At 73.0% G+C, this 56,137-nt stretch carries 52 protein-coding genes and 3 pseudogenes (2 of these 55 only partly in view); 26 read left to right on the plus strand and 29 right to left on the minus strand.

Features of this window, described 5'->3' with window-relative positions; translation table 11 throughout:
- The 3 genes from IEY56_RS01770 to yczE form a co-directional block, all read right to left on the minus strand.
- Positions 1-119, minus strand: partial view of an MFS transporter gene (locus IEY56_RS01770; protein ID WP_189035231.1) — the start only. The gene continues 1,237 nt to the left of window position 1, outside the view; 119 of the gene's 1,356 nt are visible here — the first part of the coding sequence; it begins with the start codon at positions 117-119; its stop codon lies off the left edge, out of view.
- 94 nt (positions 120-213) lie between these two features.
- Positions 214-1,056, minus strand: coding sequence for a glycerophosphodiester phosphodiesterase family protein (locus IEY56_RS01775; protein WP_189035232.1), 843 nt, complete (start codon positions 1,054-1,056; stop codon positions 214-216).
- Positions 1,057-1,134: 78 nt separating this feature from the next.
- Entirely contained in the window at positions 1,135-1,866 is a 732-nt protein-coding gene (gene yczE / locus IEY56_RS01780) for a membrane protein YczE (protein WP_229711461.1), read from the minus strand.
- Positions 1,867-2,073: 207 nt separating this feature from the next.
- Here yczE and yczR point away from each other — a divergent pair, with 207 nt between their 5' ends.
- Positions 2,074-3,573, plus strand: coding sequence for a MocR-like transcription factor YczR (gene yczR, locus IEY56_RS01785; RefSeq protein ID WP_189035233.1), 1,500 nt, complete (start codon positions 2,074-2,076; stop codon positions 3,571-3,573).
- Here the strand turns inward: yczR and IEY56_RS01790 are convergent.
- From IEY56_RS01790 to IEY56_RS28785, 4 genes are all read right to left on the minus strand, one after another.
- Positions 3,561-5,279, minus strand: coding sequence for a hypothetical protein (locus IEY56_RS01790; RefSeq protein ID WP_373292014.1), 1,719 nt, complete (start codon positions 5,277-5,279; stop codon positions 3,561-3,563). The genes yczR and IEY56_RS01790 overlap by 13 nt on opposite strands.
- Before the next feature lie 64 nt (positions 5,280-5,343).
- Positions 5,344-5,538, minus strand: a complete 195-nt coding sequence (locus IEY56_RS01795) for a hypothetical protein (protein WP_045862158.1) — start codon at positions 5,536-5,538, stop codon at positions 5,344-5,346.
- A gap of 235 nt (positions 5,539-5,773) precedes the next feature.
- Positions 5,774-6,454, minus strand: coding sequence for a hypothetical protein (locus IEY56_RS01800; protein ID WP_229711462.1), 681 nt, complete (start codon positions 6,452-6,454; stop codon positions 5,774-5,776).
- A 110-nt stretch (positions 6,455-6,564) separates the two neighbouring features.
- Positions 6,565-6,687, minus strand: coding sequence for a hypothetical protein (locus tag IEY56_RS28785; RefSeq protein WP_268241308.1), 123 nt, complete (start codon positions 6,685-6,687; stop codon positions 6,565-6,567).
- 17 nt (positions 6,688-6,704) lie between these two features.
- Between IEY56_RS28785 and IEY56_RS01805 the strand changes: the two genes are divergently transcribed.
- From IEY56_RS01805 to IEY56_RS01835, 7 genes are all read left to right on the plus strand, one after another.
- Positions 6,705-9,794 (plus strand): Na+/H+ antiporter subunit A, encoded by a 3,090-nt coding sequence (locus IEY56_RS01805; RefSeq protein ID WP_189035235.1) that lies wholly within the window; start codon positions 6,705-6,707, stop codon positions 9,792-9,794.
- Positions 9,791-10,405, plus strand: a complete 615-nt coding sequence (locus tag IEY56_RS01810) for a Na(+)/H(+) antiporter subunit C (RefSeq protein WP_189035236.1) — start codon at positions 9,791-9,793, stop codon at positions 10,403-10,405. The genes IEY56_RS01805 and IEY56_RS01810 overlap by 4 nt, the downstream gene beginning before the upstream one ends.
- On the plus strand, positions 10,405-12,135 hold the full coding sequence (locus IEY56_RS01815) for a Na+/H+ antiporter subunit D (protein ID WP_189035363.1): 1,731 nt from the start codon (positions 10,405-10,407) through the stop codon (positions 12,133-12,135). Before IEY56_RS01810 ends, IEY56_RS01815 begins: the two co-directional genes overlap by 1 nt.
- Entirely contained in the window at positions 12,132-12,773 is a 642-nt protein-coding gene (locus IEY56_RS01820; protein ID WP_189035237.1) for a Na+/H+ antiporter subunit E, read from the plus strand. The genes IEY56_RS01815 and IEY56_RS01820 overlap by 4 nt, the downstream gene beginning before the upstream one ends.
- Positions 12,761-13,126: an MrpF/PhaF family protein gene (locus IEY56_RS01825; protein WP_373292015.1), complete on the plus strand. Its 366-nt coding sequence runs from the start codon at positions 12,761-12,763 to the stop codon at positions 13,124-13,126. Before IEY56_RS01820 ends, IEY56_RS01825 begins: the two co-directional genes overlap by 13 nt.
- Complete coding sequence (gene mnhG, locus IEY56_RS01830; RefSeq protein WP_189035238.1) at positions 13,123-13,470, plus strand: monovalent cation/H(+) antiporter subunit G; 348 nt, start codon at positions 13,123-13,125, stop codon at positions 13,468-13,470. Before IEY56_RS01825 ends, mnhG begins: the two co-directional genes overlap by 4 nt.
- A gap of 264 nt (positions 13,471-13,734) precedes the next feature.
- A complete protein-coding gene (locus IEY56_RS01835; RefSeq protein ID WP_189035239.1) occupies positions 13,735-14,151 on the plus strand; it encodes an ATP-binding protein in 417 nt (138 codons plus the stop codon).
- Between the two features lie 75 nt (positions 14,152-14,226).
- On the opposite strand, the gene IEY56_RS01840 is transcribed toward IEY56_RS01835, so the two are convergent.
- On the minus strand, positions 14,227-14,712 hold the full coding sequence (locus tag IEY56_RS01840) for a peroxiredoxin (protein WP_189035240.1): 486 nt from the start codon (positions 14,710-14,712) through the stop codon (positions 14,227-14,229).
- Between the two features lie 145 nt (positions 14,713-14,857).
- Entirely contained in the window at positions 14,858-15,205 is a 348-nt protein-coding gene (locus IEY56_RS01845; protein WP_189035241.1) for a hypothetical protein, read from the minus strand.
- Between the two features lie 313 nt (positions 15,206-15,518).
- Here IEY56_RS01845 and IEY56_RS01850 point away from each other — a divergent pair, with 313 nt between their 5' ends.
- Complete coding sequence (locus IEY56_RS01850; RefSeq protein WP_189035242.1) at positions 15,519-15,860, plus strand: helix-turn-helix domain-containing protein; 342 nt, start codon at positions 15,519-15,521, stop codon at positions 15,858-15,860.
- Positions 15,861-15,911: 51 nt separating this feature from the next.
- On the opposite strand, the gene IEY56_RS01855 is transcribed toward IEY56_RS01850, so the two are convergent.
- The 4 genes from IEY56_RS01855 to IEY56_RS01870 form a co-directional block, all read right to left on the minus strand.
- Positions 15,912-16,577, minus strand: a complete 666-nt coding sequence (locus IEY56_RS01855; RefSeq protein WP_189035243.1) for a 3'-5' exonuclease — start codon at positions 16,575-16,577, stop codon at positions 15,912-15,914.
- 227 nt (positions 16,578-16,804) lie between these two features.
- The gene (locus IEY56_RS01860; protein WP_189035244.1) at positions 16,805-17,089 is read right to left on the minus strand and encodes a hypothetical protein; all 285 of its coding nucleotides are present in this window, start codon (positions 17,087-17,089) and stop codon (positions 16,805-16,807) included.
- 47 nt (positions 17,090-17,136) lie between these two features.
- Positions 17,137-18,504, minus strand: a complete 1,368-nt coding sequence (locus IEY56_RS01865; RefSeq protein WP_189035245.1) for a hypothetical protein — start codon at positions 18,502-18,504, stop codon at positions 17,137-17,139.
- A 5-nt stretch (positions 18,505-18,509) separates the two neighbouring features.
- A complete protein-coding gene (locus tag IEY56_RS01870; protein WP_189035246.1) occupies positions 18,510-18,842 on the minus strand; it encodes a hypothetical protein in 333 nt (110 codons plus the stop codon).
- Positions 18,843-19,542: 700 nt separating this feature from the next.
- Between IEY56_RS01870 and katG the strand changes: the two genes are divergently transcribed.
- Both katG and IEY56_RS01880 read left to right on the plus strand, forming a co-directional pair.
- Positions 19,543-21,774, plus strand: a complete 2,232-nt coding sequence (gene katG / locus IEY56_RS01875; RefSeq protein ID WP_189035247.1) for a catalase/peroxidase HPI — start codon at positions 19,543-19,545, stop codon at positions 21,772-21,774.
- Positions 21,775-22,192: 418 nt separating this feature from the next.
- A pseudogene (locus IEY56_RS01880) lies at positions 22,193-23,451 on the plus strand (MFS transporter).
- Between the two features lie 56 nt (positions 23,452-23,507).
- Here the strand turns inward: IEY56_RS01880 and IEY56_RS01885 are convergent.
- Positions 23,508-24,401, minus strand: coding sequence for an oxygenase MpaB family protein (locus tag IEY56_RS01885; protein ID WP_189035248.1), 894 nt, complete (start codon positions 24,399-24,401; stop codon positions 23,508-23,510).
- Positions 24,402-24,800: 399 nt separating this feature from the next.
- Here IEY56_RS01885 and IEY56_RS28790 point away from each other — a divergent pair, with 399 nt between their 5' ends.
- The 3 genes from IEY56_RS28790 (at position 24,801) to IEY56_RS01900 (ending at position 29,868) form a co-directional block, all read left to right on the plus strand.
- Positions 24,801-27,431: an SAM-dependent methyltransferase gene (locus IEY56_RS28790; protein ID WP_189035249.1), complete on the plus strand. Its 2,631-nt coding sequence runs from the start codon at positions 24,801-24,803 to the stop codon at positions 27,429-27,431.
- Between the two features lie 163 nt (positions 27,432-27,594).
- The gene (locus IEY56_RS01895; protein ID WP_189035250.1) at positions 27,595-28,164 is read left to right on the plus strand and encodes a hypothetical protein; all 570 of its coding nucleotides are present in this window, start codon (positions 27,595-27,597) and stop codon (positions 28,162-28,164) included.
- 198 nt (positions 28,165-28,362) lie between these two features.
- Positions 28,363-29,868, plus strand: a complete 1,506-nt coding sequence (locus IEY56_RS01900; protein ID WP_268241311.1) for a purine-cytosine permease family protein — start codon at positions 28,363-28,365, stop codon at positions 29,866-29,868.
- A gap of 150 nt (positions 29,869-30,018) precedes the next feature.
- Here the strand turns inward: IEY56_RS01900 and IEY56_RS01905 are convergent.
- Both IEY56_RS01905 and IEY56_RS01910 read right to left on the minus strand, forming a co-directional pair.
- Positions 30,019-30,857 (minus strand): annotated as a pseudogene (locus IEY56_RS01905) (putative protein N(5)-glutamine methyltransferase).
- Positions 30,858-31,060: 203 nt separating this feature from the next.
- Positions 31,061-32,044 (minus strand): ScbA/BarX family gamma-butyrolactone biosynthesis protein, encoded by a 984-nt coding sequence (locus IEY56_RS01910; RefSeq protein WP_189035251.1) that lies wholly within the window; start codon positions 32,042-32,044, stop codon positions 31,061-31,063.
- 102 nt (positions 32,045-32,146) lie between these two features.
- Here IEY56_RS01910 and IEY56_RS01915 point away from each other — a divergent pair, with 102 nt between their 5' ends.
- The 7 genes from IEY56_RS01915 (at position 32,147) to IEY56_RS01945 (ending at position 37,979) form a co-directional block, all read left to right on the plus strand.
- Entirely contained in the window at positions 32,147-32,764 is a 618-nt protein-coding gene (locus tag IEY56_RS01915; RefSeq protein ID WP_189035252.1) for a ScbR family autoregulator-binding transcription factor, read from the plus strand.
- An 11-nt stretch (positions 32,765-32,775) separates the two neighbouring features.
- On the plus strand, positions 32,776-33,729 hold the full coding sequence (locus IEY56_RS01920) for an NAD-dependent epimerase/dehydratase family protein (RefSeq protein ID WP_229711466.1): 954 nt from the start codon (positions 32,776-32,778) through the stop codon (positions 33,727-33,729).
- 189 nt (positions 33,730-33,918) lie between these two features.
- A complete protein-coding gene (locus IEY56_RS01925; RefSeq protein WP_189035253.1) occupies positions 33,919-34,578 on the plus strand; it encodes a TetR family transcriptional regulator in 660 nt (219 codons plus the stop codon).
- A gap of 341 nt (positions 34,579-34,919) precedes the next feature.
- Entirely contained in the window at positions 34,920-35,738 is an 819-nt protein-coding gene (locus tag IEY56_RS01930) for an MmyB family transcriptional regulator (RefSeq protein ID WP_189035254.1), read from the plus strand.
- Positions 35,739-35,891: 153 nt separating this feature from the next.
- Positions 35,892-36,551 (plus strand): hypothetical protein, encoded by a 660-nt coding sequence (locus tag IEY56_RS01935; protein WP_189035255.1) that lies wholly within the window; start codon positions 35,892-35,894, stop codon positions 36,549-36,551.
- 389 nt (positions 36,552-36,940) lie between these two features.
- A complete protein-coding gene (locus tag IEY56_RS01940; RefSeq protein WP_189035256.1) occupies positions 36,941-37,405 on the plus strand; it encodes a DoxX family protein in 465 nt (154 codons plus the stop codon).
- 130 nt (positions 37,406-37,535) lie between these two features.
- Entirely contained in the window at positions 37,536-37,979 is a 444-nt protein-coding gene (locus tag IEY56_RS01945) for a DoxX family protein (RefSeq protein WP_189035257.1), read from the plus strand.
- A gap of 4 nt (positions 37,980-37,983) precedes the next feature.
- Here IEY56_RS01945 and IEY56_RS29185 read toward each other — a convergent pair whose 3' ends face one another.
- Together IEY56_RS29185 and IEY56_RS01950 are read right to left on the minus strand one after the other, a co-directional pair.
- Positions 37,984-38,343, minus strand: a complete 360-nt coding sequence (locus tag IEY56_RS29185) for an ArsC/Spx/MgsR family protein (RefSeq protein ID WP_444544886.1) — start codon at positions 38,341-38,343, stop codon at positions 37,984-37,986.
- 42 nt (positions 38,344-38,385) lie between these two features.
- Positions 38,386-39,345: pseudogene (locus IEY56_RS01950) on the minus strand (helix-turn-helix domain-containing protein); the annotation flags it as partial.
- An 81-nt stretch (positions 39,346-39,426) separates the two neighbouring features.
- Here IEY56_RS01950 and IEY56_RS01955 point away from each other — a divergent pair.
- Both IEY56_RS01955 and IEY56_RS01960 read left to right on the plus strand, forming a co-directional pair.
- Positions 39,427-40,488, plus strand: a complete 1,062-nt coding sequence (locus tag IEY56_RS01955; protein ID WP_189035259.1) for a hypothetical protein — start codon at positions 39,427-39,429, stop codon at positions 40,486-40,488.
- Positions 40,485-40,916 (plus strand): protein-tyrosine phosphatase family protein, encoded by a 432-nt coding sequence (locus tag IEY56_RS01960; protein WP_189035260.1) that lies wholly within the window; start codon positions 40,485-40,487, stop codon positions 40,914-40,916. Before IEY56_RS01955 ends, IEY56_RS01960 begins: the two co-directional genes overlap by 4 nt.
- A 51-nt stretch (positions 40,917-40,967) precedes the next feature.
- Here the strand turns inward: IEY56_RS01960 and IEY56_RS01965 are convergent, their stop codons facing one another.
- The 3 genes from IEY56_RS01965 to IEY56_RS01975 all read right to left on the minus strand — a co-directional run bounded on the left by IEY56_RS01965 (position 40,968) and on the right by IEY56_RS01975 (position 43,480).
- Entirely contained in the window at positions 40,968-41,738 is a 771-nt protein-coding gene (locus tag IEY56_RS01965) for an SDR family NAD(P)-dependent oxidoreductase (protein ID WP_189035261.1), read from the minus strand.
- A 171-nt stretch (positions 41,739-41,909) separates the two neighbouring features.
- Positions 41,910-42,914, minus strand: a complete 1,005-nt coding sequence (locus IEY56_RS01970; protein ID WP_189035262.1) for a LacI family DNA-binding transcriptional regulator — start codon at positions 42,912-42,914, stop codon at positions 41,910-41,912.
- Between the two features lie 116 nt (positions 42,915-43,030).
- Positions 43,031-43,480, minus strand: coding sequence for a VOC family protein (locus IEY56_RS01975; protein ID WP_189035263.1), 450 nt, complete (start codon positions 43,478-43,480; stop codon positions 43,031-43,033).
- Positions 43,481-43,602: 122 nt separating this feature from the next.
- Here IEY56_RS01975 and IEY56_RS01980 point away from each other — a divergent pair, with 122 nt between their 5' ends.
- Positions 43,603-44,244 (plus strand): CGNR zinc finger domain-containing protein, encoded by a 642-nt coding sequence (locus IEY56_RS01980; protein WP_189035264.1) that lies wholly within the window; start codon positions 43,603-43,605, stop codon positions 44,242-44,244.
- On the plus strand, positions 44,241-44,654 hold the full coding sequence (locus tag IEY56_RS01985) for an SRPBCC family protein (protein ID WP_189035265.1): 414 nt from the start codon (positions 44,241-44,243) through the stop codon (positions 44,652-44,654). The genes IEY56_RS01980 and IEY56_RS01985 overlap by 4 nt, the downstream gene beginning before the upstream one ends.
- Positions 44,655-44,711: 57 nt before the next feature.
- Here the strand turns inward: IEY56_RS01985 and IEY56_RS01990 are convergent, their stop codons facing one another.
- The 5 genes from IEY56_RS01990 to IEY56_RS02005 all read right to left on the minus strand — a co-directional run bounded on the left by IEY56_RS01990 (position 44,712) and on the right by IEY56_RS02005 (position 51,277).
- Entirely contained in the window at positions 44,712-45,374 is a 663-nt protein-coding gene (locus IEY56_RS01990) for a dienelactone hydrolase family protein (protein WP_229711468.1), read from the minus strand.
- Positions 45,375-45,536: 162 nt separating this feature from the next.
- Positions 45,537-47,357: a glycoside hydrolase family 43 protein gene (locus IEY56_RS01995; RefSeq protein ID WP_229711469.1), complete on the minus strand. Its 1,821-nt coding sequence runs from the start codon at positions 47,355-47,357 to the stop codon at positions 45,537-45,539.
- Positions 47,358-47,619: 262 nt separating this feature from the next.
- Entirely contained in the window at positions 47,620-47,697 is a 78-nt protein-coding gene (locus tag IEY56_RS29020; protein ID WP_373292019.1) for a 50S ribosomal protein bL37, read from the minus strand.
- Positions 47,698-47,842: 145 nt separating this feature from the next.
- Positions 47,843-49,453: an FAD-dependent oxidoreductase gene (locus IEY56_RS02000; protein WP_189035267.1), complete on the minus strand. Its 1,611-nt coding sequence runs from the start codon at positions 49,451-49,453 to the stop codon at positions 47,843-47,845.
- A 207-nt stretch (positions 49,454-49,660) separates the two neighbouring features.
- Positions 49,661-51,277, minus strand: coding sequence for a phosphodiester glycosidase family protein (locus IEY56_RS02005; RefSeq protein ID WP_189035268.1), 1,617 nt, complete (start codon positions 51,275-51,277; stop codon positions 49,661-49,663).
- A gap of 179 nt (positions 51,278-51,456) precedes the next feature.
- Between IEY56_RS02005 and IEY56_RS02010 the strand changes: the two genes are divergently transcribed.
- Positions 51,457-52,989: an alpha-amylase family glycosyl hydrolase gene (locus IEY56_RS02010; protein WP_229711470.1), complete on the plus strand. Its 1,533-nt coding sequence runs from the start codon at positions 51,457-51,459 to the stop codon at positions 52,987-52,989.
- A 190-nt stretch (positions 52,990-53,179) separates the two neighbouring features.
- Here the strand turns inward: IEY56_RS02010 and IEY56_RS02015 are convergent, their stop codons facing one another.
- The 3 genes in view from IEY56_RS02015 to IEY56_RS02025 are tightly spaced (at most 1 nt apart) and all read right to left on the minus strand, a layout consistent with a single transcriptional unit that may run on beyond the window.
- On the minus strand, positions 53,180-55,147 hold the full coding sequence (locus IEY56_RS02015; protein ID WP_189035269.1) for an ABC transporter ATP-binding protein: 1,968 nt from the start codon (positions 55,145-55,147) through the stop codon (positions 53,180-53,182).
- 1 nt (position 55,148) lies between these two features.
- Positions 55,149-56,090, minus strand: a complete 942-nt coding sequence (locus IEY56_RS02020) for an ABC transporter permease (protein ID WP_189035270.1) — start codon at positions 56,088-56,090, stop codon at positions 55,149-55,151.
- Positions 56,087-56,137: the final stretch of an ABC transporter permease gene (locus IEY56_RS02025; protein ID WP_189035271.1), read on the minus strand. It continues 945 nt past the right edge of the window; the window shows 51 of its 996 coding nt (coding positions 946-996); its start codon lies off the right edge, out of view; the stop codon is at positions 56,087-56,089. The genes IEY56_RS02020 and IEY56_RS02025 overlap by 4 nt, the downstream gene beginning before the upstream one ends.

Here is a 56,137-nt window from a genome sequence, read left to right on the forward strand (position 1 = left end):
GTCAGCACCGAGGTGGAGAAGACCGAGTTGGCCCAGTCGTAGAAGTACCAGCCGCGCTGCTCACGGCGGCGCTCGGCCGTGCCGTCCCCGGCTCCGGCGTCGGTCACGACTGCACTCACAGCTGTCCCCCTGCCTCCGCGGCACCCCGTGGTGCCTGCATGCGCTGCCCGTCCCGTCCGCGTCCGCGGCCGGTGTGTGCGTGCTGCGGCCCGGCTAGTGGGAAGAGCCGGGCAGCCACGCGTTCCGCTCGATGAGGACTTCGCGCAGTGTCTCGATGTGATCGGTCACAATGCCGTCAACTCCCAGGTCGAGCAACTCCTCCATCGAATCCCGTTCGTTGACGGTCCAGACGTGCACCTGCATCCGGCGGGCGTGGGTGGCCCGTACGAAGGCCCGGTCGACCACCGGGACCCCCGAACGATGGCGCTCGGGAACCTGCACGCACACGGCGCTGCGCCGCACCGCCCACGCCGGGAGCAGGCCGTACGAGCGCAGCCGGAGGCGTATCACCCCGCGGGTTCCGAGAGACGTGGCCAGCCGGGGACCGGCGAGGTCCTGGGCCCGTGCCACTCTGGCCTCCTCGAAGGAGCCCACGCACACCCGCGCCCACGCCTCCTGTTCGGCGAGCAGTTCGAGCAGGGGCAGGAGCGCGGCCTCGGCCTTGACGTCGATGTTCCAGCGCGCCGAGGGGAAGGCCCGCAGCAGGTCGCGCATGAGGGGCAGCGGCTCGCTGCCGCCGATGCGGGCCTGCCGCACTTCTGACCAGGTCAGCTCGCCGATCACGCCTCGGGCGTCCGTCACGCGCTCCAGCGTGGCGTCGTGGAAGGCGACGAGCTGCCCGTCGGCCGTGGCGTGGACGTCGGTCTCCAGGTAGCGGTAGCCGAGCCGTACGGCGTGCTCGAAGGCGCTGAAGGTGTTCTCCAGGCCCTCGGCGGCACCGCCCCGGTGGGCGAAGGCCAGGGGTGCCGGATGGTCGAGGAAGGGGTGCCGCGGCGCCCGGCGTGCGGGGCGGGCGCGGTGCGGGGGCCCGGGGGCGGCGGGGTGCTCGGCGCTCATCACCGCCGCAGTATCGCGCGGGGCCGTCCCGTCGCGGGAGCGGGGTGCGCCGGGCACGGCCTCTGCCCGTGCGGTGGGCTATGCGCGGGGTTCGGGCGGCGGTGCGGGCGAGGACGGCCGTACGTCCTCGCCGTCCGCCGGGTCGGCCTTGCGTCGGACGGGCGACGCGGGAGGACCCGGGACCGCGAACACCCGCAGGAAGAGCTGCGAGAGCGGGCCGATGGCCAGCGCGTACAGGACGGTGCCGACCCCGGCCGTGCCGCCCAGCAGCAAGCCGGAGACCAGGACCGTCACCTCGATCCCTGTGCGTACGAGCCGGATCGAACGGCCCGTCACGCGGTGCAGCCCCGTCATCAGCCCGTCGCGGGGGCCGGGGCCGAAGCGCGCCGAGATGTAGAGGCCGGTGGCGGCACCGTTGAGGACGACGGCCGCCACCATCAGCGGGATCTGCGCCGCGAGTGCGTCAGGGGCGGGTACGAGCAAGATCGTGCCGTCCATGGCGAGCCCGACCAGCAGGGCGTTGGAGACCGTGCCGAGGCCGGGACGCTGGCGCAGCGGCACCCACAGCAGCAGCACCACGCCGCTCGCGATGATCGCGACGACGCCGATCGACAGGTCCGTGCGCTCGGCGACGCCCTGGTGGAGGACGTCCCACGGGTCGAGCCCGAGGCCGGCCTGGACCATCAGGCCGGCGCTCGCCCCGTAGAGCAGCAGCCCCGCGTACAGCTGTGCCAGACGGCGGCCGAGGTACTTGCGGGGCCCGCCGGACGCCGCCCGGCCGGTACTGCGCGCTGCCTTGAAGACGGACAAGACCGGCCCCTTCCCTTGACTTTCCACGACCTCGTGGTTTCCGCCGGATCCCCGGGTCTCTTCGGCGCTCCGCCGCGCGCCGGCGGGGCGCCGCGTTGCGTCGCGTGCCGCGTCAGGAGTCCTGGCGCGGGTGAGTGCATGCGTGGCAGTCTGGAACCGTCGATCAGGCCACATCCATGGCCAATCCGGGGAAGGTGGACCGCAAACATGGCGCAGTGGACCTCTGCTGTCGGAGCGCCGCAGCTGGCGCGGCTGCTGGCATCCCAGCGTGCCGCAACCGCGGCGGAGGCCGGACACCGCGTGCCGGCGTACCGGTCGCTGGCCGACGGCGTACGCCTGCTCGTACTGGAGGGCCGCCTGCCGGTGGCCACCCGCCTACCGGCCGAACGTGAACTCGCCTCGGCCCTGCGCGTCAGCCGGACGACGGTGGCCGCCGCCTTCGAAGCGCTCCGCAACGACGGGTTCCTCGCGTCGCGTCGCGGCTCCGGCAGCTGGACCGCGGTCCCCGCCGGGAAGCCGCTGCCCACCCGCGGGCTGGAGCCGCTGCCGCCCGAGTCCGCCGGTTCGGTCATCGACCTCGCCTGCGCCTCGTTCCTGGCCCCCGAACCGCATCTCACCGACGCCTTCCAGGGCGCGGTGGGCGACCTCGCGCCCTACACCCACACGCACGGCAACTACCCCGCCGGACTCCCCGCGCTGCGGGAGGCACTCGCCCAGCGCTACACGGCGCGCGGTGTGCCCACCATGCCCGAGCAGATCATGGTCACGACCGGTGCCATGGGGGCCGTCGCGGCGCTCGCGCGTCTCCTCACCCCGCGCGGTGAGCGGGTCGCCGTCGAGCACCCCTCGTACGCCAACGTGCTGCACCTGCTGCGGGACGCCGGCGCCCGGCTGGTGCCCGTGCCGATGGCGGCGGAACTGGCGGGCTGGGACCTGCCCGCATGGCAGCAGGCGTTCCGGGACGCGGCTCCCCGCATGGCCTACGTCATCGCCGACTACCACAACCCCACGGGAGCGCTCGCGACGGACGACCAGCGGCGTGACCTGGTGGCGGCCGCGCGGGCGGCCGGGACGGTCCTCGTCGCGGACGAGTCGATGACCGACCTGACTCTCGACGAGGATGCCGGACTCCCGCGTCCCGTCGCCGCGTTCGACCCGGGCGGCTCGGCCGTCATCACCGTCGGCTCCGTCAGCAAGGCCATCTGGGCGGGCCTGCGCATCGGCTGGGTGCGTGCCGCGCCGGAGGTGATCCGCAGCCTCGTCGCGGCCCGGGTCTACGCGGACCTCGGCAGCCCCGTACTCGAACAGCTCGCCGTCGCCCGGCTGATGACGGGCGACGGCTGGGACGCGGCGGTGGCGGTGCGGCGCGCCCGGGCCCGCGAGAACCGCGACGCGCTCGTCACCGCTCTGCGGGACCGGCTGCCCGACTGGGAGTTCACCGTTCCGAAGGGCGGCCTGACCCTCTGGACCCGCACGGGCGGGCTGTCCGGCTCGCGCATCGCGGACGCCGGTGAGCGCATCGGGGTACGGGTGCCCGCCGGGACGCGCTTCGGGGTGGACGGCGCCTTCGAGGGCTACGTGCGGCTGCTCTTCACCGTCGCCGATCCGCTCGTCGACGAGGCCGTCGCCCGCCTCGCGAAGGCCGCCGACATGGTGCGGACGGGCGCGGTCCCCGAGGGAGACGTCCCTCGCACCTACGTGGCCTGAGCGCCTGCCTGCTGCTCCGAGACCGCCACCGGCGCCGCTGCGGCCGAGGCGGCTGCCGTACCGGTGACGCTCTTCTCCGGTACGGAGGCCGTCGGCACGGTGGGGTGCGATCCCTGCTGAGGGGACGGCTCCGGAGGCACCGGCATGTCCGGCTCCCGCGTCCGGACACTCGTGCCGCCCGTCGTCCGCCCGCTCGCCAGAGGCGGCAACAGCCGCAGCACGGCCCGCCGTTCGCCCTCGTTCGCGGCGTCGTCGAGCGGGTCGGGGGTCGCCGGAACCTGGAGCCGGAGCACGGGGCCCGCGCCCAGCCGGGCGAAACCGCGGCCCGGAGGCGTGAGCGGCCCGGGCGGGGAGACGGCGTCCACGCCGAGCACCGACCAGGCCTCCTCCGGAGACGCCGTGCCGAGCACGACGCGGGCCCTGCAGTAGGAGCGCACGGCGCGGTTCAGCTCGTCCGCGCACTCGAAGTGCTCGGCCACGACGACCGTCACGTTCGCGGCCCGCCCGTGCCGCAGCGGGACCTGGAGCAGCTCCTGGGGGTCGCGTCTGCCCTCCGTACGGGCCAGATGACTGAGTGCGGCGGGCCTGTCGAGGACGATCCACAGCGGCCGCCGGGCGTCGTCGGGGACGAGGTTTCCCGCCTGCCGGGCGCGGCTCGCCACGGACAGGCGCCGTTCCGTCTCGTGCACCGCCCACTCCGCGCACGCCACCGCCCCCGTCAGCGACGTCTCCACGGCGAGGACGCCGGCCCGCCCCGCGAGGCACGCGTACTCCCCGGAGCCGCTGCCGTCGACGACCAGGACGTCGCCGTGTTCGAGAGCCTGCAGGACCACCGAGCGGAGCAGCGTGGTCGAGCCCGCACCGGGCGCACCGACGACGAGGAGGTGCGACTCCGTCGCCCGCGCGCCCGTACGCCACACGACCGGGGGGACGTCGCGCGCCTGGCCCGCATCGGTGACGGGCACCCGGCGGTGCACCGAGTCCGCGTCGGTGAAGCCGAGTACGACCTCGCCGGGGCCCGTCACGAACCGCTGGGCGCGGATGCCCTCGGGCAGTGGCTCGGGGACGGTCATCTCCAGCTCGTTGCGCTCCTCGTCCCACACGAAGCGGTACTCGCGGTCGCGCCCCGACTTGGCGCCGAGCAGCCGCTCCACGAGGAAGCGGAGCTTCGCGTCGCTGTCGCGGAAGTGGGCGGGGTAGCGCAGCAGCAGACGGCCGATGCGTCCGTCGTCGGTGAACTCGATCTCCTCGAAGGCCCGTTCCCAGCTGCCGTCGTGGGCGAACAGGGGTTGCGGGTTCGGGTCGTCCTGCAGCGCGAAGAGGGGGACCAGCGCCTCGTAGACCGCCTGCAGCCGCTTGCTCTCCTCCTCGCTGGGGTCGGCGCCCACACCCGAGCCCTCCCGGCCCTGCCAGGCGGCCGCGCCCACCACCAGGACCACGGCGAACGCCGGACCCCACGGCATCAGCGCCACGACCAGCACGCCCACTCCCAGCAGGAAGAGGACCGGGCCGCGGCGCTCCTTCGGCGTCCGGGACCACCAGCGCACGGCGAGCACGACCAGCCGGCCGAGCCCTCGCACGAGCGTGATCACGGGATGGAGCACGTCGAGGGCACCGTCGGTGCCGGAGCGCACGAGGCTGTGCGCCCGCCCGGTCATCGCCGGGCCCGGACCCCGTCGCGGCCGGGGGAGCGGCCAACGCGCCACGGAACCTCCTGAGTGAAGCGGATCTCTGCGGCCGAATGGCGGCGCGGCGTCCGCCGTCGCCGTTTCAGAACTTGATGCCGCCGAGCAGTCCGGCAAGGCTCGCGCCGCCCGCCTTGATGCTCGGCGCGATGGCGGTGCCGGCCAGGTAGAAGCCGAACAGCGCGCAGACCAGCGCGTGCGAGAACTTCAGACCGTCCTTGCGGGTGAAGAGAAAAATGATGAAGCCGAGCAGGAGGACGCCGGAGATGCTGAGAATCATGGGGACTCCTGATGTAGGGGACATCACCCTGAGTTCCTTCAGGTTCACAGAAAGTGCACAGGCTGGGAAACGGGCAACCGGGTGATTCACCGCGAGTCCGCCGGCGTCCGGCGGCGAGTGCCGGTGGGCGGAACCGGCGCCGCCGTCCTGCGTCCGCCCGGCAGCCTCTCGCGGACAGCCCCGTCGGTAGGCGGCCGCGGATGAAGCTCAGATGAGATCCCGGCGGTACTGAGATTCAGCCTCTCCGCCGCTGTGGCCATGGGTGACTGAGCTGCCGGGCGTATTCGGGAGATCCGCCGCAGACCTCGCCTGTCTGACGTGGGTCACTCGCCACGAGTTGTTCGGCCAGTCTCCTGGCCTGCACTTCAGGGGCGTCGCTGGAGACGTCGAGCACCAGCCGGAACTGCAGCCACGGGCGGCTCTCCCTGATGGCCGAACGGCCTGGGTGGAAGAGGAAGAGGTCGATCTGGCCGGGCTCCCAGAGCCAGGCGGACACTCCGCCGAGTTCACATTCCCACCGCGCAAGCCAGTCGCTGCGCTCCCGAAGGTCCAGCTCCAGCAGACGTGCAACGGTGCGCGCCGGCCACTCCCAGCTGCGGTCCGCGACCGCTCGCTCGACCTCTGCCTGGTATTCCTCTGCGTCGAACCGGAACTCAGGCAGGCCAACAACGTTCTCCCCGGGGTTGCGCCACTCGCTCCAGATCACGTGGTCGCCGTCGCGCCGGACGGTCACGTAGAGAGCGCCGCAGCACCCCTTGGTGCATCCTGCCTCGGCCAGCCGTACCTCGTGCGGCTCGGTGCCAGCCGTAAGAGGGGCATCCGGCAGCAGGAGGTATCCGGGGTCTTCGCACGGCCCTTCCGTGAACACCTCCGCCGCCAGGACGTCCTCACCGTCGACCAGTGGCCGGACCTCCACGTTTCCCGCCCCTCCGGGGGCGATCGGGAACGGCGACGTGGAGGGAGAGGCAGTTCCTCTCGTCAGTCACCGGATGACTGTCGGACCAGCGGCCCCAGAGAGTCGCGCTGTTATTCGCGGATGATCTTCGTCGCCAAGGCGCCGGCCCGTCCGGACCGGTCGGTGACGGGGCTTCGGCGCAGCGCGCCGTCCCGCCGGGAGAGCTTCCCTTTTGCGAGGAATGCCGGATTCATCGTGCGATCATCGCGCTGTGCTGTCGCTGATCCTCCTCCACTTCGCCGGGGCGTGCTGTGCACCGCTGCTCGTGCGGTGGCTGGGGTCGCGGGCGTTCCTCGTCCTGGCCCTCGTCCCGGCCGCGGCGGCAGGCTGGGCGTTCGCGCACTACGCGGAGGTCGCGGACGGCGGCGTGCTCGTCCAGCGATGGCGGTGGATGGACCAGCTGGGGGTCGAACTCGCCTTCCGCTGCGATGCGCTGGCGCTGCTCATGGTGCTCGTCGTCGGGGCCGTCGGGGCGCTCGTACTGGTCTACTGCGCCGGCTACTTCAGCTGGGCGGAGTTCGGGCTGGGGCAGTTCGCCGGGACTCTCACCGCTTTCGCAGGCGCGATGCTCGGCCTGGTGCTCGCCGACGACCTGATCGTGCTCTACGTCCTGTGGGAGCTGACGACGGTCTTCTCCTTCCTGCTGATCGGCCACGTCCCCGAGCGCCGCCCCAACCGGCTCGCCGCGCTGCAGTCGCTGATGGTCACGACCTTCGGCGGCCTCGCGATGCTTCTGGGGTTCCTGATCCTGGGCAGGGAAGCCGGCACCTTCAGCGTCTCCGGACTGCTGGAGCGCCCCCCGGAGGCCTCGGGGAGCGTCGTGGCGGCGCTGCTGCTGGTGCTCGCCGGCGCGCTGTCGAAGTCCGCGGTGTGGCCCTTCACCTTCTGGCTCCCCGGCGCGATGGCCGCGCCGACGCCCGTCTCGGCCTACCTGCACGCCGCCGCCATGGTCAAAGCCGGCGTCTACCTGGTGGGCAGGTTCGCCCCGGCGTACGCCGACGCCGTGCCGTGGCGCGTGACCGTCCTGGTCCTCGGGGCGTCGACGATGCTGCTCGGCGGCTGGCGCGCTCTGCGCGAGACCGACCTCAAACGGCTCCTGGCGTACGGGACGGTCAGCCAACTCGGCCTGCTCATGCTCCTGTTCGGCAGGGGAACCCGGGACGCCGCACTCGCCGGGGCCGCCCTGCTGCTGGCGCACGCCCTGTTCAAGGCGCCGCTCTTCCTCGTCGTCGGCATCATCGACCACGCCACCGGCACACGCCACCTCAACCAGCTCTCCGGACTGGGGCGCTCCATGCCCGGGGTGTGCGCGGTCGCCGTGCTCGCGGGGGCGTCCATGGCCGGGATCCCGCCGCTGATCGGCTTCGCGGCGAAGGAAGCGGCCTTCACCTCGCTCCTGGAGGGCGGCGGCACCGCGCTGTGGCTGAGCGGGGCGGTCGCGGCCGGGTCCGCCCTGACGGCCGCCTACACCCTGCGGTTCCTGTGGGGGGCCTTCGCCACGAAGCCCGCGCCCGCCCTTCCCGGCGCCGAGGAGGAGGCGGGCGTGGCGAAGCAGGCCGCGCCCATCGCCACGCCGCTGCGCGGTACGAGCGGACCGTTCCTGCTCCTGCCGCCCGCGCTGTGCTCCCTCGCGGGGCTCGTCCTGGGTCCAGGGGTCTCCCTGCTGGACCGGCTGCTGTCCCTGTACGCCGACGAACTCCCGGCGGACGGCGGCAAGTTCACCCTCTCGCTGTGGCACGGATTCGGGGCGGCGCTGTGGCTCTCCCTGCTGACCTGGGCCGTCGGCGCGCTGCTCTTCCTCACGATGAGCCCCCTCGGCCGGTTCGCGGAACGCATGGCCGTCGTGGAAGGCGCGCAGGTCTTCGCCCGGTCCCTGTGGTCGCTGGAACGCGGGTCCCTTGAGATCACCGGCGCCGTGCAGCGGGGATCGCTGCCCATCTACCTCGGCACCGCCCTCGCCTTCCTGATCACGGCCCAGAGCACCGCCATGATCGTCGATCCGCCGTGGAGGCACGTGGGGACGATCCGCTGGTACGACTCCGTGCCGCAGCTCGGGGTCGTGCTGATCATCTGCGTCGTCGCCGTGCTGTGCCTGATCTCCCGCCACCGCATGAAGGCCGTGGTGCTGGCGGGCGTCACCGGCTACGGCACCGCCGTGCTGTACGTACTGCACGGCGCCCCGGACGTGGCGCTCACCCAGTTCGCGGTGGAGACGGTCTCCCTGGTGGTGTTCGTTCTGGTGCTCAGGCGCCTCCCGGCCCGCTTCCCGAGCCAGCGGCGCACCAGCACCCCGCGGCGCGTCACCCAGGTGGTGACGGGTCTCGCCGCGGGGGGCTTCGCCGCCGTGCTGACGTACGTCGCCGGAGCCGCCCGCGTTGACCCTCCTGCGGGGCCGGGCCTGACCGTGGCCACCGCGGAGCACGGCCTGAAGAACATCGTCCCCAACACCCTTGTCGACCTGCGCTCCTGGGACACCCTGGGGGAGTCCGCGGTCCTCGCGGTCGCCGTCGTCGGTGTCACGAGCCTCGTCTATCTGCGGCGCCGTCCGGGCAGTGCCGTCCCCGGCGAGACCGCCGCAGCCGCGGGACAGCCCCCCGGCGGACCGGGCCGCCCCGCCGCCGGACCGCCCGCACCGCGCGGCGGAGGGGAGAGCGGCCGCAGACGCGCCGGGTCCGTGCTGGGCCCCGAGGGCGTCGCCTATCCGTCGGCGGTCGGCGCCCTCCCGCGCCGCACGTGGCTCACCGCCTCCGGCACGCTCGACCCGGAGCGGCGCTCCGTGATCTTCGAGGTGGTGGCCCGCCTCGTCTTCCACCCCATCGTGGTTCTCTCGCTCTATCTGCTGTTCTGCGCCGAGAACCTGCCGGGGGGAGGGTTCACCGCCGGGCTCGTGGCCGGCCTGGCGCTCGCGGTGCGCTACCTCGCGGGCGGACGCCACGAACTGGCGGCGGCCGCACCTGTCGACGCCGGTTTCCTGCTGGGTCTCGGCCTCCTCACCATGACGCTCACCGGGCTGGTGGGGCTGATCGCGAAGGGGTCGGTCCTGAAGTCGGCGGTCTACCACGGCAGTCTGCCGGTCATCGGCGACTACCACGCCGCGAGCCCGGTGCTCTTCGACGCCGGCGTCTACCTGCTCGTACTCGGTGTGGTCCTGGACGTCCTGCGGAGCCTGGGCTCCGGCATCGACCGCCGGGTGGAGAGGGACCTGCGGAACGAGTCGCGGGGCGGGCCGCGCACCGGCGGCGGGGAAGCCGCGGGCGGCGGTGAGGGCGGCACCCGCCCGCCGGGGGAGGGCGGGGCATGAACGAGACGCTGGCACTGGTCGTCGCGGGCGGCGGGCTCGTCGCCGTGGGCACGATCCTGCTGCTGAGCCGGCCGCTCACCCGGATCGTCCTCGGCGCGGTCGTCCTCGGCAACGGCGTCAACCTCCTGCTGCTGGCCACCTCGGGAGCGGCCGGCCGCTCGCCGCTGCTCTACCCGGGCATCGAACCGAGCCGCATGGCGGATCCGCTGCCGCAGGCGTTCGTCCTCACGGCCATCGTCATCAGCCTCGCGCTCACGGCGTTCCTCTCCACGGTCGCCTACCGGGCGTGGCAGCTGTCCGGCACCGACGACGTCCAGGACGACGTGGAGGACCTCCGCGTCGCACAGCGGGCTGACTACGCGGAGGAACGGGAGCGGCTGCGCACGGTCTACCGCGCCCAGCGCGCCAAGAGCCGCGAGGAGGCCCGCGCCGTCGAGGAGCCGTCGGGCGGCGGTCTCCTCCAGCACCTGCGGCGCGACCGCGCCCAGTACCGGGAGGCGCGCCGCAGAGCGCGCGCCGAGTTGCGCGCCGACCGGGTACGCGGCGCGCACGCCGAGGCGGGCACCGACGAGGACGACGAGTGGGAGACGATCCTGGGGGCCGACCGGTGATCGCCGCGACGACGGCCGAAGCGGCGTCCACGTCGTCCGCGCTGGTCCCCCTCCCGGTGATCCTCCCGCTGCTCGCCGCCGGACTGAAACTCGCCATCGGCGTACGGCTCCAGCGCACCCAGCGTGTGATCAGTTCCGTCGTGCTCGCCGCCGTCCTCGCGGTCGCGCTGATGCTGCTCATCGACGCCGACCAGCACGGGCCGCAGGTGATGTACGCCGGGGGCTGGAAGCCGCCCGTCGGCATCGTGCTGGTCGCCGACAGGCTCTCCGCGCTGATGCTGGTGATCTCCTCGGCCGTGACGCTGTGCGTGCTGCTCTACTCCATCGGGCAGGGCATGGCAGACAACGACGAAGCCACACCGCTGTCCATCTACCACCCCTCCTACCTCGTCCTGGTCGCCGGCGTCTCCGACACCTTTCTCGCCGGCGACCTCTTCAACCTCTACGTCGGCTTCGAGATCATGCTGACCGCCAGCTACGTGCTGCTGACCCTCGGCGGGACCGTCACCCGCATCCGGGCGGGGGCGACGTACGCGATCGTCTCGCTGCTGTCGTCCGTGCTCTTCCTCGCCGCCATCGCCGTCGTCTACGCGGCGACGGGAACCGTCACCATGGCCCAGCTCGCGGGACGGCTCGACCGGCTGCCCGACGGCGTCAGCCTGATGGCGCAGATCTCGCTGCTGACCGTCTTCTGCATCAAGGCCGCGGTCTTCCCCCTCGCCGCCTGGCTGCCCGACTCGTATCCCACCGCTCCCGCCCCGGTGACGGCCGTGTTCGCCGGACTGCTGACCAAGGTCGGCATCTACTCGATGCTGCGCACCCAGACCCTGCTCTTCCCCGACGGCCGGCTGGACGACGTGCTGCTCGTGCTCGCCCTGCTGTCGCTCGTCGTGGGCATCCTCGGCGCGGTCGCCCAGACCGACCTGAAGCGGCTGCTGTCGTTCACGCTCATCAGCCACATCGGTTTCATGGTCTTCGGCATCGCGCTGGCGTCCCGGCCGGGCTTCGCCGGAGCCGTCTTCTACGTGGCGCACCACATCACCGTCCAGACCACGCTCTTCCTCGTCGTCGGCCTCGTCGAACGGCGGGGCGTGACCACCGACATGCAGCGGCTGGGCGGGATCGCGAAGCTCTCCCCGGTGCTCGGCCTGCTCTTCTTCATCCCGGCCATGAACCTGGCCGGTGTCCCGCCGCTCTCCGGGTTCCTCGGCAAGCTGGCATTGCTGCGCGCGGGCTTCCTGCACGGCGGCGTTCTCGTGACCGTCGTGATCGCGGCCGCCACGGCCACCAGCCTTCTCACGCTGTACGCGCTCGCCAAGGCATGGAACCTCGCCTTCTGGAGGGCCGCGCCGCCGGAGCTGTACGTACTGGGCGTCGTCCTCGACATCGTGGAGAGCGACGAGAGTGACGACGCCGACGAGCGGGAGGGCTCCGGCACGGCCGGAGCCGCGTCGGAGGGCGCCTACGGCACGTCCGCCGAACCGGGCAGCGCCCCGGGCGGGCCGGTGGACGTCCAGGTCCTCTCCGGCCGGACCGAGGCAGCCACCTTCGGCGGGCGGGCGATCACCACCGGCGAGCCGCCGGCGACGATGCTCGGGCCCACGATCGCGATGGTCTCCTTCGGCCTGGCCTTCACGGTGCTGGCCGGGCCTCTCACGAGCCTGACCGAACGCGTGGCCGACGAGCTCACGGCCCGCACGCCCTACGTCGAGGCGGTGACCGGCAGATGAGCGAACCCCGGCCCGGCGGCGAAGGCCACACGGGACGCGCGAGCCCGCAGGGCGGCACGAACCGCCGGCACCGCGGCCGGCTGCGGGCCGCGCAGTGGCCCATGGTGCTCGGGCTGACGCTGCTGTGGATGCTGCTGTGGGGGACGCCGACCGCGGCGAACGCCCTCACGGGGGCCCTCATCGGCGTCGTCGTGTGCGTCGTCTTCCCGCTGCCGCCCATCGAGACGCAGGTACGGCTGCGCCCGGCGGGCATCCTCCGCTTCAGCCTGCGCTTCCTGCTGGACATGGTCGTCTCCAGCTGGCGGCTGAACAGGTACATCCTCGGGATCCGCCCGCCGCTGTGCGCGGTGCTGGCCGTACGCCTGCGCTGCCCGAGCGACCTGATGCTGACGGCGACGTCCATCGCGGTCTCCGCCGTCCCCGGCAGCAACGTCCTGGACGTGCACCGCCCTTCGGGCACGTTGTACGTGCACGTGGTGGGTGCGGGCGAGAAGTCCGAGCGGGAGCGGGCGCGTTACGAGGTGCTGCGGCTGGAGGCCCGCGTCGTCGAGGCGTTCGGCACCCGTGCGGACGTCGAGGCCCTCGGGGCGGGCGGGCCGGGCAATTTCCGGAAGGGAGGCGGGCCTTGGAGACGCTGATGAGCTTCGTGGTGGGCCTGCTGCTGGCGTCCGGCGTGCTGGTGACGATCCGCCTCGTCCGTGGCCCCTCGATGCTGGACCGCGCCGTCGCCCTCGACGCGCTGGTCGCGGTGGTGATGGCCGGGACCGGCGTGCTGACGGCGGTACGGCAGATCCCCTTCTACCTGCCCGCGCTGCTCGTGCTCTCCTTCCTCGGCTTCACGGGCTCGGTGAGCATCGCCCGCTTCCTCGCGCTGCGGGACGAGGCGGGCACCGACGACGCGGACGAGGGCGAGAGCCCCCACGCCGAAGGACGGAACGCGGACGGACGCCGGCCGGAGGCGGGCGGCGACGAACAGGGGAGTGCCGGATGAAATGGTCGGACGCCGCCGATGCGGCATCTGCCGTGTGCATGCTGCTCGGAGCGGTGCTGTGCCTGCTCGCCGGCATCGGACTGCTGCGGCTCCCGGACGTGCTGTCGCGCATGCACGCCGGCACCAAGCCCCAGACGTTCGGTCTGCTGCTGGTGCTGCTCGGCGCGGGACTGCGCCTGCGCAGCGGCGCCGACATGGGGACGCTCGTCCTCGTCGGCCTGTTCCAGCTCGTGACCGTCCCGGTGGCGGCGCACATGGTGGGCAGGGCCGCCTACCGCTCCGAGAAGCTCGACCGCGAGCATCTCGTCGTCGATGAGTTCGGACAGGCCTCGAGGAGACTCTGACGTACGCCACAGCCCGCCCGCTGCCTGACGGAACGCTCCGGCGGTGCGACCGGGCAAGCGGGTGGAGCTGATTCGCAGGGAATACGACCGGTTTGTGGAGTTCCCGTGGCGGGTGCGTCTTCGGGCAGTTCGGGCGAATGCCGAAAGAGGGCCTGGGAAGAAGACCCCCCGGATCGCTTTCCGCACGACACACCGGCCGCAGGCGGGACATCAGTCCGGAAGCCCGGAAGCGCCTCCGGTGCAGGCACGAGAGGAGTGGACGACATGCGGGCCAGCAGGCGCCCCGTACGGCGCACCGCGCGCGTCGAGTACACCTTGCCGCGCAAGGCGGTGTCCGCCCGGTGGGCGAGGCGGCTGACGACGGGCTTCCTCAACGGCTCCCGCACGCCCCCAGAAGCCGCGAGGCACGTGGACGAGGCGAACCTCGTCGTCTCCGAACTCGTCACCAACGCCACACGGCACGGCCGCGGCCGGTGCAGGCTGCGGCTCAGCAGCGCGGACGGCCAGGTGACCGTCGAGGTACGCGACGAGGGCTCCCGGATACCCAAGGCCCGTCCGCCGGCCGCCGACGGGGAGAGCGGGCGCGGCGTCGCCCTGGTGCAGTGCCTGGCACGGCAGTTGAAGGTGAGCGCCGCGCCGGGCGGAGGCAAGACGGTGTGCGCCGTGCTGGACGCGGCCTGACACGCCCTCCGGCCTGCCCCCGGCGGTGGCCCGGACGCTGCGTCCGGCGAGGTCCGGGCCGTGGTCCCAGCGGGCTCAGCTGTCGCGCATCTGCGCGAGATGCCGCGTGAGCGTCTCCACCGGCTGATACGTCGCACCGAGCAGCGCGACATGTTTCCAGTGCACCGTCCCGTCCGGCCCGATGAGGAAGACCGCGCGGCGCAGGCCGATTCCGGGCGCCGCGACCCCGAACGCCCGCGCGACCTCCCGCCCCGTGTCCGCCAGCAGCGGCATGCGCAGCCCGTGCTTCGCGGCGAACGAGGCGTGACTCGCCAGGTCCTGCGGGCTGACGGCCCACACCTCGGCATCCCACCCCTCGAACTGCTCCAGCCCCGAGGAGTACGAGCAGAGCTGCTTGGTGCAGACGGCGGTGTCGTCACCGGGGTAGAAGGCGAGGACCACCGGGGCCCCGCGCCGGGACGAGAGCGCGTACTCGCCGTGCTCGAACTCTCCGTCCTTCAGTACGCCGCCGGGGAGGGTGAAGTCAGGGGCGGGCTGACCGGTTCGAGGGCTCGCGGCCACAGGGTGTCTCCAGGGTCGTCGGTGCGGAACGGCGGCCCGGGACAGGGCGCCGTGGCGGTGCCGGTTTCATGTGCCCGCGACGCCGGGGCTGTTGTGGGCCCCGCGTCGCGCGTCCGGGCGCCCGCCGCTAGGGACGGTACGGGGCTCACGGCTGCCCTGACCAGTTCTCCCATGCGGAGGCGACGTCCGGGTAGGCACGGCACCGGGCGTCGGCCTTGAGCGCGGCGGCTGTGGCGGGTTCGGCTCCGACGATGTGGAAGCGCAGCCGTCTCCCGTCGGGGAGCAGCCGCGGCAGTTCGGCGGGGGAGAGGGCGTCGTCACGGCGCACCTGGTTCAAGTCCAGGTAGAACTGCGTCCGTTCGTCCACGATGCGCGCACACAGGCTGTAGTGCATCGTCCGCAGCGTCGGGACGCACAGGGTGCCGCTCGCCGCCACCCACACGCGTGTTCCCGCAACGGCGAGCACGCGTACCTGAATCGTCGCCGTCCCCATGAAAGCCCTTGTCCGGCCGTACGGGCCGACGCGCGGAGCCGAACTCCTCGCGCCCCCCTGCCCGTACAGCCATTCGCCGTCGCGCCCGTGTTGACTGTTACGCACGAGTATCCCGCTGACACCGCTGTCAGGGCAGGTGAACGACGGAGACGGCACGTACCCCGCGCATTTTCTGACCGGAACGGACGTGCTCTGCGCACCGGTTGACCAGCTCGTTCGGCCAGGATCGTTGCCCGTACGTATCAAGTACGCTCGGTGTACGTTCCGGATTACGCTGCGTGTGGTCTCGCGGGTGGACGAGGAGGTCGAAAGGGTGGCCGGTCAAGAGGAGTTGTTCGCGGCCGTCGACGCGCTGCTGAAGCAGGCGAGCGCCGAGCTGCCCCCTCCCGCCGAACGTGCGCGGCTGCGCCGCGCGGCCGGTCTGAGCCAGCAACAGGTCGCGGCGGCACTGCAGTTGAAGCGCCGGGAGACCGTCGCCGACTGGGAGAGCGGCCGCAGCGCACCGCGGCCGCCCCAACGCGCCGCGTACCTGCGGCTTCTGGAGGGACTGGCCGCCCGCTACCCGGCGCCGGAAGCGGCGGATCCGGCGGCCCCGTCTCCGACGTCCCCGCCGTCGCCGACGGCCACGAACCAGGAGACACGCGGCGGTACTTGAGGGGGCGGCGGGGCCCGGCCGGAGCCTTTGCCCGGCGGTGCCGCCTTCTCGCTACTCGTCCAGGGTGAGCTGCCGGGGCCGGGTGGCCTCGGCCGGGAGCGCGAACCGGGAGACCAGCTCGGTGAGGCTGCGCACCTTCGCCGCGCGGGCAAGCTCCGCCAGCAGCAACTGGAAGAGCCGCGCGGTGGCTTCGACGTCGGGCATGGCCCGGTGCCTCCGGGAGGGACGCGGCAGCCCGGTGTGATCGAGGAGCGCGTCCAGCCCGTACGAGGACAGGCCGGGCAGCGCGCTCTTCGCCATGCGGATCGTGTCGAGCACGGGCAGGCGAGCAAGGCGCGGGCAGGCGGTGCGGTAGCGGTGGACGATGCCCGCCTCTACCGGCGCGCTGTGCGCCACCAGCACAGCGGGACCGGGCGGGACCTGCTCGTCGAGGCGGCGCAGCACGACCTCCGCGGGCGGCTCTCCGGCGAGCTGCTCGGGACGGATGCCGGTGTGTGCGGTTGCGCGCGGGGTCAGCGGTGCGCGGGCGGGGGGCCGCATCAGCGCCTCCCACCGGAAACCGCTCGGCTGCGGCCCGGACCGTTCGCGGTGGCGGAGGCCCAGCGCGGCCACCTCCACGGGCTCGGGCGGGTGTCCGGCGGGAGTGGTGGCTTCGAAGTCGACGACGAGGAAGTGCACTTCGCGGAAGCCGGGATCGTCAGCGATCGGTGGCGGCACTCCTGGCTCCCTTCACCGGCCGGCAGGCCGGGGCGAGTCGACGGTCGGCGGTGTCTCCCTACGGCCCCCTATGGGACACGATCCGTGCCGCACCGCCCGTCTGACGCGCCGGTCCCGCGCGGTGCCAGGCGCCGGAGTGGGCTGCGCGCAGGCGTCCGGCGGCGTCGTCCGGGACCGTGCCGCCGGTAGTGGAAGCCCGAGTCACCGGCCCGGCGGGCCGGTGCCGGTCACCAGGGGTCGTAGACGTGGACGAGATACCCGTAGCGGACGGCTGCGAGCGCCAGCATGACGGCAGGCGGTGCGAACCAGAGCCGCCGCAGCCACCCCAGCTTGACGGGCACGATCGTCAGCAGCAGAGCCGGTACGGCGAAGCCCATGGTGAACAGCGCGCCGAGGCCGGCGCCGTCCAGCGCATCCCGGTCGTGCCCGTCCCGCGGCGACATCCAGAACGCCACGAAGAGCCAGAACGCGGCGACGAGTTGGCACGTGACGAGCACGAGCACGCTGAGCACGGACCCCGCCCTGCGGGCCCGCCCCGGCGGGGGTCCTTCGCGCGCGGTCACCTCAGCGCCCGCTCGACCTGTTCGCGGTTCTGCTCGAACCTGTCGGCGTAGCCCTGGGCGTCGCCGCTCTCCCAGTACGGGCCGCCGTTGTAGCGGGCGGCCAGTTCGCGGTACTGGGCTGGTGTCATCTCGTCGGCCGGTACGTCGGCGAAGGAGCTCTGCGCCTTGAGGTCCGCCATGTACTTGGCGGAGATCAGCATGTTCTGGCTCGGGTCCTTCAGCGAGGCCGTCAACTCGTCCCGCTGGTCCTCGGTGAGGTTCGCCGGGTCGTAACCCAGTACTTCGGCGGCACGGCGGACCTGTACGGCCATCGGCCCGAACGAGGTGTTGTCGCGGTCCCCTCCGAGAGGTCCGGGGAGGCTTTCGGGAGTGAGCGGGCTCCACTCCGACTCGGCGGCGTGCCGGGCCCATTCGGTCACGTCGTCGGCGACGTAGGGCTTTCCGCCGACCTCCATCCAGGCGATGCCCGCCATCATGTCCGGCGGCAGGCCGTACGCCCGCGCCGCTTCCCTGATGGCGCCCTTGTTCGTGGCGATCCACTCCTCCTTGCCGCCGGAGGCGTCGGTCAGCCACATGCTCTCGACGTCGGGCATGCCCTTGCGGTTGTCCCGGAGGTCCCGCAGCAGCGGCGAGACCTTCTCGTCGCCGACCGTGGGCAGGCTCCCCTTCTCCCCGGTGCTGCCGGGCAGACGCGTCAGCGGGTCGCCCGCGGACTCCGCCTTCTCCGAGGACAGCGCCCGGACCCTGGAGAGCAGTTCGGCCGCGTCCTTGTTCGCGGTGCGGAAGTCGGGTATCAGGCCCTTGGCGCGCTTGAGGGCGGCGACGCACTCCGCGCGCGGACCCCGCTCCGCGCGCAGGGCGGCGCTGAACGCCTCGTCGGCCTGGCCGTAGTAGCGGTCGGCGTCCTCCTTGACGGCGTCGGCGTCCACACCCAGTTCGGCGAACCAGTCGAGCACGCCGGTCGTGGACCGCATGTCCTCCCAGCGGCGCATCGGCTCGGCGTCCTGCGCCGCTCGCGTGATCGGCGTGGCCTCGCGGGAGATCACCTCCGCGAGGCGGTCCTGCGCGTCGCCGCCCTGCCGGAGCTTCTTCCGTGCCTCCTCGACGGCGTCGGCGTACTTCAGCAACGCCTTCCACGCTGCCTCGTAGCCGTCCATGAGCCCCTCGGCGAGGCCCCGGACGTCCTGCAGCCGCTCCTCGTAGGAGGCGCGCGCGTCGCTCGTCCACTCCACGGACTGCGCCCGCCTGACGGAGGGTTCGAGGGAGTCCAGCAGGTCGCGCATGCGCTTGTACTCGGCCGCGTTGCGCTCGATCAGCTTCGGATCGCAGTTCTCGAGGAACTCGACGTCGGCGTAGTAGGCCACCGCGATCAGTTCCCCTCGGGCGCGACGTACACGGACGAGTCGACGAAGTCCTTCAGCGCGGCAGCGGTGCTGCTCTCCACGGCCGTGTAGTTGTTGCCCGTGGCCTTGAGCAGGGTCGACAGGGCGGTCAGCAGCGCGGCGAGGTCCTGACCCTGGTCGTCGGCGAAGCGGGCGAAGTCCAGCACCGCGGCCGACACGTCCTCGTGCGAGCGCGGCACACGTGCCATGGTGCCGACGTCCCCGTCGAGGCTGCCCTGTTCGAGGAGACCGGCGATCTCCAGCAGAAGGTGCGCGCTGCCGTCGATCGATTCCGGTACCGCGCTGAACCCCTCACCCATGCGCCAACTCCCCCGTCGGTTCAGGTAGACGGCAAGAGTAGGCAATGCGCGCGGCGGGGGCGACGGCGGGCCCGGGGAGCGGCGGCGCCCGTCTGCCGCCGGACTCTCGACGCACCCTCGACGGCGGGACTGTCTGCGCTGTCCGGTGTGAACGCCCCTGACCGGCACGGGAGTTCACGCCGGCCCATTTCGGGTCGCTGTGCCGGTGCCCGCTCCCGCGGGCGGGGAGCCCGATCGTGACGACCACGTCCACGTCCGTGTCACCAGGGGCAGTCGGACCCCGCGCGGCGGACAGGCGGCTGATCCCTTCCGCTCGCGTGCGGAGCCAGCGGGACGGGAGGGCTTCCGGAGGAATCGAGTCCGATCGGCGACTTGTCCTGCTTGTCAAAGATGTCAGGAATCCGGGAATTTCCGCCCTCTTGTTGTCACTTGGACCCCGTCCCGGCGACACAGGGCGGCGGAGGCGTGACGGGGGACACCGGAACGCTTGAGGGTTCTCGCGCGTCTGTGGAGCAGTGAGGCCGAGCCGGATCCGGGGCGGGCCGGCGGCCTCTGCCGCGGGTCAGCCGCAGCCGAACCGGTCCGTCCGGCGGCCGCATCCGGCCTGCGACGAGCTTGTGATCGTCTGTGGGGGGCTTGTGCCCGGCGCTTCGCCCTATTTAGTTTTGCGATCAACCCCTGATCTGTGTGGAGGATTTCCGTGTCTGAGAACCATGATGCCGTCGTCGGAGAGACGAGCACGGAGAGTGGGGGTGGCTGCCCGGTCGCGCACGGCCGCGCTCCCCACCCGACCCAGGGGGGTGGGAACCGCGGCTGGTGGCCGAACCGCCTCAACCTGAAGATCCTCGCCAAGAACACCCCCGTCGCCAATCCGATGAGCGAGGACTTCGACTACGCGAAGGCGTTCAAGAGCCTCGACCTGCCCGCCGTGAAGCGGGACATCGCGGAGCTTCTCACCGACTCCAAGGACTGGTGGCCCGCCGACTTCGGCCACTACGGCCCGTTCATGATCCGTATGGCGTGGCACAGCGCCGGCACCTACCGAATAAGCGACGGCCGCGGCGGCGCGGGTGCCGGGCAGCAGCGGTTCGCGCCGCTGAACAGCTGGCCGGACAACGGGAACCTGGACAAGGCCCGCCGCCTGCTGTGGCCCGTGAAGAAGAAGTACGGCCAGCAGCTCTCCTGGGCGGACCTGATGATCCTCGCCGGGAACGTCGCGCTGGAGTCGATGGGCCTGAAGACGTTCGGCTTCGCCGGCGGCCGCGAGGACGTCTGGGAGCCCGACGAGGACGTGTACTGGGGCCCCGAGTCCACGTGGCTGGGCGACGAGCGCTACAGCGGCGACCGTGAACTCGAGACGCCCCTCGCGGCCGTCCAGATGGGCCTCATCTACGTCAACCCCGAGGGCCCCAACGGCAATCCCGACCCGATCGCCGCGGCCCGCGACATCCGCGAGACGTTCCGCCGCATGGCGATGAACGACGAGGAGACCGTCGCTCTGGTCGCCGGCGGCCACACGTTCGGCAAGACCCACGGCGCCGCCCCCGACAGCCACCTCGGCCCCGAGCCCGAGGCCGCCCCGCTGGAGTCGCAGGGCCTCGGCTGGAAGGGCTCGCACGGCACCGGCAGCGGCGGCGACGCGATCACCAGCGGTCTGGAGGGCATCTGGACCAACACGCCGACGACGTGGGACAACAGCTTCTTCGAGATTCTCTTCGGTTACGAGTGGGAGCTGACGACGAGCCCCGCCGGCGCCAACCAGTGGCAGCCGAAGAACGGCGCCGGGGCGGGAACCGTCCCGGACGCCCACGACTCGTCGAAGAGCCACGCCCCGACGATGCTCACGACCGACCTCGCCCTGCGCATGGACCCGGTCTACGAGCCGATCTCGCGCCGCTTCCTCGAGAACCCGGACGAGTTCGCGGACGCGTTCGCCCGCGCGTGGTTCAAGCTGACCCACCGCGACATGGGGCCGATCAACCGCTACCTGGGCCCCGAGGTGCCGAGCGAGACGCTGATCTGGCAGGACCCCCTCCCGGCCGTGGACCACGAGCTCGTCGGCCCGGCGGACGTGGCCGCGCTCAAGGAGCGCATCCTCGCCTCCGGTCTGTCGGTCGCCGAACTGGTCTCGACCGCGTGGGCAGCGGCCTCCTCGTTCCGCGGCAGCGACATGCGGGGCGGCGCCAACGGCGCACGCATCCGCCTGGAGCCGCAGAACCGCTGGGAGGCCAACAGTCCCGACCAGCTCGCGTCGGTCCTGGCGAAGCTGGAGGGCGTCCAGGAGGCCTTCAACTCCTCCCAGAGCGGCGGCAAGCGCGTGTCGCTCGCCGACGTCATCGTGCTGGGCGGCTGCGCCGGCGTCGAGAAGGCCGCCAAGGAGGCCGGCTACGACGTCGAGGTGCCGTTCACGCCCGGACGCACCGACGCTTCGGCCGAGCAGACGGACGTGGAGTCCTTCGAAGCGCTCGAGCCGGCCGCGGAGGGCTTCCGCAACTACCTGGGCAAGGGCAACCCGCTCCCGGCCGAGTTCCTGCTCGTAGACAAGGCGAACCTGCTCACCCTGAGCGCGCCCGAGATGACGGTGCTCGTCGGCGGCCTGCGCGTCCTCGGCGCGAACTACGACAAGTCGTCGCTCGGCGTGCTGACGGAGACGCCCGGCAGGCTGACCAACGACTTCTTCGTCAACCTGCTCGACATGGGCACGCAGTGGGCGCCGACGTCCGAGACGGCGGAGACCTACGAGGGCCGCGACACCGCCACCGGCGAGGTCAAGTGGACCGGGAGCCGTGTCGACCTGCTCTTCGGCTCGAACTCCGAACTGCGCGCGCTCGCCGAGGTCTACGCGTGCGACGACGCGGGCGGCAAGTTCGTCCAGGACTTCGTCGCCGCGTGGGACAAGGTCATGAACCTCGACCGGTTCGACCTGGCCTGACGAACGGAACGCCCGGGACCGGCCGCACCCGCCGGCCCGGGCTTCCCTGACGGCTCCGGCCTGCAAACCGGCGTCGCCCCCGGCTGCCCCTTCCGGGCCGCCGGGGGCGACGCCGTTCTCCCGCATCCCAACGACGTGTCCTAGGCTCTGTCTCACAAATCCCGCCTGGTTGGCGGTGTCCGGCACGCGCCCTCACTGCGTTGTCGATCGTCGGCGCAGCCCGCTGCGCTCTCCTCCCTCCGCCTTGCGATCACACGCACCGGACACCGCCAACCACGTCCTGACGGACGTACGACGCTATTTGTCAGACAGAACCTAGCCGGTTTGCTCACGCCGACGCCGGACACTTTGATGCCCGGGAACGGAAGCGGGGACCGGGACGGGACGCGGCCGCTGAGGCGGGCACGGGGCGTGGGGGATGGCGGAGAGACGGGCGCTGGGCGGGAAGTTCCGCCGGCTCTGGGCGTCGTACGCCGTCAGCGCGTACGGCACGTCGCTGGGCTTCGGCGCGTTCCCCATGATCGCGGTCCTCGTGCTGCAAGCGGGCCGGCGCAGGTGGCGGCGCTGGCTGCCACGGGGCGGGCGGTGGGGGCCGTCCTGGCGGTACCGCTCGGCCCGTGGGTGGAGTTCCGCCGCAAGCGGCCCGTCATGGTGGGCATGGACCTCGTCCGCTTCGCGGCGTTGACGAGCGTCCCCGCCGCGTACGCCCTCGGCGGGCTCGGCTTCACCCAGCTCCTCCTCGTCTCCGTCGTCTGCGCCGCGGCGGGCATCGCGTTCAACGCCGCGGGCGGCGCGTATCTCAAAACGCTCCTGCCGCCGCAGGACCTGCTCACCGCCAACGGACGCTTCGAGGCCACGACCTGGAGCGCGACGATGCTCGGGCCGCCCCTCGGCGGCGCGGCTGTCGGATGGCTCGGTCCCGTGGTGACGGTGACAGCCGACGCCGTCAGCTACCTGCTCTCGGCGCTGGGCATCCGCGCCATCGGCGGACAGGAGCCCCGTCCGGAGCGGGCCCGTGAACCGCGGCTCCGCGCGGGCGAACTGTTCGAAGGGTGGCGCCACATCCTCACCCGGCCCGCCCTGCGGCCTCTGTTCTTCAACGCGATCGTCGTCAACGGCCTGATCATGGCGTCCGAACCGCTGCTCGCGGTGCTCCTGCTCGGCGATCTGGGGTTCACGCCCTGGCAGTACGGCCTCGTCTTCGCGGCCCCCTGCGCGGGCGGCCTCGTCGGCGCACGGCTGGCACGCCCGCTCGTCACACGGTTCGGGCAGCACCGGGTGATGCTCACGTCAGGGACACTGCGCGCCTGCTGGCCCATCGGGCTGGTGTTCGTGCAGCCCGGCGTGCCCGGGATCGTGCTCGTCATCGGCGTCCAGCTCGGCCTGGTCACCTGCTGCGGCGTCTTCAACCCCGTCCTCGCCACCTACCGGCTCGAACACACGGCCTCCGACAGGGTCGCCCGCACCCTGACCGCATGGTCCGTCAGCAGCAGCGCCGCCATCGCGGCCCTGACCGCGGGCTGGGGCCTGCTCGCCGCCGCCACCGGCATCCGCACCGCGATCGCACTGGCCGGAACCGTCCTCCTGGTCACCCCGCTGCTGCTCCCGCGCCGCGCTCCCGTCCCGCCGGCCGAGCCCTCCGGCACGGCGGTCCAGGGGGACCCCGGCCGCGTCTGAGGCCGCTCGGCGGCGAGAGCCCCTTCCGGGTCCGGCCAGGAACGCGGCGGCCCGGGTCAGGCGCCACCGCGCGCGCTGGGCGCCTCCGCCGGACGGTGGGCCATCGCCCACCGGATCGTGGACGTCAGCCCGGTCCCGGCCCAGCGCACACCTGTCCTCTCCAGCACCGGCAGGCGGGGCAGGTGCAGAGGCTCCCGGGCCCACGAGGGCAGCAGGGCGACGGCGCTGGCGGCGAGCACGGCGTAGGGCAGGCGCGCGGCCAGGGGAAGGGGCGGGTGCAGCAGCAGGAACCGGGCGGCGTCGGCGGCCTCCGGCGTGGCACGCAGCTCGGGCCGGTACGCGGCGATCCGCTCGGCCAGCTCCCGGCGGTCGCGCGGCGGGTCGAGGACGCCCAGCGCGCTGCCGACGCGTGCGGTGTCGGCCACGTAGCCGTCGTACCCGGCAGGTGTCAGCGGCTGCGCCCCGTAGCGCTGATGCGCCCGCATGAAGCTGTCGACCTCGGCGACGTGCACCCAGGCGAGCAGATGCGGGTCGGCCGCGTGGTACGTCTCGCCCGCTGCCGTACGCCCCCGCACGCGCTGGTGCACGCCCCTGACGTGGTCGACGGCGCGCTGGGCGTCGTCCGCGGCGCCGTACGTCGTCATCGCCAGGAAGGTGCTGGTCCGCTGGAGCCGGCCCCACGGGTCGCCCCTGTATCCCGAGTGCGCGGCGACCGCGCTCATGGCCAGCGGATGCAGCGACTGGAGCAGCAGCGCGCTCAGCCCGCCGATGAACATCGACGCGTCGCCGTGCACCGTGCGGATCGGCCGGTCCTCGCCGAACCACCGCGGCCCGGGCGTCCCGTGGATTCTCGACCGGTTCTCGGTACCGGCAGGGCCCGCGACCCGCTCGAACAGGCTGCTGCCCAGGCGCTCCCGCGCCGTCGCCACTCCTGGTATCCGCCACCCCATCCCTCCATTGTCCGCGCCTCGGTCCCGTACGGGCGGGGCCTGCGTCGGGCAGCTCGGTCCTCCGCCGGCGCCGCCCGCGCCGCGGGCAGGGCGCACGGCGTCCCGGCGACCGCCGGGCCACGTTCCGGGCGAGAGGGGAGAGACATCCTTCGATAGACTTGACCAGGTGAAACACGCGCACCGCGGGGGCCTTCGGGCCTTTATGGCGGGGGTCCCCACGTCCGTCACCGCCGCGCCGGGCAGTCGCAGCGGCAGCCTCCCCGTACCCGGAAGCCGGCGCCGCCCGCCCCCTCCCGACGAGGCCGACGAGGCCCGCCGCTCTCCGTCCCGCCGTGCTGCCGCACCCGTGCGGTGCCGGCGCCACCGCGGCCGGCGTCCCTCCCGCGCAGGGGACGCGCGATGAGACTCGGCGACCTCGCGGCGCCCCTCCTGCGCCCCGCGGGCCCACCGGCCGCCGGGGCGCGACCGGTCGAGCGCGTCGAGTTGGCCGAGTGCGCGGAGACGGTACGTGCCGCAGGCGGCGACGTGCTGCTGGTGGCCCCTGCCGCGCAGTGGCTGCCGGACGCGGTGGAGGCCGCGGCGGACGGGTTCGCGGGGCTCGTCGTGGTCGGCGGCGGGGAGGCCGCCCGGCGCAGCGTCGAGGCGGCAGCGGTGCCGGTCCTCCTCCCGCGGCCGGACGCCGGTGGCACGGCACAGGAAGTATGGGGCCGCCTGCTGGAACGGCTCGCCGCCGCCCACGCTGCCGAGGCCCGGGAGGCGCGCCGGCGGTCGCAGCAGACCGGTGACCTGATGTCTCTGCTCCAGCGGATGCTGGAGGACCCGGGCGGTGTGGACGCCCTGGCGGGCTGGTGCGCGCGGCGCCTGTCGGCGCGGGTCAGGCTGCTGCGGCCGGGCGCCGACGCGAGCATCGACGACGAGGGAGCACGCCGCGCGGTGCGCGAACTCGTGGCGGGCGCCTCGGGCGGCCCGTCGCGGACGCGGGTCGCCGGCGAGGACGCCCTCGCCTTCCGGATCGGGGCCCGGGCACCGCACGCCGTGCTGCTCGCGTACCGGGCCAGGCCGTGGGAACCGGAGGAGCTGCAGCTCCTGGAACAGGCGGCCAGGGCCGCGGGCGCCGCCCTGTGGGGCGAGGACGTACGCGAACGGGAGCGGCGGTCGGTGGCCGCCGCGGAGGCGGCACGGTCCGTGGGGATGCAGTACCTGATGGCGGGCGACCTCCCCAGCGCCGAGCCGCTGCTGGACGCGGCCGTGCCGGCCCTGGTGGCGGCGGGCGCCGGCCGTATCGCGCTCCTGGAGGCCGCGGAGGGCGAGGACCGCCGGAGCCTGGCGGCGGACGTCGAACGGACGCTGGCCGGGCAGGCCGTCGCCGTGCCGTCACCGGGGGACGAGCGGCAGGTCGTCGTCCTCCACACCGGCAACGGCCCGCTGGAGGAGTGGCTGCTGCCGCTCGTCGACCGCGCGCCGCACCGGGCGGCGGGGGTCTGCCGCACCACGCCGTGGCTCCGGGCGGCGGCCGGCTACCAGGAGGCGGCCGCCGCGCTCGCCCTCGCCCGGGACGGCCCGCCGCGGCTGCGGGTCCACGACGGGAGAGCACCTCTGGAGGAGCGGCTGGGACTGGACGCGCGCATCTGGGCGGCGCTGGTGATGCAGCCGTTGGCGGACCTGCCCGATCAGGAGCGGGAGGACCTGCTGCACCTGGCAGGGGAGACGCTGTGGTGGGGGCCGACAGAGGCCGCGCGGCTCGTCGGCTGGCACCGGCAGACCCTCGCCCAGCGGCTGGACCGCCTCGCCGCGCTCACCGGCCTGGACCCCCGGCGGCGCTGGCAGCAGAGCGCGCTGTATCTCGCGGTGCGTCTGGCCGCTCTGCCGCCCCCACCGGTGCTCGACCGCACCGTCACCCTCCGGCAGGTCCTGGACCACCCGGGGGCCCGCGCGTGGGCGGACGAAAGGCTGGACGGCCTGACCCCGGACCTGAGGGAGACGCTCGCCGCCTGGGTCGCGGCCGACATGGACAAGGACGCGGCAGCCGCCGCGCTGGGCATCACTCCGCGCGCCGCGTACCGGCGGCTGGGGCGGGCGGTCACCGCGACGCGGCAGGAGCTGACGCGGTACCCGGGGCCCGCGTCGGAGACGGCCCTGGCGCTCTGCGTCACCGGAGACGTCATGATGGGAGATGTCCCGGCGATGGAGGACCGGCATGTGAGCGGGCAGGCCGGGGGAGGGGAGCGCACGGTGGACGTATCCGAGGTGGACACCGGCCGTCCGCACGTCGCCCGGGTCTACGACTACCTCCTCGGCGGGAACTGCAACTGGCCCGCCGACCGGGAGGCCGCCGAACGGACTCTCGCGATCAACCCGCACACCACCACGGCGGTACGGGAGAACCGGCTCTTCATGCAGCGGTCCGTCCGCACCCTCACCGCCGAGGTGGGCATCCGCCAGTTCCTCGACCTGGGCTCGGGCATCCCCACCTCCCCGAATCTCCACGAGATCGCGCAGGGGGCCGCGCCCGGCGCCCGCGTCGTCTACGTCGACCACGACCCGATCGTCCTCGCCCACGCCGCGGCCCTGCTGCGCAGCACCGCCCGCGGCCGGACGGCGTACATCGAGGCCGACGTCCTCGACACGCGCTCCCTGTTCTCCGCGCCCGGGCTGCGCGACGTCCTCGACCTGGACGAGCCCGTCGCCGTCTGCATCAACGCTCTCGTCCACTTCCTGGACGACGACGAGGCGGGAAAGCTCATCCGCGACGTGCGGCGGCACGTCGCCCCCGGCAGCTACGTCACCCTCACCTCGATGACCGCCGACTACGCCTGGAACCTCATCGGCAGCGTGCAGGCGTACTACAGCTCCACGGTCAGTCCGCTGATCATCCGTACGCACGAGGAGATCGAGGCGCTGTTCGCGGGCATGGAGCTGCTGGACCCCGGCGTCGTCTCCCTCCCCGACTGGCGGCCCCTGCCCGGCGCGGGCGTGCCGCCGCCGCCCGACGAGGTCAACTGCTACGGGGGCGTCGCCCGCGTCAAGTAGCGGTTCGCAGCGCTCCTCCCGGGCCGGCCCGGATATCGACCGGTGTACCGGCCCCGGATCGACCGATCCTCCCTTCTCCGGCCTCCGCCGGGTGCCTACGGTCGTAGGAGACCGATTGCCCCGAGATGCCTTTCCCCGACACCAGGAGCGGAGGGACGAGACCATGCCGGCTGCAGACCCCGTAGCCGCCACCCCCACCCGCACCGCGCGGCCCGCACCGGTGCGTACGCGGGACGTGCTCGTGCTGGGGACCGCGGAGGTCGCCTACTGCGTCACCGACGCGCTGCGCCAGGCCGGGCTCAGCGTCGGCAGCTGGCTCGCCCCGGCCGACGCGTGCCACCACCGGACCCGTGAGCACATCCGGCGCGACCTGGCGGACCCCGCCACCCTGCGCTCGTGGTCCTCGGCCGCGGTCGTCATCAGCGTCTGGCACGGCTCCGCGCGGCACTCCCACCCGGGTGAGGTCGTGGAGCCGCTCGTCGACGCCGCCCTGGAGCGCCAGGCGCCCCACTGGCTGCGGCTCACGCGCGGTGTCACCGACGGCGGGCCGCAGGAGGCGCAGGCCGCCGTCGACCACGATCCGTACCGGTCGACCTGCTACCTGCCGCCCGGGGCCCGGGCGCACCTGACCAGGCTGCGCGACCAGGCCGATCCGGACGGCGTCTACGCGCGGACGCTGACCGCGCTGCTGAACGTCCTGCCGCTGACCCCCGGGTGCAGCCCGCGCTTCTGAGCCCTGCCCCGCCGGCCCGCCCCCGCGCCCCCGTCCCTCAACTTCCCTGCGCGGAGGCCCACTTGACGGCATGCTCAGCGCACGCGACGCTCCCTCTGACTTCTTGATCCGGCGATACGGGGGACCACTGTGCCTGGGGCAGGAGCGGACGTACCGGGCGCGGCGGCGGACGGTGACCGTCCCGCGAGGAAGATCACCGTGGAGGCCAACGGGCTCAACGTCATCGGGGACGCCGAACGCAAGGGCCGCCCCGCGCAGCTGTTCTGGCCCTGGTTCGGGTCGAACGTCTCGGTGCTGGGCCTGAGTTACGGCTCGTTCGCACTGGGATTCGGCATCGACTTCTGGCAGGCACTGGCCGCCGGGGTCGCGGGGATCGTCTTCTCGTTCCTGCTGTGCGGCTTCATCGCCGTTGCGGGCAAGCGCGGATCCGCGCCGACGATGGTGCTCAGCCGGGCGGCGTTCGGCGTGCGGGGCAACAGGCTGCCGTCCGCGGTCTCCTGGGTGCTGACCGTCGGCTGGGAGACCGTGCTGGTGATCCTCGCGACGCTCGCCACGTCCACGGTCTTCGACAGGCTGGGCTGGGGCGGCGGCACGTCGACGAAGCTCGCCGCGCTGGTCGTCGTCTCGGCGCTGACCGTCCTGACCGGAGTCGTCGGATTCGACCTCATCATGCGGATGCAGTCGGCGATCACGGTCGTGACGGCTGCCCTGACCGTCGTCTACATCGCCCTGGTCGCCGGGGAGATCCGCTGGGAGACGGCCGGGAGCCTGCCCGCCGGCTCGGCGCAGGAGGTCGTCGGGGCGCTGGTGTTCCTGATGACGGGCTTCGGTCTGGGCTGGGTCAACGCCGCCGCGGACTACGCCCGTTACCTGCCGCGCCGGACTTCGGGCGCCGCCGTGGCGGGCTGGACCACTTTCGGGGCGTCCCTCGCGCCGCTCGTCCTTCTGGTCTTCGGGCTGCTGCTCGCCGGTTCCTCCCCGCAGCTCAGCGAGGCGATCGCCGCCGACCCCATCGGCGCCCTGACGACGCTGCTGCCGACCTGGTTCCTCGTGCCGTTCGCGCTGGTCGCCGTGCTGGGCCTGGTCGGCGGCGCGGTGCTGGACATCTACTCCTCGGGCCTCGCCCTGCTCGCCCTGGGGGTGCGGGTGCCGCGCTACGCGGCCGCGGCGCTGGACGGGCTGCTCATGATCCTCGGAACGGTCTACGTCGTCTTCTTCTCCGAGGACTTCCTCGGCTCCTTCATGGGTTTCCTCACCACGCTCGGCGTGCCCGTGGCCGCCTGGTGCGGCATCATGCTGGCCGACGTGGCGCTGCGCTCCCGTCCCTACGACGACGCGGACCTCTTCTCGCCCTCCGGCCGCTACGGCGACGTGCGGTGGCTTCCGGCCGCGGTGCTGTGCGCGGCCACTGCCGCCGGATGGGGCCTGGTGACCAACACCGCCGCCGGCTGGCTGTCCTGGCAGGGCTATCTGCTGGGGCCGCTGGGCCTCGGCGGCACCTCGGGGGCGTGGGCGTCCGCCAACCTCGGGGTGCTCGCGGCTCTCGTCTCGGCGTTCGCCGTGACGCTCGTCTGCCACCGCGCCCGGGTCAAGGAGCAGGAGGCCGCGCCGCCTTCGCCGTCCGGGCCGCACGGGAACGCGCCTGCGGGGAAGGCCCCTGCGGCCGAGGACGGGGAGCCCGGAACGGCCCCGACCGGCAGCTGACGACGCCGAGTTCGGGACTCCACGGAGGGACCGGGGCTACGGCGGGAACGCGGCCCTCTTGCGGCAGCCGGGAACGGCGCCCGCCGCCGCGTAAGAAGAACGGGTGCCGATAAGCGCACGTCGCCGTCCGGGCCGGCGAGTTCGACGTGTTCAGGCGCGGTCGCCGTCCCGCCGCGTCGCGGTGATGACAGTCGCGTCGAACTCCTCGCACGTCACCGATCGGGCCGCCAGCCCGCAGTCCGCGACCGCCTCCAGAGCGCGGGGCGCCTGCCGTTCGCTCGTCTCCACCAGCAGGGAACCGCCCGGCGCCAGCCAGGCGGGAGCACCGGCGGCGACCCGGCGGAGCACGTCGAGCCCGTCCGGGCCGCCGTCCAGCGCCACGCGGGGTTCGTGGAGGCGGGCCTCCGGCGGAAGGAGGGGCACCTCGTCCGCCGGGACGTAGGGCACGTTGGCCACGAGAACGTCCACGCGTCCGCGCAGCCCGGCGGGCAGCGGCTCGTACAGGTCGCCGTGGTGGACGTGCCCGCCGTAGGCGGCGACGTTGCGCCGGGCGCACCGTACGGCGGCCGGATCGACGTCGCCGGCGTGCAGTTCGACGTGCCCGTCCGCCTGGGAGGCGAGCGCCGCCCCGACCGCGCCCGAACCGCAGCACAGGTCGACGAGCACGGGGACGGGCGCCGCTTCCCGGCGGCGTCCGGTGACCGGCGGAGAGCCTCGGCGGCCTGACGTACGAGGAACTCCGTGCGCCGCCGGGGCACGAACACGCCCGTCCCGACCGCCGTCCGCATCCCGCAGAACCAGGCCCAGCCCAGGACGTGTTCGAGGGGTTCGCCCGATGTCCGGCGGCCGGCCATCGCGGCCAGTTCGCGCGGCGAACCGGCGGTGGAGATCAGGAGGTCCGCCTCGTCCTCGGCGAACACGCAGCCGGCGGCGCGGAGGCGGGCGACGAGAGCGGAACGTGGGAGAGGAGTGGGGAGCGGCGAAGTCATGCGGGCCTTTCGACTGGTGCCACGGGGGCTCCCTGCCGCCTACGCCAGTCCCGGCCGGGCGGCGGGGGAGAGGACCCCTTGTCGTGCTGCGGTGATCGGTCCCACCTCCTCATTCGCGCCGTACAGGAAGCACGGACGATACCCGAGCGTGCGGCTCTGCGTCCGGGGTGGGCCCGGCCGCCTCCGCCCGTCCCCGGGCGTCCTCACCCTGTGCCGGGAAGGATCGATCCGGCAGCGAAGCCCACCACGGCGGTGAAGGCCCGCACGGCGCGCTGGGTGATCGCGACGGTCAGCGTCTCCTCGCCGGCCTCCGCGGGGGAGTCCGGGCGGGAGGAGGGCTGCGACCAGTCGACCCACGCGGGTTCGTCCAGGTCGACGTAGCGTTCGAACTCGGCCTCCATGCGCACCAGATGGAGCAGACGGGACTGCCTGCCCCGGAGCACGAGATGAGCGCACTGCCTGGCTGCCTCCATCAGCAGCATGCCGGGTACGTGATCGACCGGATGGTCGAAGAGCCACGGGCTGGAGGTGACGACGCGCAGCTGCCGGCGCTCCGGGTCCTCGGCGGGGGCGAGAACAACGTCCCGTTCGCTCTCCCTCGCCACGAGCGCGGGGACCACCGGCTCCGGTGGTGGCAGGGCGGCCGACATCGCCTCGGCCGGGCCGGTGCGGGGACCGCGCAGCCGCGCGTACACCTCGGGGGAGTGGGCGCTGAAGACGGTCGAGGCCGTGCCCAGGGTGCGTCCCTCGCATGCGGCGGTCATCCTCACCGCCAGTCTCCGCAGCCGGCCGCCGGGCAGCGGCGGCCGGGACACGGACAGGCGCAGGACGACCTCGGCGGGTCGGTCCGTCACACGTAACAAGGGTGCGGCGAACGCGCAGTGGTGGCGGCTCCAGATCAACTGGTGGCCCGGGGGCACGCGGAAGACCGCATGGGAAAGCAGCGGCAGCACCTGCCGGGTCGTCTCCACCAGCAGCATCGGATCCTGCGTTCCGCCGCGGCCCGTCCGCCAGTAGCCGTGGTCCCGCGGCCACTGGGCCCCCACCTCGAACTCCCTCTCTCCGAGCCGACGCCAGCCGGTCAGCAGCACCTCCGTATGCGCCGCCTTGTGCACGAACTCGCGGGGGACGGGTGCCGAGTAGGCTGTGCTTTCCGGCAGGTCGGGCACTGCGGGGGTGGCGGTCATCGGCGGTCCTCCGGGTGGGATGGTGTCCAGAGTGAGTGACCTGTGCCGGAAACCATAGAACTTTGGTGGCGAGGCCGGATGGTGGCAGCGAGAACGAAACCGATGCAGCAACGCGCCGTCGAAACGCGGCAGTTGATCCTGGAGAAAGCGGCGGAGGTCTTCGACGAGGGGGGCTACAGGGCGGCGAGGATCGCCGACATCATGCACCGCGCCGGCATCACCCAGGGCGCCCTGTACTTCCACTTCTCCTCGAAGCTCGACCTCGCCCGCACGGTGATGCTCGCCCAGCGCGACGCCGTGGTGCTTCCCCCGGGGCCCGACGGTCTCCAGCGGCTCATCGACACCACGCTCCTGCTCGCCTTCGAGTTGCAGACCAACAAGCTGCTCCGCGCCGGGGTGCGGCTCGCCGTGGAGCAGGAGGAGATCGGCTTCGTCGACGACGCGCCGTACCGCGAATGGGCGCAGGTCTTCCGCGGCCAGCTCGAAGCGGCCGCGAAACGCGGGGAGTTGCGCAGCCATGTCGAGGTGGACCGCCTCGCGGTGCTGCTGGTGGGCTGCTACACCGGCGTGCAGCACTTCTCGAAGCTCGCCAACGCCCGCGCCGACCTTCCCGACCGCATCGCCGATCTGTGGCGCTACATGCTGCTGGGTATCGCCCCGCCGCAGGTCGCCGCGGAGATGGTCGTCAATCCGGAGCACCCGATGCTCGCGGCAGGCTGATCGTGCGCGTCGTGCTGAGCGGTGCCACGGGGTTCATCGGCTCGGCTGTCCTCGCACGGCTCAGCACGCACGCAGCGCCCGGCAACCGCGAACGTCCCAGTGCAGCAGGGGAGTTGGCCGTACGCGCCCTCACCCGCAGGCACGTTGCGCTGCCCGCCGGGGTGGAGCAGGTCCACGCCGACCTGGCTCGGCCCGAGTCCCTGGCCGGCGTCTGCGAGGGAGCGGACGTACTCGTGAGCGCCGCCTCCCACGTCGGTCCGGACGAGCAACGGTGCGGCCTGGTCAACGACGTGGGTACGGCCGCGCTCATGGAAGAGGCGCGCAGGGCCGGCGTCCAGCGGGTCCTGCACCTGTCGACGACGGCCGTCTACGGCCGGGGCCCCCACCGTGGCGCGAACGTCACCGAGTTGGAGCCGGCTCCCGGATCCGCCGCCAGCCGGAGCCGGCTCGCCGGGGAGACGCACGCGCTGCGTCAGGGCGCCCTCGTACTGCGTGCCGGACTCGTGACCGGTGAAGGCGACCGATGGGTCGTGCCGGCGCTGGCCGAACTCGCCCGCCGTGTGCCGGGGTTGTGGCTGGGCGGAACGGGGCGCCTCTCGCTCGTGGCCGTGGAGGACCTGGCACGGCTCGTCACGGCCGCCGCGCTCCGTCTCCCGGCGGCGGGCGGAGCCGTCCTCCACGCGGTCCATCCTCAGCCCGTACGTCTGCGGGACCTTCTCCGGACCCTTGCCGGCCTGGGGCTGTTGCCGCCGCTGAGTGGGGAGTTGACCTGGCCGGAATGCCTCTCCCTGATGCGTGCGAACCCCGGACGGATCCGTGAACGGCAGCTCGAACTGCTCGCACAGGACCACTTCTACGGCGGGGAATCGCTCTGGGACGCATGCCGATGCGACCCGGGACCCGGCCCGTTGGCGAGACTGCCCGGCGCAGCTGCCTGGTACCGCCGCCAACTCGGTCTCAGCTGAGGCATGTTGCGCAAGCACGTCGACGGGGCATCACTCTTCCACTCCTTCTCCTGCGGCTCTGTAGTCCCTTCCAGCGCATGAAAACAGAACACTTTGTATGTTTGTCTGGGGCGGCAGTTCTCCCCGTCAGCTGCTGCCCCTGACGGTCCGTTTCCCCGCGGACCCGTACGCACGAAGGGAACAGGCTCCATGAGGCAAGAGCGCGCAGAACTCACGCGGCACGCACTGACGATGGCCGCGGCGAGATCCTTCGACCGCTCCGGCTACCAGCGCACCACACTCTTCGAGGTGAGCCGTGCCGCGGCGATGAGCAAGGGCGCCCTGTCCTTCCACTTCGGCAGCAAGGAGGAACTGGCCGACACCGTCCGGCGCGAGGCGTGCACCCGTACCTTCCAGGCGACCGAACTGCTGCGGGCCAAGGCCCAGCCGGCCCTGCAGACGCTCATCGACCTCACACACCTCGTGGCCGAGCAGCTGGCCAACGACCATCTGGCCCGGGCCGCGGTGAAGCTGTCCCGCGAGCTGGAGACACCGCCGGACCCCGAGGTCAACCCGCTCGCCTGCTGGCGGCAGGTCTTCACCGAAGTGGCCGGGGAGGCCGAGAAGGACGGGACGCTGCGCCCCGAGACGACGGCGGAGACGGTGGCGGAAGTGGCCTTCGGCCTTGCCTCGGCGGCCCATACCGACCAGACGGACGGAGCAGCCGATCCGCATGAACGCCTCTCGGCGCACTGGCAGTTGCTGCTGTACGGACTGGTCTCCCAGCCGGGTCCCGAGCATCTGTGGATCGCGGGCACCGAGTCGGACTGGCTGCGTGTCTCCGGGTGCGAACTGCAGAAGACCGAGTGATCCGGCCGGGCTTGGCTGAAGCGATGTCCAAGCGGTGGCTTGCGGGGTCGACTCCGGCCGGCCGTGGTCCGGGAGCCGGGGGAGGGGCGTCAGCCGGGCAGGCCGCCCCGCGGCGGATGGGAGACCTGCCGACCTCAGGTGCAGGCGTTCCCCTGACCCCTCTTCGCCCTGAAGAGCCGAGGAGTCCCGCCAAGCATCACGTCTCGCGCCACGCTGTCCCCCGACGGCAGCGTGGTGCCCTCCGATCATGCCGTGTGTGACTGGCACCTTTCCAGGCGCGACCTTTTACGTGTAAGAACGGGGTACTCAAAAAAAGCCCGCACAGTCCGAGGAGCGCCAGAATGCCCCGGCTCGACGGCCCGCCCCACCGCCGGCAGGACCTGCAGACGTTCCTCAGGGAGGCCCGGGCACGGGTCGATCCCGCCGAACACGGGCTGGAGCGGCCGAGCGACCGCCGGGGACGCCAGGTTCCCGGCCTCACCCAGCCGCAGATGGACGTGCTGCTGCACAGTCGGACGGGCACCTACGGCAGCTTCGAACGCGGCGTGAAGACGAACCCGTCGACCGACTACCTCGACCGTCTGGCGCGCTATCTGAAGCTGAACCCGCAGGAGTGGGAATCGCTTTGGCGGCACACCTACGGGCACAACCCTCCCTACGCGCTGGACCCCGGCGCCGGTCTGGACGTCGCGCCCGTGTGGCGCCGCGTCGTCCACGAGATGACGACGATGGCCTTCCTGAGCAACATCTGCTGGGACCTGCTGGACTGCAACTCGGCCTTCGCGGAGATCTTCCCGGACGGCAAACCCCCCGAGAACGTCATGCGGTGGATGCTGCTGGACGACGTGGCGCGCGACGAAGTCCTCATGGACTGGGAGGACGAGTGGGCGCCGGTGATCATCCCGCAGCTCGTGGCCGTCCGGCGCGCCTATCCGGCCGATCCGACGCTTCAGGAGCTGGAGAACGACCTGCACGGCGACCCGCGTGCCGCACGCGTCCGGCGCAGGATCGCCGCTGCCTTCACCCGGCCCGACAGCGACGACCGCCCGCTGCGGCACCCCGTCCTCGGGCCCGGCAGGGCACGGCTCGGTGCGGCCGAACCGCTCGTCAACCCCGGGGCGCGGCTCATGGTCGTCGAGTTCGAGCCGGACCACCCCTGACCTGCCCCGGAGGGCGGGCCCGACCGTGCTCTGCCGTGCGCCGGAGGGCGAGCGTCCGCTTGCCGTGGCGGCGGTGGGTAGCATGTCCGCCATGAGGAGAAGGGGGAGGTTCGCGGCCCCGGCCGGCCCGGACCGCGGTCCAGCGGAGCCCCTGTGAGAACGCGTACACGGTGCAAAGCGGCTGGAGCCAGCTGCGGTGAGCCGAAGGGCCTGCTCCCCGGCGAGCCCGGGGGATGGCACCGGGGCGGACGCTGCCCCAGGTGCCGTACCGCGCGCTGGGCGGAGCTGGAGCGTGCGACCCGCCTCGGTCCGGACCGGCGTGAGGCCGTGCTCGCGGCGCTCCGCGCAGGCGTCACCCTCGACGCACCGGCAGGCGCACTGGGAGTTCCCATCGAGCACCTCGCCGCGTTCGCCCTCCGCGACAGCGAGGTCCAGTCCGCCCTCGCGGGACACTCGCTCGAACAGCAACTCCGGGCCAGGCGGCACGACTTCCTGACGGCGCTCAGGGAGACCGAAGGCGACAGGGAGCTCGCCGCCTGGGCCGTCGTCCTGGACGTGCTGGAGGCTGTCGAGTGGCTCGCCGATCCGGCCTACGCGGCCGAAGAGGCGCTGCTGCTGACCGCGGTCGCCGAGCGGGTGAGCCGCCCCCGGCGCCGGATCGCCGACGAACTACTGGACAGGGCGGCCGAGTTGCTCGAGACAGGTGCCACCATCACCGAGGCGGCACGCAGGGTGGGCGTCGCCACGGGTACGCTGCGCAGCCGCAGCGGGCAGCATCCCCGCCTGGCGGCGGCCCTCCCGCCGAAACGCTGAGCGCCCCCAATTCGCAGCCCGCAGTCCGCAACCCGGGGCGGCCCGCAGCTCGCGGTCGGCAGCGCCCGGGGACGGCGCGCCGCAGGGCGGCGCGATGCCCGTCCAGGACGCCGGTGGCCGCGCACCGGCGCCGCTTCCCCGTCCGAAGGGGCAGGTCGTGGCGGCGGCCCGTACGCGAAGTGTTCGTTGAACAGGATGCGCAACTGTCTGCGGTACGCGCAGCGCCCGTGATACGCACATGGTGGAACCCACGGCACACGTGTTCGCAGGGCGTCGCCGCCTCGCTGCCGCTGCGGCCGGGGGTTCCGCCGCGGGTCTCCGGCGGCAGAAGGCCGGCCGCCGGGTCCGTCATGAAAGTGCATGCGCACCGTCTGCAGAAGGAGACCACCATGGCGCACGCGAGCGGCATGCCGCCGACCTCTCACGCCAACCCCTCAGCCAGGCGTTCACGCCGCAAGAGCCCCGCCCGGATCGCCCTCGAAGTGGCCCTGTGGGCGGTGCAGCTGTACCTTGCCTACTTCTTCGTGACCGTCGGAGCCATCCCGGCACTGACCGCCGAGTCCGGTGCACAGGACACGTTCGAGAAGATCGGCATCGGCCTGTGGTTCATGTACCTCACAGGCACCCTCGAACTGCTGGGCGCCGTCGCGCTGCTCACGCCCTGGTTCTCCGGCCTGGGCGCGCTCGGCCTGATGGGCGTCATGACGGGCGCCTGCATCACGCACCTGACGCTGATGGACGGCAAGGGCGTGGAGACGCCCGCGATGATGCTCGTCCCGCTGCTCGTCATCGTCATCGGACGCTGGGGAACGATCACGCAGCTCCTCAACCGCCTCCGCGGCGGCGGCCGGTAGCGACGACCGCGAGTAAGGCCGGAACGGCCTGAAGACCTCCGGCCGCCCAGACTGCGATGAGAAGCGGGCGGCCGCGCGGTCTCCTCTCCGGTGGGTACGTCCGTACCCCCTCCCGGAGAGGAGACCCGCGATGAACCAGTCAGCCGGCACACCGTCGGAACCCAGGGGCGCCGTTCCCGTCGTCAGGGCGGCACGCGGCAGGGAACTGGCCCTGCGCTCCCTTCAGGCGCTCCTCGCCTTGTTCTACGTGTTCGCGAGCGCCCTGCCCAAGCTCATCGCCCATCCCTCCGCCACCGAGGGCTTCGAGCAGATCGGCTTCGGCATGTGGTTCATGTACGCGATAGGCGTGCTGGAACTCGCCGGCGGCATCGCGCTGGTGGTCCCGCGGCTCGCGGGGCTCTCCGCGCTGGCGCTCATCGCCTTGATGGCCGGCGCCTTCATCACCCAGGTCGCCGTCTTCGACGGCCGCAACGCCTACACGCCTCTGCTGCTCATGGTGCCGCTCGGTGCGATCGCGTGGGTTCGCCGGGGGACCGTCACGGCCCTCGCCGCACGTCTGCGCGGAACGGCCTGAGACGTCAGGAGCCGAGGACGGACCGCACCGCCTCGGGAGTGCGGCCGACGACAGCGCTCCCGTCGTCGGCGGTGATGATGGGCCGCTGGATCAACTCCGGGCGGGTGGCGAGGGCTTCGAGCCAGCGAGCACGGTGCTCCCCGTCGCGCGGCCAGTCCCCGACGCCCAGCTCGGCGGCGGCCGGTTCCCCGGTGCGGGTGATGTCCCACGGTTCCAGCGAGAGCCGGTCCAGTACGGCTTCGAGCTCCTGCACGGTCGGCGGCTGCTCCAGGTAGCGCCTGACCGTGTAGGAGGCCCCCTCGGCGTCCATCAGCGAGATCGCTGAACGGCACTTGGAACAGGCGGGGTTGATCCAGATCTCCATGCTTCGGCTGTCCTTCCGGTGGGATTGCGGTGCCCGGCCCAGGGCGGGCTCCTCGTTGCGGAACGTGCGTCGGTGAGCCGAGGGGCCCACCCCGCGGCGGGCGGCGAAGTGGTGCCGCAGGGTGTCTCCGCTGCCGAAACCGGCGCGTGCCGCCACGGCGTCCACCGGCAGTGCGGTGCTCTCCAGCAACTCCTCGGCGAGCTGCAGCCGTTGATCCAGCAGCCAGCGGTGCGGCGTCGTACCGGTCGCCGCCTTGAAGTGCCGGGCGAAGGTACGCGGCGACATGGCCGCACGGCCGGCCAGGGCCTCCACCGTCAGCGGCTCGTCGAGGTGCTCCTGCATCCAGTCGAGCAGTCCGGTGAGCCCGTATCCGGTCTTCGCCGCGGGCACGGGCATCTCGATGAACTGCGCCTGCCCGCCCGAGCGGTGTGCAGGCACGACCATGCGGCGGGCCAGCGCGTTGGCTGTGGCCGCACCGTGCTCGAGACGGACGAGGTGGAGGCAGGCGTCGATGCCGGCAGCGGCGCCGGCACTGGTGAGGACCGGGCCGTCCTCGACGTACAGCACGTCCCGGTCCACCCGCACGCGCGGATAGCGGCGCGCGAGGCGGTCGGCGAACTGCCAGTGCGTGGCGGCCCCCCGCCCGTCCAGGAGCCCGGCCGCCGCCAGCAGGAAGGCGCCCGTGCACACGGACAGCACACGGGCGCCACGGGCGACCGCCTCCCTCAGCGCCTCCACCAGCTCCTGGGGCGGGTCCGCTTCGAGCTGCGGCCAGGCAGGCACGGTGACGAGATCGGCGTCCGCGACGCGCTCCGGGCCGTGCCCGGCGAGCAGCGTGAAGCCCGACGTCGTCCGGACGGGACCGGGCGTCGCGGCGCACACGGCGAAGTCGTGCACGGGGAGGCCGTCGTCGGAGCGGTCCAGCCCGAAGACCTGGGCGACGACGCCCAGTTCGAAAGCGGCTGCCTGCTCGCCCACCAGCGCGACGACGTTGCGGAGCATGAGCCCATCATGGCAGAAAGTTCCGGGATCCTGACATCCCTGCCAGTATCGCTCTGAGCGGGAGCCGAGCAGGCTTCCGGCATGGACACCTGCACAGACCCGGCCGGGCAGTCCGGTCACACCGCTCCCGGCAGCGGCTCCGGTACCGGTGCCTTCCCCCTGCCCGGCACCACCGCCGCCACCGTGGCCGTCCCCGCACCGGGGAGCGGCCCCCAGCGCTGGGCCGGCGCGCCCAGCGCCCTGTACGACGCGGACGGCTCGCTCCTCCTCGCGTACCGCGTGCGGGATGCGGGGGAGGACCGCAACGTCGTCGCCCGCACCTTCGACGGCAGCACCTACACCGCCGTCGCGGTCCTCGAGAGCGGCCGCCTGGACGCGATGATGGTCGAACGGCCCGCTCTCGTCCGGACGCCCGCCGGCACCCTTCGCCTCTACGTCAGCTGCGCCACGCCCGGCACGAAGCACTGGTGGGTGGGCGTGCTGGAGGCGCCCACGGCGGAGGAGCTGCCCGGTGCGGTGCTGCGGCCCGTCTTCCGCGGCGATCACGCCACCGCCGTGAAGGACCCGGTGATCCGGTGCCGCGACGGGCGCTGGGAGGCGTGGCTGTGCTGCCACCCCCTTGACCGGCCCGGCCACGAGGACCGCATGTTCACCGCGTACGCGACCAGCGAGGACGGTCTGGAATGGCGCTGGCGGGGCCCGGTGCTCCGAGGGCGCCCCGGTGCCTGGGACGCCAGGGGCGCCCGGCTGACGTCCGTCCTCCCCGACGGCCGTGCGAGTTACGACGGGCGGGCCCGCGCGGAGGAGAACTGGTTCGAGCGGACCGGCCTCGCCGCCGGGGAAGTCGTGGACGGCGCCCCGCAGTTCAGCGCCCTGGGGCGGGAGCCGGTCGCCGACGTCCGCTACCTCGAGGTGCTGCCGCTTCCCGGAGCGGCGGGGCACCGCATCTTCTACGAGGCCCGGCTGCGGGACGGAAGCCACGAGCTGCGCACCGAGCTGATCCTCCCCGAGGAGTGGTCGCGCCAGCGGTGGTGCTCTTCGTCGTGCTCCAGCGGCACATCGTCGGAGCGCTCACGGCGGGTGCCGTCGAGACGTGACAGCCGTGGCGGCAGCGTGAGAGCCGCCGGTAGTCTGCGCGGATGACCGAGACCTGGGAGACGGGTGCCCCCGGCGTGCTCCGGCTGCCATCCGGGCGCTCCGTGCGCGGGCGCGGGCTGCGCAGGCCGCTGCCGCCCGGCCCGCAGCCCGCCTTCTCCGTGTTCCTGCTCGGCAAGCAGCCACCCGAAGTCCCCTGGGACTCACGGTGGTTGCGCTGGCCGGACTTCCGCGTGCCCAGCTCCCGCACCCAGGCCCAGGCGCTGCTCTGCGAGGCCTGGTCGCGGGCCGCGGACGAACGCGTCGAGGTGGCATGCGGCGGCGGACGCGGGCGCACGGGCACGGCGCTCGCCGCCCTGGCCGTCCTGGACGGCGTGCCGCCCGCCGAAGCGGTCGACTTCGTACGCCGGCACTACGACCCGCGCGCGGTGGAGACGCCCTGGCAGCGCCGCTGGGTGCTGCGCTTCACCGACTGAGGGAGCCGCCCGCCGGCGGACTTCCGCGGACGCGAAGCCGGTCGGGTCCGGTCACCAGTCCGGGTCGCGCCCCAGGACGGTCCGCCCCCCGTCGACCGGCACCGTCGCACCGGTGATGAACCCGGCGTCGGGGGAGAGCAGGTACGCGATGGCAGCAGCCGTCTCCTCGGGCCGTCCCACCCGGCCCAGCGGGTGCAGCGCGCGCAGCTCGTCCTCGACGCGCGCCGCCACTGCCGGGCCGGCGGCGGCGAGTTGACCGGTGTGGCGCTCCGTGGCGACGGAGCCGGGAGCGACCGCGTTGACGCGTATCCCGTACGGCCCGTACTCGACGGCCAGCGCCCGGGTCAGCCCTTCCACGGCAGCCTTGGCGGTGACGTAGGGCGTGCAGCCGGGGACGGCCCGAGTGGCCTGGTGCGACGTGACGTTGACGATGCTGCCGGGTGTGCCGTCCGCGAGGAACCGGCGGAGGGCCGCCGCGCATCCGGCGACCGCCGGGTCGAGGCTGCCCGCGATCAGGCCGAGCACGGCGGAGACCGGGGTGTCGTGGAGCGAGGCGTCCCGGAAGACGGCGGCGTTGTTCACCCAGCCCTTCAGCGTTCCGGCGCTCTGCGCGAGGTCCGCGGCCCGTTCGGTCACCGCGGGGTCGTCCGCGCTGCCGGTCACCGCGACGGCCCGGTCCGCGGAGGGGTGCTCCCGGACCCACTGGAGGGCGGCCGCGTCCACGTCGACCGCGACCACCGCGTGGGAATCGCGGAGCAGCCGCTCGGTGAGGGCCCGGCCGATGCCGCGGGCCGCACCGGTCACCACGTAGACGTCGCCCATGGGTCCGCCCTCCTCGCTTCGCGTCCTTCCGGGGCGAAACCACCCTTCCCTCCGCTCGCGAGCCATGTCAACTGCATCTGTCGAAGCACTTCGATTCCGCTCCCGTGGAGGGGGCGGGGAGCGGCACGCTCCGGCGCATCGGGGGCCCGGGTGCCGCCGCTGGACGCGGTCTCAGGTCGAGCCGCGCCGCACCAGCTCCAGCCGGAGCGCGACCTCCCGTACCGCTGCCGCCTCCTTGCCGGACATCCGCTTGCGCAGCAGTTCCAAAGCGGCCCTGCCGGACTCCTCGAGAGGCTGGCGGACCGTCGTCAGGTCCAGGGCTTCGGCGAGTTCGCTGTCGTCGAACCCGGCCACGGCCACGTCGCCGGGCACCGCCAGGCCGAGGCGCTGTGCCGCCCTCACGACGCCCGCGGCGAGGGTGTCGTCAGCGGCGAAGACCGCCGTAGGGCGCTGCTCGCCGGAGAGCAGCGAGGCGGCCGCTGCGGCGGACGCCTCCAGGCTGTGCTCCGTGAACCGCACGTGGGTTTCGCCGAGCGGGCATCCGGCCTCGGTCAGGGACGCGCGGAACCCGGACAGCCGTTTGCGGGTGGGGGAGAGGTGGTCGTCGGACTGCTGCCTCTCGCCGACGAACCCGAAGTCCGTGTGGCCCCGCCCCGTCAGGTGTTCCGCCACGAGACGGCCACCGGAGGAGTCGTCCGTGTGGATGGAGTCGAAGCCAGGGTGGCGCACGTCGACCAGGACGGCCGGCAGCCCCTGCGCCCGCAGGCGTCCGGCCGCGGCCTCCTCCAGCGGCAGGCTCACCACGAGGAGCCCGTCCAGCTGTCCGGTCAGCGGCAGGCTCGCGAGCAGGGGGGAGGCGCTGCGAGCGGCCGACTCCTGGTCGAAGACGACGACTTCGAGGGGCCGCCCCGCCGCCTCGTGCAGCACGCCGTTCAGCCGCCGGGCCGCGGAGGGATAGGAGGTGAAGGGCGCGAGCACTCCGATACGGCCGACGCCCTTGCGTGCCTTGACCACGGCCTCGGTCTTGGGCGTGTAGCCGAGGGCGTCCGCGGCGGTCAGGACGCGCTCGCGGGTCCCGGCGCTCACGCGGGCAGGGTTGTTGAGCGCCAGCGAGACCGTGGAGATGCTCACGCCCGCTTCCGCTGCGACGTCGTAGATGGTGGCGCGGCTCGGCAACTGCCCTCAGCTTTCCTTGACTTGACCCATGCGGGGCGCATCGTAGACCGGCGGGCCCGCGGGACGCCCGCGCCCGGCGGGGCGCCCGCGGCGCGGGGGAGGGGTCGGGCGGCCGTTCACTGGACGTCGAACTCGTTGCCCTCGGGGTCCGCCATGGTCACGTGGCTGCCGCCCTGCGCCTCGACCCTGTGCAGCACCTTCGCGCCGATCTCGGTGAGGCGGCGCACCTCCGCGTCGCGCTGCCCGGGGCCGACGTGCAGATCGACGTGGAGGCGGTTCTTGCCCTGCTTCGCCTCGGGGACGGCCTGGAAGAGCAGGCGCCTGCCCAGGCCCGTGCCGCTGGCGGCGTCGACCGGATCGTCGGGGTGGCGTACAGCGGCCAGCAGGCGCCAGACCTTACGGCCGTCGACCACGGTGTAGTCGTTCTCGCCGACGGCTCCGGCTTCGAGGAGCCGGTCGATGAGCGCGCTGTTGTCCTCCACCTCGTAGCCCAGGGCGAGGGCCCAGAACCGGGCGAGCTGCAGCGGGTCGGAGCAGTCGACGACGAGTTTCCAGTCCACGGCCATGGGGTCCTCCAGGGTGGGGAGAGCTTCGCGCGGCGGGGGCGAGGGGCGAGGGTCAGGGTGATGACGAGCGGCCGAGTGGATTCCGTGCGGCCTCCCCCGCTGAAACCACTTATACTGGTTACATGAACGCCGAGGCAACAGGCCTGGTCATGCACTCGCCCGACGGCACCCGATACGTCTTCGACCCGGGAGCCCTCTGCCTTGAGTTGCTCACCACGGGCGGCCCGGGCGGCCCGGGCGACCTGGCGGCCTTCGAGGTACTCCGCACACCTGGCGACCTGGCCGGATGGCTGGCGAGGTCACGTCTTGGCCTGGCCCGGGAGGACGTCCGGGTGACCGGCGGCGAACTGGCGGCGGCCCACCGGCTCCGCGACGCCCTCTGGGGACTGGCGCGCGCCGCCGCGCACGGGCAGAGGCGGGAGGCCCGCCATACGGCGGAGGTGAACCGCGCCGCTGCCCACCCTCCGCCCGTCCCGCGGATGGAGGAGGACGGAGCCCGCGGCTGGCAGCCGTCCGTAGCCGGCAGCCAGGCCCTCTCGGCCATAGCCCGTGACGCGGTGGAGCTGTTCACGGGTCCCTTCGCCTCCCGGGTGCGCGAATGCGGGGCGCCCGACTGCCGTCTCGTCTTCGTGGACGTCTCGCGCCCCGGCCGCCGGCGCTGGTGCGCGATGGAGCGTTGCGGGAACCGCCACAAGGTCCGGGCCCTTCGCGCCCGGCGCGTGAGGGACGACGCACGCGAGAGCGACGAGAAGGAGGAGTCATGACCAGACCCACAGGACTGACGAAGGACGCCGGCTACGAGATCGGCGTCTCCAAGACCCTGCCCGTGCCGCCCGGAGCGGTATGGGACTACCTGACCGGTCCGGAAGGCCAGGCGGCCTGGCTCGGCGAGGGCCCCTCCGTCGAGCTGCGCAGGGGTGCCCGGTACACCCTCGCCGACGGCACCGCCGGCGAGGTGCGCGGCTGCCAGCCCGGCGTCCGCCTCCGCCTGACGCGCCGTCCGCCGGAAGGCGGAGAGAGCACCGTCCAGTTCACCATCCAGGCGCGGGGGAGCAGGTCCGTGCTCCAGTTCCACCAGGAGAGACTCGCCGACGCGCAGGAGCGAGAACGGCAGCGGCACCACTGGCGAGCGGTGATGGAGCGCGTCACGTACGCGCTCACGCCCGCAGTCTGACCGCGCGGCACCCGGCCGGGCCCCGCACCCGGAGACGGAGGAGAGCGTGGGGACGGTTCACCCCGGGCCGGCGTCGGCCGCCTGGAGGAACCAGTCCTGCGCGGCCGCCGCGACCTGCTCCAGCGCGCCCGGCTCCTCGAACAGATGGGTCGCCCCGGGCACGACCTGGACGCGGTGCGTCTCCGGGAGCTCCTCCGCTGCCTTGCGGTTCAGCTCCAGTACGTGCTCGTCCCGGCCGCCCACCAGCAGAAGCACCGGCACGCGTACCCGTCCGAGGGCGTCCCCCGCCAGGTCCGGACGCCCGCCGCGGGAGACGACGGAGACCACGCGGTCCGGGCGCTCCGCCGCGGCCACGAGAGCGGCCGCGGCACCCGTGCTGGCACCGAAGAGGTGCACAGGCAGCGAGCCCGTCGCCGGGTACTTCGCGAGCCAGTCGACCGCGGCGGCGGTGCGCTCGCCCAGCAGGGCGACATCGAAGCGGAACTCGCCGCTCACCGCGTCGGACTGCTCCTCGCCCTCGGTGAGGAGGTCCATCAGCAGCGTGGCCCATCCGTTCCGGCGCAGCGCCTCGGCGACCGCCCTGTTCCTGGGGCTGTGCCGCGAGCTGCCGCTGCCGTGCGCGAAGAGGACGACGCCGCGGGCCGAGGGCGGCACCTCCAGGTCGCCCGCGAGCTCCACGCTGCCCGGCGCGGAGACCGAGACTGCTTCCGAGACCGTCACAGATTCCCCTTCCGGCCGGCTGTCCGTACTCCTCCCAGGTAGCCGTGGTTCCGGGGTCGTATGCATGGGACGGGTCCGTGCCTATGGGGCCGGCGGACTCTTCGTGGCGGCGGACTCCTCGCGGCGGGCTCCGCGCCCGGTGCGGGCGGAGGCGCCGACAGCTCAGTGCCGGTAGACGCGGAAGTAGTCGAACTCCGCGGTGGCGCCCTCGCCGCCCATGGAGACCAGGCCCGTCCGCAGCTCGCTGTCGCCGGGCAGCGTCCACGTTCCGCCCGCGATCCACGTCCGGCCGTCGCGGCTGGTGAACGCCTGCACGCGCCGTTCGCCGCTGCGATGGTCCCTGGTGTGCCTCAGCCGCAGCCAGGTGGTCGCGGCGGGCGGCCCCACGGAGGTCGAGCCGTAGGAGATGTCGCCCTCGTAGGGCTGCTCCTTGCCGTACTCGGTCTGCCGGGTGTTCCAGATGGCCGCGTGGGACAGGCGCAGGTACCTGTCGTCGTCGACGTACGCGATCAGCCCGCCCTGCTGGAAGTTGCGCTCCTTCTCCTCGCCCAGGTCGATGCCGAGCTTCGTCTCGACCGTGAAGTCCCCCTCGGGGGCCTTCCGCAACATGACGGAGGCCGTGTTGTCGTCCTTGTGCAGGTCGGCGTCCTGCGTGGGCCAGACGTACTGGCCCTTCTCCACCCGTCCCGCGGGATCACGCACCCACTGCCAGCCCGGGCGGGGCTGCTCGCCGTCGAACTCGTCGCTGCGGGACGCGTCGAGCCGGCCCGGCGTGCCCGGTGCGTGCTGCTCCGCTCCGGGCCGGGCATCGGGGGCGTGGCCCGGGGGGCCGGTGACGGGGGCGAGCTGCCGTCCCTCGGAGGCGCCCTTGCCTCCGCGCACGACCGGCCAGCCGTCGACCCAGTCCAGCCGGTCGATGAGCATGGGGCGGCGGTTGATGCCGTACGGCTCGTCGAGGAACGGGTCGGACCGGTCGATGGCGTGGTAGAGCATCCAGTCCTGTCCGGCCAGGTCCTTCACGACGGCGTTGTGCCCCGTGCCCACCCAGCGGTTGCCGTTGGGGGTGAGCGCGATGCTCCCGCCCGTACGGGAGGCCGTCAGCGCGACGCCTTCGCGGTCCTTGAACGGTCCGCGCACCGACTTGGAGCGCCCGACGAAGACCGAGTACCCGGTCGTGGGCCCGGCGCAGCAGTCACCGGAGGAGGCGAACAGATACCAGTAGCCGCCCCGCCGGACGACGTAGCCGCCCTCGAACCTGTTGTCGGTGGCGACCTTCGTCGGCTTCCCCACCGTCCGCCTGCCGTCGGCCGACAGCTCGGTCACTTCGATGCCGCCGTAGTACGAGCCGTAGTAGAGGTAGCGGCGGCCGTCCGTGTCGACGACGTGGGCGGGGTCGAACGTCCACAGGAAGTCGTCCTCGTCCCCGCTGCCGCGCCTGGGTTCGACGACGGGCTCGTCGTGCGACTTCCACGGGCCCGCCGGGTGGGACGCGGTGGCGACGCCGATGGCGCTGTCGTCCTTCTCACCGGTGGCGTCGGTCTGGGTGACGACGTAGTAGAGCCAGTAGCGGCCGTCGTGGTAGCTGATGTCCGGCGCCCAGTAGGCGGCGTCGTTCTTCTCGTCGGCCCAGTCGGGGGCGTTGTCCTCGTCGAGGGCGTCGCCGACGTAGGACCAGTCGACGAGGTCGGCCGAGCGGGCGATGGGCAGCGAGTGCGGCTCGCCCTCGCCGCTGCGGAGCGGGTCGGTGGTGCCGAACGCGTACCAGTAGCCGTCCTTGCCGCGTACGACAGCGGGGTCGGCGAAGGTGTCCGCGAAACCGCTCGAGACCGGGTTGCGGTAGGTGAGTGCCCGCGCTCCGGGGCCGTCTGACCTGGCGTCGGCGGAAGCGGACGCACCGTACGAGTGCGGCACGAACGCCAACGGGATCAGCAGAGCCGATCCTGCGAGCGTGCGACGGATGCGTGCACCGGAACTGCTTGACATCACTGGCCCTCCCCGGGTCCTCACAGCGGCACGCTCGTTCTATAGCCGTAGGTACAACGTTGTAAAGACTGGTGCGGGGACTGCTCGTCACCATGACAAAGACCTTGGAATCACCTCCCGTTCCGCCCCCGAGCCCAGTTCGCGCCGGGCCTCCGTGCGGGCGGGAGGGGTGGAGAGACGCCGCAGCCGCCCACCGCTGCGGAAGCGGTGGACGGCTGCGGGAGGCGGCCGGGCACTCAGGCCGCCGGGCCGGGGCCCGTCCTCAGGACTGGGGCCGCCTGCCGTGGTTGGCCGCGTTCTTGCGACGTGCCTTCTTCTTGCGGCGCCGCTTCGATGACATGCCGGCTCCTTTCTGTGGTGCTTGCCGGGTGCCCCGTCAGGCGGCTGTACGTGCGTACGCCCGCCGGCGGGCCACCAACGGTTCGTGAGCAGCACCCCACCATGCGCGCCCCGTCATCTCCAAACGGGCCCGGCCCCGGGGCCGGTCAGTAACCCCGCACGTCGGGCCAGGCGCGCTCGATCCCCTGCTGCTCCAGCAGCCGGCAGAACTCCGCGCTCAGCGTCTCGTCACCGTGCACCTGCTGGGGCTCGGCACCGCGCTCCAGGCAGAAGACGGCGAGCAGCGAGGCGGCCTCCCCGATGTTCCACTCCACCGGATGGAGGCGAAGGCAGCCGTTGGAGATGTGCGTGGCGCCGAGGTTCTTGCAGGCGGGCAGCAGGTTGCGTACGCGGACGGGGACGAGGGACCCCAGCGGGATCTGGAACGGCACGCTCGGGATGTCGATGTAGTTGTCGCCGCCCGTCGACGGGTGCAGGTCGATGCGGTACGAGCCGATGCCCACCGAGTCGGCGTGACGCGTGCCGCCGTACGGGCCGGCCACGTCGAGGGAGACGTCGTTCTCCGTGACGGTGTGCAGCGCCCGGATGCGCCGGGACTCCCTTACGTACGGCGCCTTGGCCAGGCCGTCCGCCGTGCCCGTCACATCCGGACGCAGCCTCAGGCCGGGGAAACCGGTGCCGCCGTCGGCCCGGGGGGCCTCGGTCTGCAGCCAGTGGAGGAGCGAGAGGCTCAACTGACGTGCCTGGTGCAGGTGTTCCGCAGCGGTCGCCTCGTCGACGTCGACGATCGGACCCAGCCAGTAGTCGTTCATCGGCCAGTTGACCAGCGTGATGTCGGAGGGGACGGCGCCCGGCGCGTGCAGCCCGCGGGCGAGGATGCGGCGGAACATCCACAGCTCGCTGTCGCCGTGGTCGCGAGCCGGGTCGGCGAGCTGCGCGACCGGCTCGTCCGGCGGGTTGGGCTCCAGCCACCGCTCCCGCGGCTCGAGCGTGCTCGGCACGGGGGCGGTGAAGCTCAGCAGCGGCCCCGTCCAGAAGTCCGGCTCGTACGCGCGCCAGGCGTCGTAGCCGTCCGGACGGTCGATCGTGTGGTCCTCCCCTTCGTGGTGGGAGAGGGCGAAGGTGACGGTGAAGCTCTGGATGTTGCCGGGGGCGGCGGTCCCGGGCGCGTGGGCCTCACCGTGCTCGTCCGCGCTCTCGGCCCCGATGACGTACTCGGCTCCCGCCGCGGGGAGCACGTCGCCGTGGTCGGTGGCGTCGAGGAAGAACGGCGCGGTCAGGACGGTGGACTCACCGCCCGGCCCGCGCACGTGCAGGGAGCGGACGCGGTCCCCGTCCGTCTCCGCGCCGCTGACGCGGTGGCCGAGCAGCACGGTGAGCCGTCCCGCGGCGATGTGCGGCGCGAGACGCGCCTCGATCACCGACAGCGCCGCCCGGGGCTCGTGGCAGAGCCTGCTGACGCGGCCCGCTCCGGGGTTGAGCGCATTCCAGTCCCTGGCCCGCTCCGTGAGCGGATACCACGTGCGGTAGTAACCGCGGATGTCCTCGCGCAGCTGCCGGTAGGACGCCGTGCAGCCGAACTTCTCGATCCAGGGGTGCTCGTCCGGCGGCACCGCCTGGGAGGTGAGCTGGCCGCCCAGCCAGTCGGTCTCCTCCGTCAGGACGACGCGCCGTCCGAGGCGGCAGGCGGCGAGCGCCGCGGCGACCCCGCCGAGGCTTCCGCCGGCGACGACGAGGTCCGCTCGAATCTCAGGCATGGCTTGCGTGTTCTCTTTCCGTGGCTGTGCCCGCACGCCGCCCTCGCGGGGTGCGGCACGCGGATCGTGCTGGTCACCGCCGGTCCCGAAGGGGCCGGCCGGATGCATCCCTGCCCTGGCAGCACGGCCTCAAGGGTGCGGATCTCGGGGGCGGGGAGCGGACGCCGGCGGACCCGCGCGTGCCGTGGAGGGCGGAGCGGCGTGCGCTCACCGTTCCAGAAGCAGCGCGTCGCCGATGGCGCGTTCGCCCGCGGGGTCCGAGGGCCGCGTGATCAGCGCACCGCCGAGGGTCATGCCGGTCGAGCCCCCGCCGTCCAGGTTCATCGCCCGCACCGCCCCGAGCGAGGCCATCAGCCGCGCCGTCTCCGTCACCGAGAGACCGTCGCTGTAGCCGGGCTGCCTGCCCTCCGCGGTGACGAGGAGGATCCGCCCCCGGCGGTCCACGCCCAGGGCGGTACGCGGATTGCGCTTGAGGCCCCACGCGTAGGCCGCCGAGGGTTCTCCCGGCCGGTCGATGCCGTCGGCGCCGAAGTCGACGGAGACCCGGCCGTCGCGCACGAGTTGCGGGCCGCCGTTGACGATGTCGTCGCCGGCACCGAGACGCACCCTGCGCCCGCCCTCGTCGAGGACGCGCTCGCGCACCTTCAGGACCGTCCCGGGCCTCGCGTGCGCGCGGAGCCAGCGCGCGCCCGCTCCCGTCCCCGCGAGCACCTCGCCGCCCGCTGGCACCTTCCCGCCGCGCGCCCGCAGTTCCAGCACGCGGCCGGTACGGTCCAGAGCTGCCTCGACGCCCTTCCCCGCAGGGGTGGAGGTTCCCAACTGCGCGGTGAAGAGGACGAGTTCGTGCGGGTCGGTGCATGTCACGTCGTGCAGGGGGAGTTCGGTCGGGCGGTCCCCTCCCACGCCGCCGCAGTTGCGGATCAGGCCGGGCTGCCGGTTGACGCCGTCGACCGTCCTGGTCGCTCCGCGACCGGCACTGCCCTCCGCTCTGACGCTCAACTCCGTGCGCAGACGGACCAGTTCGGGCCGCAGCCCGTCGCCGCGGAGCACCGCCGCGATCCGGCCGTTCGTCGCCGCGCTCCGCAGCCGGCCGTCCTGCGCCGCCACTCCGGCGGCGGCCCCGGGCACGCCGTCCTCGTCCTCCATCACGAAGAAGCCGGCGTTCACGCCGAGCAGCGCCCCCGCCCGTGAGGAGAGCGTGGTGAGTCTCTCCCTGCCTGCGACGGCGGCGCCGTCGTCGCTGCCGAGGGAGCCCCGGAAGCGGCGGGGGTCGATCACGGCCGCGTTGACGCGGGTACGGCCGCCGCGTCCCGCGCCGTCACCGCCTGTCCACTCCGTCGCCGCCGCGAAGCCCGCCTCGCCGAGCTCCGCGCGCTGCTCGTCCGCCTCCTCCTTCGAGGCGTGGCTCCCGACACGCACCCGCATCCCGAGGGTCCCGTGCCGGTCGGCGGAACCGCGGGGCCAGTCGACGCGCTCCGTGCGGGGTGCGAACCCCGCTCGGCGGAGGCCGCGGGCGGTGTCCCGGGCCTGTCCGGCGCTGAGGATCTGGGCGCCGTCCTCGCTGACCGTCACGGTCCAGCGTGCACTCCCGCCGTCCCGGAGAAGACCGGAGTACAGGTCGGCGCCCGGGGCGATCCGCTGGCGGTCCCAGCCCGACAGCGCTCCGGGCACCCGGGGTCCGGGCCCGTCCATGCCGTCGGCGTCCGCCGGCGGCGCCGTGAGGAGCGCGATGCTGACGGCTGCCAGCGCGCCCGCCGTGCCGGCCGTGCGCATGCGGAAGGGGCGGACGGTGCGGCGGGTGCGGACTCGTGAACTGGCGGCCATGGACTCTCCACTGAGGCAGGTCGGGCGGGCGGCGGAACGGCGGTGCCGCGCAGAACATACTGTCCGCGACGGCCCCGTCGGCAGCCCGCGTTCCGGATACCGGGCGGCGGCGCTGCCCGCTGGCGCGGTGTGCTGTGATGTGGTGCGCAGCCGTCCCCGCACGTCGCAGGAGCCACAACATGAGCGCCCGAGAAGCACCGTGGTGGCGTGACGCCGTCGTGTACCAGGTCTATCTGCGCAGCTTCGCGGACGCGGACGGCGACGGTACCGGCGATCTGCGGGGCCTGCTGGGGCACTTGGACCATCTGGCCGAGCTGGGCGTGGACGCGCTCTGGCTCAACCCCTTCTACGTCAGCGGCGAGGCGGACGCCGGATATGACGTCATCGACCACCGGGCGGTCGATCCCGCGATGGGCACCCTGGCCGACGTGGACGAACTGATCGAGCAGGCACACGCACGCGGACTGCGCGTCGTCGGCGACATCGTCGCCAACCACACCTCCGCGCAGCATCCCTGGTTCCGTCAGGCCCGGTCGGGCGGCCCCGGCGACCCCATGCGCGCCCGCTACCACATCGCGCCCGGCCGCGACGGCGCGCCGCCCTCCCAGTGGCGGTCGCTCTTCGGCGGGTCCGCATGGGAGCCGCTCGGGGACGGTGAGTGGTATCTGCACCTCTTCGACGTCGAACAGCCCGACCTCGACTGGGGCCATCCGGAGGTCCGCGCCGACGTCGAGGCCACGGTGCGCTTCTGGCTCGACCGCGGCTTCGACGGGCTGCGCTTCGACGCCGCGGGGGCCCTGGCGAAAGCACCCGGCTACCCTCCCGCTCCCGAGGGAGAGCGACGCCCCGGCGACGATCACCCCTTCAGCGACCGGCCCGAAGTGCACCGCATCCACCGCCGGTTCGCCGAGATACTCGCGGAGCGTCCCGGCCGGTACGGGGTGGCGGAGACCTGGGGACCGGCCTGGCTCGGCGAGCCGTACATCCGTCCCGGCGGACTGCAGCAGGCGTTCGCCATGGACGTCGTCTTCACACCCCTCGACGCCGAAGCCCTGGGCCGCGCCGTGCGTTCGTACCTGGAAGCGGCGGCGCGGCAGGGCAGGCGTCCGGCCTGGCCGCACGGCAACCACGACGTCACGCGGGCGGCGTCCCGCTGGGGGAGCGAGGGCGCTCTGGCCGTGCTGTGGCTGCTGCTCGCCCTGCCCGGCGCGACGTACCTCTACGCCGGCGACGAGCTGGCCCTGCCCGAAGTGCAGCTCGCCGACGAGGATTTGAGGGACCCCTCGTGGGTGCGCTCCGGCGGGACCGACCGCGGCAGGGACGGTGCACGCGTGCCGCTGCCCTGGACCCGTGCCGGCGAGGGCCACCACGGCTTCTCCCCGCCGGGGGCCCAGCAGAGCCCGTGGCTGCCGCAGCCGCCCGGCTGGGGCGAACGAAGCGTGCAGGCCCAGCACGAGGACACCGGCTCGGCGTTGAACAGGGTCCGCGGTGCGCTGCGTGCCCGGTCGGGCCTGCGGGAGGCCCCGTGGCCCGAGTGGCTGCCCGCTCCGGACGGGGTGCTCGCCTTCCGGCGGGGCGAGGTCGCCTGCGTGCTCAACTCAACAGGCGAGTCACTGCCGTTGGAGACATGGGGCGGCGAACTGCTCTCCTCCAGCCGCCCGTTGGATGCGGAAGGCCGGCTGCCCTCACCCGGAACGGCCTGGCTGCGCTGACGCGCGGCGAGCGCGGCCCGCACCTCTCAGCCGGCAAGTCCGCGGCCATGGGCGGCAGACGAGTCCGCGTCCATCAGGACGAGAACGCACCGCGGTCATGCTCTGACGACGCGGAGCCGGGTGACGCACCACCCCATCGAGTACGCCACCCGGAGAATCACCGCGGTACCTGCCTGCGACCGCTGCCCCGTCAGATCCCGGGCGGTCGCTGCTCCGCTCCGCCGGTACCGCCCGTCGCGGCTTCGGCGGGGGACCCGGCCATGGCGGGGACGCGTGACGTGCCCGGCCGGGGAATCGCGGCCAGCAGCCGCCGCGTGTACGGGTCCTTGGCGTCGCCGATCACCTCGAGCGTGGGGCCGTGCTCCACCATCGATCCCTGGTTGAGCACCATCACCTCGTCGGCGAGGAGCCTGGCACTGAGCAGATCGTGGGTGATGTAGAGCATGGCGATGCCACGGTCGCGCACCAGCGTGTCGAGGAGCTCGAGGATCTCGGCCCGGATGGAGACGTCGAGCATCGAGATGGGCTCGTCCGCGATCAGCACCTCCGGCTCCGGCGCCAGCGCCCTCGCGATGACGACGCGCTGCCGCTGCCCTCCGGAGAGCTGGCTGGGCAGCTTGTCCAGGTACTGCTCCGCCGGGCTCAGCCCGACGGTCTCCAGCAGCTCCGCCGCCCGCGCCCGCGCCTGTCTGCCGTCCATGCCCAGGTGGTTGCGGAGCGGCCGGCCCAGCGCGTACGCGAGCGTGCGCGTCGGGTTGAGCGCGGAGAACGGGTCCTGGAAGACGAGCTGGACGTGCCGGCGGTAGCGGCGCAGCGCACTGCGCCGCAGCCGGTCCACGCGGGTGCCCTTGAAGCGGACGCTGCCCCGGCTGGGCCGCTCCACCCCGGTGAGCAGGCGGGCGATCGTCGACTTTCCCGACCCGCTCTCGCCGACCAGTGCGCTGACCCGCCCTGGGCGCAGCGTGAACGACACGTTCCGCACGGCGCGGGTCGAGGTGAAGCCGAGTCCGCGCTTGGTGCGGTAGGTCTTGCCGACGCCCTCCACGGTCATGACGGGCTCCCCGCCCTCCCGTCCCCGGGAGTCGGCCGTCGTGGAGAAGACGGCCACGTTCCGCACAGGCGGCGGGACCGGGGCCGAGGCGGTCCCCGGCGCTGCCTCGGCCCCCTGCCGGCCGCCGTGTGCGGCCTGCTCCGCCGGCCCCTCGAGCAGCAGACACCTGGCCTCGCCCCGCTCCACGGGCACGAGCGACGGATGCCGCGTCCGGCAGGCGTCGACCGCGACGGGGCAGCGGGGCTGGAAGAGGCAGCCGTCGTGCCTGCGCGACAGGTCCGGCGGCCGTCCCGGGGTGTAGGCGACCTCGACGTCGGCGTCGCGCGGGTCCGCGTACGAGCCGAGCAGCCCGGCGCTGTAGGGGTGCAGTTGCCGCACCACCATGTCCGCCGCGGGCCGGCTCTCGACGATCTCCCCGGCGTACATGACCATTACGCGGTCCGCCATCTCCATGACGGTGCCCAGGTCGTGGCTGATGAAGAGCACGGCGAATCCGAGCCTGCGCTGCAACTCCCGCAGCCGGTCCAGGATGTCGCGCTGCACGACCACGTCCAGGCCGGTCGTCGGCTCGTCGAGCAGCACGAAGCGGGGCCGCAGCACCAACGCCAGGGCCAGGGCGACGCGTTGCTTCATGCCGCCGGACAGCTCGTGCGGGTAGCGGCGCAGCACCCCGCGGTCCAGGGAGACCATCTCCAGCAGCTCGCCCGCCCGTTCGTCGACGTCGACCTTGCCGCCGGTCGCTTCGGGGTGGGCGGCGATTGCGTCGGCGAACTGCTCGCGCACGGTGATGACCGGGTTGAGCGAGTTCATGCTCGACTGGAACACCGTGGACAGGTCGGCCCAGCGCATCGGCCGGAGTTCGTCCTCGTCGAGACGTGTCACGTCGCGGCCGTCGAAGGTGATCCGTCCGCCGGTGATCGCCGCGGGCTTCTCCAGCAGACGCAGTACCGCGTGCCCGAGCGTGGACTTGCCGCAGCCCGACTCCCCGAGCAGGCCGACGAACTCGCCCTCGCCGACGGTGAAGCTGACGTGGTCCACGGCCCGTACGGCTGCCGAGTCGCGGGGACTGTAGGTGACTTGAAGATCCTCCACCTGCAGCAGGGGCATCTCAGTCCTCCCTCAGATGGGGGTTGCTCAGCGCGTCGACGCCGAAGTTGACGAGCGTGAAGGAGGTGACCAGCAGCGCCAGCACGAGGCCCGGTGCGACCACCCACGCCCACTGCCCGGTCGTCATCGCACCGCCGAGGCTGGCCTGGTTGAGCATCGTGCCCCAGCTGACGGTCTGCGGGTCGCCCAGGCCGAGGAACGCCAGCCCCGCCTCCGCGCCGATCGCCCCGAGAGCGGAGCCCATGAACCCGACGACGATCAGCGACATCATGTTGGGCACGATCTCGTACGCGATGATGCGCGCCGTGCTGTCGCCCGCGAACTTGGCGGCCGTGACGTAGTCCCGAGTCCGCAGGGTGATGATCTGGGCGCGCTTGATGCGCGCGCCGTGCGCCCAGCCGGTCACCGTGATGACGGCGATGATCAGCCAGAGCCCCTTCACCGGGGCGTACGCCGCCAGCGTGATCATCAGGGGCAGCACCGGTACGACGAGACCGAGGTTGATGAAGAACGACAGGACCTCGTCCACCACTCCCTGCAGGTAGCCGGCGGTGAGACCGACCGCCACGGCGATCAGCGTGCTCAGCACACCCGCGACCACGCCCACCAGCAGCGAGGTGCGGGCCCCGTGGACGAGCTGGGAGAAGACGTCCTCACCTTGAGCGGTCGTGCCCAGCCAGTGGGCGCCCGAGGGCGCCTCCGACGTCGCGAAGTCCTCCAGGCGCGGATCGTAGGGCGCGATGAGCGGAGCGAAGACCGCGACCAGCGTGAACGCCGCGAGCATCAGCAGCCCCACGCGGCACTTTCCGTTGCGCCACAGGATGACGAACCAGCCGGGCATGCGGCGGGACTTGCCGGCGTCGAGCGCCGCGATCCCCACGCTTTCGGTGTCGGCGCCCGGAGCGGGCGCCGCCGCGGTCGCGTTGCCGTGGGCGGTGGTCATGCTGCCTCCTTCCGCCTGACGCGCGGGTCGAGGAATCCGTACGCGAC

The sequence above is a fragment of the Streptomyces daqingensis genome, from assembly GCF_014645895.1.
GTDB classification, from domain to species: Bacteria; Actinomycetota; Actinomycetes; order Streptomycetales; family Streptomycetaceae; genus Streptomyces; species Streptomyces daqingensis.

What these genes read in the sequence shown, in the direction of transcription:
- IEY56_RS01930 (WP_189035254.1), top strand. Translation starts at nt 34,920, where the DNA reads ATGCCCCGGCTCGACGGCCCGCCCCACCGCCGGCAGGACCTGCAGACG.
- IEY56_RS01995 (WP_229711469.1), bottom strand. Translation starts at nt 47,357, where the DNA reads ATGTCAAGCAGTTCCGGTGCACGCATCCGTCGCACGCTCGCAGGATCG.
- IEY56_RS01885 (WP_189035248.1), bottom strand. Translation starts at nt 24,401, where the DNA reads ATGGGGTGGCGGATACCAGGAGTGGCGACGGCGCGGGAGCGCCTGGGC.
- IEY56_RS01810 (WP_189035236.1), top strand. Translation starts at nt 9,791, where the DNA reads ATGAACGAGACGCTGGCACTGGTCGTCGCGGGCGGCGGGCTCGTCGCC.
- IEY56_RS01915 (WP_189035252.1), top strand. Translation starts at nt 32,147, where the DNA reads ATGCAGCAACGCGCCGTCGAAACGCGGCAGTTGATCCTGGAGAAAGCG.
- IEY56_RS01775 (WP_189035232.1), bottom strand. Translation starts at nt 1,056, where the DNA reads ATGAGCGCCGAGCACCCCGCCGCCCCCGGGCCCCCGCACCGCGCCCGC.
- IEY56_RS01945 (WP_189035257.1), top strand. Translation starts at nt 37,536, where the DNA reads ATGAACCAGTCAGCCGGCACACCGTCGGAACCCAGGGGCGCCGTTCCC.
- IEY56_RS01895 (WP_189035250.1), top strand. Translation starts at nt 27,595, where the DNA reads ATGCCGGCTGCAGACCCCGTAGCCGCCACCCCCACCCGCACCGCGCGG.
- IEY56_RS01925 (WP_189035253.1), top strand. Translation starts at nt 33,919, where the DNA reads ATGAGGCAAGAGCGCGCAGAACTCACGCGGCACGCACTGACGATGGCC.
- IEY56_RS01940 (WP_189035256.1), top strand. Translation starts at nt 36,941, where the DNA reads ATGGCGCACGCGAGCGGCATGCCGCCGACCTCTCACGCCAACCCCTCA.
- IEY56_RS02000 (WP_189035267.1), bottom strand. Translation starts at nt 49,453, where the DNA reads ATGCCTGAGATTCGAGCGGACCTCGTCGTCGCCGGCGGAAGCCTCGGC.
- IEY56_RS02005 (WP_189035268.1), bottom strand. Translation starts at nt 51,277, where the DNA reads ATGGCCGCCAGTTCACGAGTCCGCACCCGCCGCACCGTCCGCCCCTTC.
- IEY56_RS01985 (WP_189035265.1), top strand. Translation starts at nt 44,241, where the DNA reads ATGACCAGACCCACAGGACTGACGAAGGACGCCGGCTACGAGATCGGC.
- IEY56_RS01910 (WP_189035251.1), bottom strand. Translation starts at nt 32,044, where the DNA reads ATGACCGCCACCCCCGCAGTGCCCGACCTGCCGGAAAGCACAGCCTAC.
- yczR (WP_189035233.1), top strand. Translation starts at nt 2,074, where the DNA reads ATGGCGCAGTGGACCTCTGCTGTCGGAGCGCCGCAGCTGGCGCGGCTG.
- IEY56_RS28785 (WP_268241308.1), bottom strand. Translation starts at nt 6,687, where the DNA reads ATGAATCCGGCATTCCTCGCAAAAGGGAAGCTCTCCCGGCGGGACGGC.
- IEY56_RS01870 (WP_189035246.1), bottom strand. Translation starts at nt 18,842, where the DNA reads ATGGGTGAGGGGTTCAGCGCGGTACCGGAATCGATCGACGGCAGCGCG.
- IEY56_RS01975 (WP_189035263.1), bottom strand. Translation starts at nt 43,480, where the DNA reads ATGGCCGTGGACTGGAAACTCGTCGTCGACTGCTCCGACCCGCTGCAG.
- IEY56_RS01795 (WP_045862158.1), bottom strand. Translation starts at nt 5,538, where the DNA reads ATGATTCTCAGCATCTCCGGCGTCCTCCTGCTCGGCTTCATCATTTTT.
- IEY56_RS02010 (WP_229711470.1), top strand. Translation starts at nt 51,457, where the DNA reads ATGAGCGCCCGAGAAGCACCGTGGTGGCGTGACGCCGTCGTGTACCAG.
- IEY56_RS01960 (WP_189035260.1), top strand. Translation starts at nt 40,485, where the DNA reads ATGACCGAGACCTGGGAGACGGGTGCCCCCGGCGTGCTCCGGCTGCCA.
- IEY56_RS01835 (WP_189035239.1), top strand. Translation starts at nt 13,735, where the DNA reads ATGCGGGCCAGCAGGCGCCCCGTACGGCGCACCGCGCGCGTCGAGTAC.
- IEY56_RS01820 (WP_189035237.1), top strand. Translation starts at nt 12,132, where the DNA reads ATGAGCGAACCCCGGCCCGGCGGCGAAGGCCACACGGGACGCGCGAGC.
- IEY56_RS01965 (WP_189035261.1), bottom strand. Translation starts at nt 41,738, where the DNA reads ATGGGCGACGTCTACGTGGTGACCGGTGCGGCCCGCGGCATCGGCCGG.
- mnhG (WP_189035238.1), top strand. Translation starts at nt 13,123, where the DNA reads ATGAAATGGTCGGACGCCGCCGATGCGGCATCTGCCGTGTGCATGCTG.
- IEY56_RS29020 (WP_373292019.1), bottom strand. Translation starts at nt 47,697, where the DNA reads ATGTCATCGAAGCGGCGCCGCAAGAAGAAGGCACGTCGCAAGAACGCG.
- IEY56_RS28790 (WP_189035249.1), top strand. Translation starts at nt 24,801, where the DNA reads ATGAGACTCGGCGACCTCGCGGCGCCCCTCCTGCGCCCCGCGGGCCCA.
- IEY56_RS01955 (WP_189035259.1), top strand. Translation starts at nt 39,427, where the DNA reads ATGGACACCTGCACAGACCCGGCCGGGCAGTCCGGTCACACCGCTCCC.
- IEY56_RS01980 (WP_189035264.1), top strand. Translation starts at nt 43,603, where the DNA reads ATGAACGCCGAGGCAACAGGCCTGGTCATGCACTCGCCCGACGGCACC.
- IEY56_RS02020 (WP_189035270.1), bottom strand. Translation starts at nt 56,090, where the DNA reads ATGACCACCGCCCACGGCAACGCGACCGCGGCGGCGCCCGCTCCGGGC.
- IEY56_RS01845 (WP_189035241.1), bottom strand. Translation starts at nt 15,205, where the DNA reads ATGGGGACGGCGACGATTCAGGTACGCGTGCTCGCCGTTGCGGGAACA.
- IEY56_RS02015 (WP_189035269.1), bottom strand. Translation starts at nt 55,147, where the DNA reads ATGCCCCTGCTGCAGGTGGAGGATCTTCAAGTCACCTACAGTCCCCGC.
- IEY56_RS29185 (WP_444544886.1), bottom strand. Translation starts at nt 38,343, where the DNA reads ATGGAGATCTGGATCAACCCCGCCTGTTCCAAGTGCCGTTCAGCGATC.